This window comes from Stenotrophomonas sp. 116085_Sma (assembly GCF_056479585.1).
Genome location: NZ_CM151057.1, coordinates 3366681 through 3424351 on the forward strand (window position 1 = coordinate 3366681; position 57671 = coordinate 3424351).

Genomic DNA, 57671 nt, shown 5'->3' on the forward strand with positions numbered 1-57671 from the left:
TAAAACCGTGGAGGTTCGAGTCCTCTCCTGGGCACCAACGAAAAAACTCCTCGCTTCGGCGGGGATTTTTTTTGCCCGCAATTCGGCGTTGTGGCCCCTGGGGTCAGAGCCCGTTTCGCGAGCGAAGCAGGATCCGACCCCGGCTTCGATCGGCGCTGGGGTCGGATCCCTTTCCGCGAGGAAAGGGCTCTGCCCCCATAGCAGTAAAAAGTGTTGACACCCCCGTCACAGCACCCCATAATCTCGCTCCTCGACGCCCAGGTGGCGGAATTGGTAGACGCACTAGTTTCAGGTACTAGCGGGTAAAACCGTGGAGGTTCGAGTCCTCTCCTGGGCACCACGTCGAGAATGAGAAAAACCCGCGAAAGCGGGTTTTTTCATGCCCGGAATCCGGCATCAGAACAGCGGCCGCAACACCAGTTCCAGCCCAAGCAGCAGCAGGAACCCGAGGAAACAGGCGCGGAACACCCGTGCGCTGATGCGCTGCCGGATCACTTGGCCCAGCCACATGCCCAGCAGCGCCGGCACCACCGCCAGCGCACTCAGGCCCAGCTGCTGGATGCCGAATGCACCGTGCATCACCAGTCCGGTGGTCAGCGAAATCGTTGACACGGTGAACGCCAGCCCCAGCGCCTGCACCAGTTCCTCGCGCTGCAGCCCCAGCGACTGCAGGTACGGCACCGCTGGCATCACGAACACACCCGTCGCACCGGTGACCACGCCCGACAGCGCACCGACCAGCGGCCCCAACCAACGCTCGCGCCGCTGCGGCACGCGGAATACCGGCGCCAGCAGCGCATAGGCCGCATAGACCACCAGGGCCAGGCCCAGGGCAACGCGCGACCCGGTGCGGTCGACCCGCACCAGCAGCGCTGCCGAAGCCAGGGTCACCACCACCACTGCCAGCATCATCGGCCACAGCCGCCGCACGATGCCGCCCAGCGACGGACCGGACACCAATTGCCACGCGTTGGTGACGAAGGTGGGAATGAACAGCATCGACGCCGCTGCCACCGGCGACAGCGTGCCACCGAGCAGGCCCATCGCCACCGTGGGCAAGCCCATGCCGGTCACGCCCTTGACCACGCCGGCCAGCACGAACACCACCACCAGCAACCCATAGAAGTACATCGCCTCGTTCATGCCGCCATTGGAGCGGCCGCGGCAACGGCGCACAATGCGGCTTTGCGGCCCCACCCTTCGGACCAGCCGAAGGCAGCCGCCCTGCCGAGGTCATTCCCATGCGACTGGACATTGCCGATCTGCGCCTGTTCCTGGCCGTCGCCGACGCGGGCAGCATCACCGCCGGTGCGGCACAGGCCAACCTGGCCCTGGCATCGGCCAGTGAACGCCTGCGCGCCATCGAAGCCGATGCCGGCAGCACGCTGCTGGACCGGCATCCACGCGGGGTAAGCCTGACCGAAGCCGGTGCCGCCCTCGCCCACCATGCGCGCTTGATCATGCAGCAGCAGACGCAGCTGCGCGGCGAGCTGCAGGCATTCGCACAGGGCGCGCGCGGCACCCTGCACCTGTATGCCAATACCGCTGCGCTGACCAACTACCTGCCCTCGCGCCTGGCACCGTGGCTGGCCCAGCGGCCACGGCTGCGGGTGGAACTGCACGAGCGCACCAGCAACGAAGTCGTGCGCGCACTGCGCGCCGGGCAGGCCGAGGCCGGCATCATCAGCGACGCCGTGCCGGCCGAGGGACTGCAGCGCCATGTGGTGGCCGAAGATCCGCTGGTGATGCTGTTGCCGGGCCACCACCGTTTCGCCCAGCGCCGCAGCGTGTCCTTCGCCGATGTGCTGGGTGAAACTTTCGTCGCGCTGGCCGACGGCAATGCCCTGCAGACCTACATCGAAGAACTGGCCGCTGCCGCCGGTCGCGTGCTGGATGTGCGCATCCGCATGAAAACCTTCGAGGGCCTGTGCACGATGGTCGGCCACGGCATCGGCGTGGGCATCATGCCGCGCACGCTGGCCCGGCAACACCGGCGCAGCACCGGCACCGTTGCAGTTCCACTGGAAGATGCCTGGGCACAGCGTCGTCTCTGCGTGTGCATTGCCGACGCGCAGGCACTGTCAGCACCGATGCGCAGCCTGCTGCAGCACCTGGGCGTTCGCACTGAAAAATAAATGTGAAATTGTGTTGACACATCGGCGTGCTTACCGCACAATTTCTCTCCTGAGTCGCCCAGGTGGCGGAATTGGTAGACGCACTAGTTTCAGGTACTAGCGGGTAAAACCGTGGAGGTTCGAGTCCTCTCCTGGGCACCATGACTCAAGATGATCAAACCCGCGAAAGCGGGTTTTTTCGTTTCTGCAGTCCCCGTCGACCTGGATTGACAGCGCGCCCATCCTGAGCGCCTGCAACTGATTCAAGTCCGCCCATCCGGTACCGATATGGAAGGCAGGACCGTGAACATCTGGGCTTATGGACAAGGCAAAGAAAGACCCGATCACACTGGATGTTGCCTCGCTCTTCAACGAGATGAAGGAATTTGATGGCGCTTATGTGAAAGCGCGCAAGGCACACTCCCCTCCGATCCTCAGCGATACGGTACTGGTCGCCCTCGGAATCGCGCTCGCCGTCCTGCTGACCGTGATCGCAATGGCCGCCATCATCAAGCAATTTGCGTATGAAGGCGACCAAACCTTCTGGAATCCCATGGGTCTGGGATTCACGATTTTCCTTGTGGTCCTCGCGCTGCTCTGGGCAGTCTGGTTCGCAATGGATGCCGTTCACTCGGCATTGACGATGTATCGCACACGACTGACAGGTATCGATCAAGCACTCCGCCGCGACGATTGGGTCGCTGCCGCACTTCAGGAGCGGATCTACAGTGCGCAGAAGCAAGCAGCGAATGGCAAGGCTTCCTCGCCCATGGAGCCCGCCGGGACATGCGCGCGTTTGCAGCAATTGATCCGCCACCTGCAGTCGGAATGCCGAGTCCGCTTGGCACGTGCCAATACTGGAGGTCTACTGGGCGCAATGGCGGGCTTGATCATCACCGGGTCGGATACGGCGCAGAAGCTCATGCAGATCAAAGTGCCGATCGAGGTCCCCTCCTACACTGTGGCACTGGCCATCGGAATCATGCTTGGCGCAATCCTCCAAACCTACTTCGCCGCCAGACTCTCACGACTGGCGGAACTGCTGGAACGGGTCGTACTGGGCCTTCAGTCGCATTCATCGGCCAGCGCGGGCCAAAGCCGATAGCCCGTAGCATGCATTTCAGGTGTGACGGCCGCCACGACACCCCTCAAACAAAAACCCCGCCTTGCGGCGGGGTTCTTGCATTTCAACGGCAATGATCGATCAATGGCCGCCGGCAGACGCCGCACCCGCACCCGCGCCGAACGGTGGTTTGGCCAGCCACAGGAACGTGATGATCGCCAGGAAGATCCAGCCCAGCAGGAAGAAGATGTCGTTGAAGCCCATCTGCGAAGCCTGGTGGTTGATCATGTTGTTCAGCACCGCTGCACCGTTCTGCAGGTTGCCCTGCCCCATCGCGGTCACCTGGTCCTGCATGCCCGGCTGATAGGCCGAGATGTGCTCGGTCAGATCCGCATGGTGCACCTGGGTACGACGCGCCCACAGCCACGTGGTCAGCGATGCTGCGAAGCTGCCGCCCAGCGTACGCAGGAAGGTGGCCAGGCCGGAACCCGCCGCGATCTCGCGGCCATCCAGGTCCGACAGCAGGATCTGCAGCACCGGCATGAAGAACAGCGCCACGCCGATGCCCATGATCAGCTGCACGCCGGCCACGTGCATGTAGTCCACCTGCAGGTTGAAGTTCGAGCGCAGGAAGCTGGTCATCGACAGCACGATGAAGGCGATCGTGGCCAGCATGCGCATGTCGAAGCGCGATGCGTACTTGCCCACGAACGGGGTCATGATCACTGGCAGGATACCGATCGGCGCGGTCGCCAGGCCCGCCCAGATCGCGGTGTAGCCCATGTCACGCTGCAGCCACTGCGGGATCAGCAGCGCCACGCTGAAGAACGCCGCATAGGCCACCACCATCGCCAGCGTGCCTGCGCGGAAGTTTCGATGCCGGAACAGCTTGAGGTCGACGATCGGATCCTTGTCGGTCAGCTCCCAGATCAGGAAGACCGTCAGCGTCACCACTGCCACGCAGGCCAGCACCACGATCTTCATCGACGAGAACCAGTCCTCGTCATTGCCCAGATCGAGCACCAGCTGCAGCGCGCCGACACCGATCACCAGGGTGACCAGGCCGACATAGTCCATCTTCGGCTTCTCGATCTGCTCCGGGCGCCCCTTCAACTGGTTGCCCACCACCAGCGCGGCAAAGATGCCCAGCGGCACGTTGATCAGGAAGATCCACTCCCAACTGTAGTTGTCGGTGATCCAGCCACCGAGGATCGGGCCGCAGATCGGCGCCACCACCGTGATCATCGCCAGCAGCGCCAGCGCCTGCCCGCGCTTCTCGCGTGGATAGATCGAGACCAGCAGCGACTGCGTGATCGGATACATCGGGCCGGCCACGAAGCCCTGCAGCGCGCGTGACAGCACCAGCATGCCCATGCTCTGGGCCAGGCCGCACAGCAGTGAGGTGATGACGAAGGCCAGCGTGGCCCAGACGAACAGCTTGCGTTCGCCGAAGCGGCGGCTGAGCCAGCCGGTCAGCGGCAGCGCGATGGCCGTGCTGACCGCGAACGAGGTGATGACCCACGTCGCCTGCTGCGAACTGGCGCCGAGATTACCGGCGATGGTCGGCAGCGAGACGTTGGCGATGGTGGTGTCGAGCACCTGCATGAACGACGCCATCGCCAGGCCCACGGTGCACAGGGCGACGCTGGGCGGCAGGAATCCGGAGGCCGCTCCCGGCGCCGCCGGTGCGCCCGGAGCGCCGGGCGCGGCTGGAGCTTGTGCGGACATGGCGACCTCAGCCCGCCTTCGCCTGCTGCTGCGGCAGGTTGCCCTGGATGATCGTGTGGATCACCTCGTCGGCATCATGCAGCTGCTTGGCATACACGTCGGTGTCGAACACCGTGCCCTTGGCCGGGGTGCTCGGCAGCACTTCACCCTTCTGGTCGCGCAGGCTCACTTCAGCCTTCATCGACAGGCCGATGCGCAGCGGGTGTTCGGCCAGCTGCTTGGCATCGATGGCGATGCGCACCGGCACGCGCTGCACGATCTTGATCCAGTTGCCGCTGGCGTTCTGCGCCGGCAGCAGCGAGAACGCCGAACCGGTGCCCAGGCCCAGGCTCTGGATGCGGCCCTTGTACTTCACGTCACCGGCATACAGGTCCGACTTCAGCTCCACTTCCTGGCCCAGGCGCATGTGGCGCAGCTGGGTTTCCTTGAAGTTGGCCTCGACCCACATCTGCTCGGTCGGCACTACCGCCATCAGCGCGTTGCCCGGCTGCACGCGCTGGCCGACCTGCACCGAACGACGGGCGACGTAGCCGGTGACCGGCGCGACGATGCCGGCGCGGGCGTTGTTGAGGAAGGCCTGGCGCAGCTGCGCGGCTGCCGCCTGCACGTCCGGCTGGGTGGCGATCACGGTGTCGTCGACCAACGCGCGGTTGCGTTCGACGGTCTCGCGCGACCCGGCAACGGCCGCTTCGGCCGCAGCCAGCTCATCGCGGGCGTGGGCCAGTTCTTCGTTGGAGATGGCGCCGGTGGCGGCCAGGTCCTTGCGGCGGGCGAAGTCATCACGCACGCGCTTCAGGGTCACCTGGCGCGCGTTCAAGTCCGCCTGCGCGCCTTCCACGCTGCGGTACAGGCCACGGGTCTGGCGCACGGTCTTGGCCAGGTTGGCTTCGGCCTGCTGCAGCGCCACCGAGGTGTCGGACGGGTCCAGCTGCACCAGCAGCTGGCCGCGCTCCACGCGCATGCCGTCATCGGCGTTGATGGCGACCACGGTACCGGCCACCAGCGGGGTGATCTGCACTTGGTTGCCCTGCACGTAGGCATCGTCGGTCTCTTCGAACCAACGACCGAACATGAAGTACCACAGCGCCAGCGCGGCAAGCAGCAGCACGACGATCACGAACAGGCCGCGCAGCAGGTTGCCACGGCGGTTGGAGGCGGCCGGGGCCGCGGTGTCTTGGGTCTGGCTCATGGCAGGGGTCTTCAGGAATGCGAGGAATCGGAATGGGAGGCGATCGGTGCGCGGTCGGCGTCGGCGGGCTGGAAACCACCACCCAGTGCCTTGCTCAGGCGCACCGAGGACTGCACCTGCTGCGACTGCAGGCCGGCCAGCTGCTGCTGCGACTGCAACAGCGTGGACTGCGCGGTCAGCACGTCCAGGTAGCTGCCGATGCCGGCGCGGTAGCGCTGCTGGGCCAGGTCGAAGGCCGAGCGCGCGGTGTCCACCGCCTGCTGCTGCGAGTGCGCCTGCTGCGCCAGCGAGCGCACCGCATTGACCTGGTCGGCCACGTCGCGCAGCGCGTCGAGCACGGCCTGGTTGTAGTTGGCCACCGCCAGGTCGTACTGCGCATCGGTGTTGGCCAGGTTGGCACGCAGCTTGCCGCCTTCGAAGATCGGCAGGCTCAGCGCCGGGCCGATGTAGGCGAAGGTGGAGCTGCTCTTCAGCAGGTCACCCACGTTCGGGGCGACCACGCCAGCCAGCGCGGTCAGGTTGAAACTCGGGTAGAACTTGGTCCTGGCCACCTTGATCTGCTTGTCGGCTGCTTCAACGCGCCAGCGTGCGGCAACAATGTCGGGGCGACGGCCCAGCAGTTCGCTGGGCAGCACGCCCGGCAGCTGCAGCGCCAGCGGGTTCAGCGGCTGCGGGCGCTGGATCGACAGGCCACGGTCCGGGCCCTTGCCGACCAGCGCGGCCAGTGCGGTGCGGGCCGCGTCGATGCGCTGCTGCGCGGCCTGCACCTGCTGCTGCGCGGCCGGTACGCGAGCCTCGGCCTGGCGCACCTGCAGGTCGCTGTCGATGCCGGCACTGCGGCGCTGGCGGGTCAGCTCCAGCGACTTCTGCGAACGGGTCAGCTCTTCCTCGGCCACGTCATTGAGCTGCCACGCATAGGCCAGGTCGGCATAGGCCTGGGTGATGCCGGTGGACAGGTTCAGGCGGGCGGCCTGGGCTTCGACGGTGGCGGCGTGGGCACCATCCACGGCGGCTTCCCAGGCAGCGCGCTTGCCGCCCCACAGGTCCACGCCGTAGCTGAAGTCGAAGGCGACCTGGCTGCTGCCGCCGTAGCGGCCACCCATTTCGCTGCCGACCATCGACTCAGGCAGGCGCAGGCCGGTGTAGCCGCCGGACACCGACAGGCTGGGCAGCTGGTCAGCGCGCGCGGTACCGACCTGGGCCTGGGCCTGGCGCAGGCGCGCGTCGGCGGCGTCCAGGCTCGGATGACCGGCCAGGCCCTCGGCAACCAGCGCGTCCAGCTGCGCATCGCCCAGCGCCTTCCACCAGTCCTGCGCCGGGAAGCCGGTGGCGCTCAGGTCGGTGTCGGCCAGGGTGCGTTCGCTGTGCAGGCTGTCCACGTCTAGCACGTGGCCCTGCGGGGTGAGGCCACGGCTGCTGGCGCAGGCGGCCAGGGCCAGGGCCAGCGCTGACACCAGCAGCGCGCGCCCGGACCGGCGGAGAGTGGGATGCGGGATCGGGTTCATGGGGTCGTCAGTGAATCGCGGATTCGGGTAAGGAGGGACAGCAGCAGCGTGCGCTCGTCGGTGGAAAGATCGCGCAAGGCGTAATCCATCACCGCGTCGCCGCGCAGCTTCAGCCGCGCCCACAACGCGCGGCCTTCATCGGTCAGCACGATCTGCAGCGCGCGGCGGTCCTGCGCATGCGGTTCGCGGCGGACGCAGCCCAGCGCCTCCAGCTTGTCCAGCAGGCGGGTGACCGCGCTGGGCACCTGGTCGATGGCCTGGGCCAGCTCGTTGGCGGTGCACGGGGCCATGTGCGAAAGCACCTTCAGCCCGATGTAGTGGGTGAAGCCGATACCCAGATCTTCTTCGGCCATGGACGCGTCGAGTTGCCGGACCAGGCCGTCGCGCACCTGGCGCAGCAGCAGGCCGAAGCTGGGGGGAGTGGTTGCAGGACAGATCATGGGGGAGCATTCTCTTCCAAAAAAAATATTTCTCAATGGAAATATTTGATCTGGCATCGAATGCTGTGTTGCAGCAGTGGGCTGGATCAGTGACGGCGCACACCTTAATGGCCCGCTCAGCTGGCCCGGTAGTACAATTAAGCCAATGGATGACACATTTCAGCCAGCGGATATGATGAACAAGGCAGAAATCCCCCCTCCGAAACGCCTGCTGCGTGACGACGCACTGGACTGGTTCGAGCGCAACGACGGCCCGCCGGTGGTCGCCTTCCGCTTCGACAGCCCCCTCGGCCTGGTCCGGGAAGTGGACTGGCACCACCACCAGCGCGCCCAGCTGATCTGCGTCGAACGCGGCCTGCTGACCACCCGCACCTCGCACGGGACGTGGTCGCTGGCGCCGGGCTCGGCCGGCTGGATGCCGCCGCTGGAGCCGCATACGGTGACCCTGGACGGTCCGCTGCGTGGCTGGGGCATGGCGCTGGCCGCACCGGCCTGCGCCACCCTGCCCGCCGATCCCTGCGTGCTGGGCCTGTCCAAGCTGGCGCAGGCGCTGGCCGACCGCATCTGCGAATGGCCGCTGGGCTACGACACCACGCCCGAGCGCCAGCACATCATCGACGTGCTGCTGGACGAGATCCGCACTGCGCCGCGCCAGCGCATGCACCTGCCGATGCCGCATGACCGGCGCCTGCTGAAGATCGCCTCGCAGCTGCTGGCCGACCCGTCCGACGAGCGCAGCCTGGCCGAATGGGCGCACTGGGCCGGCCTGTCGCCGCGCAGCCTCACCCGCCACTTCCGCGACGAGACCACGCTCAGCTTCGCCCAGTGGCGGCAGCAGGCCCGGCTCTCCGAAGCCCTGCGCCAGTTGACCGATGGCCGCAGCGTGGCCGACATCGCCCACGCACTGGGCTTCAGCAGCGCCAGCGCCTTCGTCACCGTGTTCCGCCGCCACTTCGGGCTGCCGCCCGGGCGCTACCTGGCGCGGGCCGGGCATGGCCTGGAAACCGGGCTGGACCCTGCGCGCGGCTTGGCATCCCCCGCCGCATCCGGATAATCACAGGATTGCGAGCGGCGACCGCCGTCGCCGCCTCCCGACAACAGGTAACAACGCCGCATGACCGAACTTGCCCGCCCCGTGTTCCACGGATTCGAACAACTGCCGCTGCGCGAGTACGCCGAACGCGCCTACCTCGATTACTCGATGTACGTGGTCCTGGACCGCGCCCTGCCGTTCATCGGCGACGGCCTGAAGCCAGTGCAGCGCCGCATCATCTATTCGATGAGCGAGCTGGGCCTGAATGCCGCGTCCAAGCCGAAGAAGTCCGCGCGCACCGTCGGTGACGTCATCGGTAAGTACCACCCGCACGGCGACAGCGCGTGCTACGAGGCGCTGGTGCTGATGGCGCAGCCGTTCTCGTACCGCTACCCGCTGATCGAGGGCCAGGGCAACTTCGGCTCCAGCGACGACCCGAAGTCGTTCGCGGCGATGCGTTACACCGAATCCAAGCTGACCCCGATCGCCGAAGTGCTGCTGGGCGAGCTGGGCCAGGGCACCACCGACTGGGCGCCGAACTTCGACGGCACCCTGCAGGAACCGACCTGGATGCCGGCGCGGCTGCCGCACCTGCTGCTGAACGGCACCACCGGCATCGCCGTCGGCATGGCCACCGACGTACCGCCGCACAATCTCAACGAGATTGTCAGCGCGCTGCTGCACCTGCTGGACAACCCCGATGCGACCGTGCGCGACCTGTGCGAGCACGTGCAGGGCCCGGACTACCCGTCCAGCGCCGAGATCATCACCGCGGCCAACGATCTGCGGAACATGTACGAGACCGGCAACGGCAGCGTGCGTGCGCGTGCGACCTTCACCAAGGAAGCCAACAACATCGTGGTGACGGCGCTGCCGTTCCAGGTGTCGCCGTCGAAGGTGATCGAGCAGATTGCCGCGCAGATGCGCGCCAAGAAGCTGCCGTGGCTGGAAGACATCCGCGATGAATCCGACCACGCCAACCCGGTGCGCGTGGTGCTGGTGCCGCGTTCCAACCGCGTCGACGCCGAGCAGCTGATGGGCCACCTGTTCGCCACCACGGACATGGAGCGCAGCTACCGCGTCAACCTCAACGTGATCGGGCTGGACGGCCGTCCGCAGGTGAAGAACCTGAAGATGCTGCTCAGCGAATGGCTGACCTTCCGCAGCAACACCGTCACCCGCCGCCTGCAGCACCGCCTGCAGAAGGTCGAGCGCCGCCTGCACCTGCTGGAAGGCCTGCTGGTCGCCTTCCTCAACCTGGACGAGGTGATCCACATCATCCGTACCGAGGACGAACCGAAGGCGGCGCTGATCGCGCGCTTCGGCCTGTCCGAGGAACAGGCCGAGTACATCCTGGAAACCAAGCTGAAGCAGCTGGCCCGCCTGGAGGAGATGAAGATCCGCGGCGAGCAGGACGAGCTGGCCAAGGAGCGCGAGAAGATCCTCGGCATCCTCGACAGCAAGGCCAAGCTGAAGAAGCTGATCCGCGACGAACTGACCGCCGACGCCAAGAAGTTCGGCGACGCACGCCGTTCGCCGCTGGTGCAGCGCCAGGCCGCGCAGGCCATCGATGAGACCGAGCTGGTGCCGAGCGAGCCGATGACCGTGGTGCTGTCGGAGAAGGGCTGGATCCGTGCCGCCAAGGGCCACGACGTCGATGCATCGGCCCTGTCCTACCGCGAAGGCGACGGACTGCAGGGCGCGGTGCGCGCGCGCAGCACCCAGCAGGTCGCGTTCCTCGACAGCGAGGGCCGCGCCTACTCGACGCCGGTGCACACCCTGCCCTCCGCGCGTGGCAATGGCGAACCGCTGACCGGCCGCTTCTCGCCGGCGCCGGGCACCAGCTTCGTGACCCTGGCCAGTGCCGAGCCGGAGGCCCGCTTCGTGCTGGCCTCCAGTCATGGCTATGGCTTCGTCACCCGCTTCGAGAACCTGATCGGTCGCAACAAGGCCGGCAAGGCGATGCTGAATCTGTCGTCCGGCTCGTCGGTGCTCACTCCGTCGGTGCTCGCCAACGTGGCCACCGACCGCATCGTGGCGGTGACCAGCTCGGGCAACCTGCTGGCGATCGCCGCCAACGACCTGCCGGAACTGGACAAGGGCAAGGGCAACAAGATCATCGAGATCCCGAAGGCCAAGCTCGCCACCGAACGCGTGGTCGCCATCGTGGCGATCAGCCCGGGGCAGACCCTGCAGGTGCGCAGTGGCCAGCGCACGATGGGGCTGAAGTTCAACGAGCTCGACGCCTACCTCGGCGCCCGCGCCACCCGTGGCCACCTGCTGCCGCGCGGCTGGCAGAAGGTGGAAGGGTTGTCGGTGGAATAAGGGCTGGGGCCCTGCCCTGGTGGGTGTCAACCTTGGTTGACACGCCTTGCCGGGGATCAGACACGAAAAAGCCGGGGCAATCCCCGGCTTTTTCGTTGTCGGCTGGCGGGCGGTGGAGCAGCTGGCGGGCGAAGGCTGGCTGGCGGTGCGCCGGTGCTGGCGGGCGACAGAACGTTGTAGAGTCGAGCCATGCTCGACTCGGATCCAACAGCAGCCGAGCATGGCCCGGCTCTACAGAGAGCGGTGCCGGCTCAGTGCGCCGGGGCGCCGCTGCCGTCGATCTTGCTCAGCTGGTACAGCTCCAGGCCGATGCGCTTGATCAGGCCGAGCTGCTGTTCCAGCCACCAGGCGTGGTCTTCTTCGGTGTCCTTCAGCTGCGCCAGCAGGATGTCGCGGCTCACGTAGTCGCCGTTCTCCTCGCACAGCTTCATGCCAGCGGCGAGATTGTTCCGAACGGCGTATTCAGTGTCGAGATCCTTCTGCAGCATCTCTTCCACAGTCTTGCCCGGCTCGGTGGCATGCGGGCGCATGTCCGGGTCGCCGCCCAGGAACAGGATCCGGCGCAGCAGCGCATCGGCGTGCTGGGTTTCCTCTTCCATCTCGTGGTTCAGGCGTTCGTACAGCGCGAACAGGCCCTGATCCTCGTAGCGGCGGGAATGGATGAAGTACTGGTCGCGGGCAGCGAGCTCGCCGCGCAGCAGTTCCTTCAGACAGGCGATGACGTCCGGGTTGCCTTTCATGGGGGGGCTCCTGTGAATCGATGTGGCATAGGGTGCCGCATTTCAGAATACGGTGATCTAATCGGAATCAGTCGCAGTTGCGCCTGCGGCTACAATCGGCCCACGAGTTCGGAAAGGACGTGCGATGCGACGTACATGGCGTTGGGTGCTGGGCGTATTGATCGCCATCGTCCTGGTCACCGCCCTGGTGCTGTGGCTGCTGCTGCGCGGCAGCCTGGCCGACCTGGACGGCGAGCATGCGCTGCCGGGGCTGGCCAAGCCGGTCACCCTCGAACGCGATGCGCTGGGCGTGGTGACCATCACCGCCGCCAGCCAGGCCGACGCGATGCGCGCATTGGGTCGCGTGCATGCGCAGGAACGTTATTTCGAAATGGACCTGATGCGCCGCAGTGCCGCCGGTGAGCTGTCGGCGCTGTTCGGGCCGAAGGCCATCGACGCCGACAAGCGCATGCGCGTGCATCGGCTGCGCGCGCGCACCGAGGCGAACATGCAGGCTGCACTGGGCGACAACATCGAAGCCGTGAGCGCCTACGTCGGTGGGGTCAATGAAGGCCTGGCCGATCTCTCCGTGCGCCCGTGGGCCTACCTGCTGCTGCGGCAGTCACCGCAACCGTGGAAGGCCAGCGACAGCGTGCTGACCGGGCTGGCCATGTACGCCGACCTGCAGGACCCGGGCAACCAGACCGAGCTTGCACTGAGCCGCATCCGCGCAGTGGTGCCGTCCGCGCTGTACGCGCTGATCGCCCACGACGGCACCGAATGGGATGCACCGCTGTTCGGCGAACCGACCGGCAACGCCACGCTCCCCGATGCCAGCCAGCTCGACCTGCACACATTGAAGGGAAAATCCGGCACCGCGCAGGAAGAGGTGGACGCTGTCGGCAGCAACAACTTCGCGGTGGCGGGGGCGCTTACCGCCGATGGCCGCGCTATCGTCGCCGACGACATGCACCTGGGCCTGCGCGCACCGGGCCTGTGGTTCCGCGTGCGCCTGCGCTACCCCGACCCGCAGGCTGCCGGCGGCCAGGTCGACGTCACCGGCTTCTCGCTGCCCGGCCTGCCGGCCGTGATCGTCGGCAGCAACGGGCACGTGGCCTGGGGCTTCACCAACAGCTACATCGACACGGCGGACTACCGGACTGAACCGGCCAACGCCGCCGCGACCGTACATGAAGAACGCATCACCGTAGCCGGCCGGGCCGACGTGGTGTTCCCGGTGCGCGAAACCGCCTGGGGCCCGATCCTGCACACCCATGCCGATGGCCGCGGCGACGCGCTGCGCTGGGTCGCCCATCTGCCGGGCGCGGTACGGCTGGACTTCAGTGACCTGGCCCGCGCTGGCGATCTGGACGCGGCCCTGCGGTTCGCCGACCACGCCGGCATTCCCGCGCAGAACCTGGTGGTCGGCGACCGCAGCGGACGCATCGCCTGGCGCCTGATCGGCGCCCGCCCGGACCGCGGTCCGGGCTGTGCACCGGCCGGCTTCACGGCCACCAGCAACCAGGACTGCGCCCCCTGGCCGATCCGCAGCGATGCCTCGCCGGCACTGATCGACCCACCCAACCATCGCCTGTGGACCGCCAACGGCCGCGTCCTCGACGGCGAGGCACTGGCCAGTGTCGGCAACGGTGGTTATGACCTCGGCGCTCGTGCGCGGCAGATCCGCGACCTGCTGGCGATCCAGGAGCGCTTCGACGAACACGACCTGCTTGCGATCCAGCTCGACGACCGCGCGGTGTTCCTGCAGCGCTGGTGGGCACTGCTGCACGACGTCATCGAACGCAGTGACGATCCCGCGCTGAAGCGATTGAAGGCGGTCAGCCATCAGTGGGGCGGGCGCGCTTCCGCCAACTCGGTCAGCTACCGGGTGGTGCGCGAGTTCCGCACGCAGGTGATGGAGACGCTGTCCGATGCGCTGCTGGCACCGGCCAATGCGCAGCTGGGTGAGGACTACCTCGATCCGCGCCTGGCGCAGCTGGAAGGCGTGGCCTGGCCGATGCTGCAGCAGCGCCCGGCCAACCTGCTGCCGCCAGCGTTCGACAGCTGGGATGCGCTGCTGATCGATGCAGCACGTCGCACGGAAGCCGAGCTCTCCAGGCAAGGCCCACTGGCCAAGCGCACGTGGGGGGAACGCAATACCGCGGCAATCTGCCATCCGATCGCACGCGCGCTGCCGGAGTTCGCCAAGCGCTGGCTGTGCATGCCGGCCGACCGCCTGCCTGGTGACCGCGACATGCCGCGGGTGCAGACGCCGAACTTCGGTGCTTCCGAGCGCATGGTGGTATCGCCCGGCCACGAGGCCGACGGCATCGTGCACATGCCCGGCGGCCAGAGCGGGCATCCCCTGTCTCCGTACTGGGGCGCCGGCCACGAAGACTGGGTGCATGGCCGCCCGACCCCGTTCCTGCCCGGCAAGGCGCAGCACACCATGACGCTGGTGCCAGCGCGCTGACGGCGGCACCCACGTGCCCGAGGGTGCGCTGCACGCTGTAGAGCCGAGCCCATGCTCGGCTGCTTCTGGCGCGGAGCCGAGCATGGGCTCGGCTCTACGGAATGCCCTCGCCGCGCTACCGGGTCAGCTTCTACGCCGCTCGATCAGGTTCAACAGCGGCCCGGTCATCGCCGTGGTCACCAGCGCCATGATCACCAGCACCGCAAACAGGCGGTCACCGAGCAGGCCCAGCTCGTAGCCCAGGTTGAGCACGATCAGCTCCATCAGGCCGCGGGTATTCATCAGCGCGCCCAACCGCCATGCCTCACGCGTGGGCATGCCGGCACTGCGCGCAGCACTGAAGGTGCCCAGCAGCTTGCCGGCCGTGGCCACCACGATCACCACCGCGCACAGCACGATATCGCTGGCCTGCAATGCGTCGGCGCGCATCCGCAGACCGGTCATGGCGAAGAACAACGGCAGCAGCAGCGTCACCGCGAACGGTTCGACGCGGGCCATCAGCAGCTCGCGCAGCTGCACGTTGGACGACACCGCCACGCCCGCAGCAAAGGCACCGAACAGCGCATGGATGCCGAGCATCTCGGTGAACAGCGCACTGGCCAGCGACAGCAGCAGGATGCCCAGCAGCCAGCGCCCTTCGCGTCCCGGCGCGATCTGCTGGCGGGCGAACCAGGGCTTCACCAGCCCCAGCATCAACGCCACGAACGCAACCACGCACAGCAGGTTGAGGCTGGCCGGCAGCCAGCCACTCGCCTGGGCCGCGGCAACGATCAGCGCCAGCAGGCACCACGCGGTGGCGTCGCCCAAGGCGGCGCAGGCGATGGCGGTCTGGCCCAGCGATGTCTGGGTGATGCCACGGTCGGCGAGGATGCGCAGCAGCACCGGGAACGCGGTGATGCTCATCGAGATGCCGACGAACAGCGCGAACGCAGTGAAGCCCACACCTTCGGGGCCGTGCTGCGGGTACAGCCAGATCGCCAGCGCGATGCCGAGCACGAACGGCACCGCGATGCCGGCATGGCTGACCGTGAACGCAAAACGCCGTCGCCCGCGCAGCGCAGCCAGATCCAGCTCGGCACCGGCCACCAGCAGGAACATCAGCACGCCCAGCTGGCTGAGCATGCCCAGCGGCCCCAGCGAACTGCCCGGGAACAGCGCCCCATGCAGCTGCGGCAGCACGCTGCCCAGCACCAACGGGCCCATCATCAGGCCGGCCGCCATCTCGCCGATCACCGCCGGCTGGCCCAGCCGCTTCAGCAGTGCGCCCGCCCCCTTGGCCACCAGCAACAGCACCAGCAACTGCAGCAGGAACAGGCCCAGCGGCGAGGCCAGATGCTGCGCCCAGCCGCCCTCTGCCACAGCCGTAGCGCGGGCAACCGCAGCGGGTGCAGCAGGGCCAGCGAAGCGTGCCAGCAGTACACCGGCAAGCAAGGGCAGCGCGGCCCATGCCAGATAGCGCCATCCCCACTTCATCGGCGGCCGTTGGCTACCGCGCGGTACGTCCATGAACATTCCCCAATGTGCAGGGCGCCGATGATACGTCGCAAAAAGGGGACGGAGGGGACTAAGTCCTCCTTGTGCTCGCCGGTCATGGCCCGGCGCTACCATCGCTCGGTAGCGCCGGGCCATGCCCGGCGGAAGCATTACGCCAGGGCTTGTTCGTGCACGCCGGCGATCGCGCGTCCGGAAGGGTCGGCCGCCGCCGCGAAGCTGGCATCCCAGGCGATCGCCGCCGGCGAGGAACAGGCAATCGATTTGCCGCCCGGCACGGTCTCGGCCGCCGCGCGGCTCGGGAAGAACTGCTCGAACAGGTGGCGGTAGTAGTACGCCTCCTTGGTCTGCGGCGGGTTGTGCGGGAAGCGCTTGTCGGCGGCCGCCAGCACACGATCGCTCACCTGCGCTTCGGCATGCGCCTTCAGCCCATCGATCCAGCCGTAGCCGACGCCATCGCTGAACTGCTCCTTCTGCCGCCACAGGATGCTGTCCGGCAGGTAGCCATCGAACGCCTCGCGCAGCACCGCCTTCTCGATGCGACGGCCACCGAACCCGGCACCGACCATCTTGTGCGCGGCATCGAAGCGCATCGCCACGTCGAGGAATTCACGATCCAGGAACGGCACGCGCGGCTCCACGCCCCAGGCCATCATCGATTTGTTGGCACGCAGGCAATCGTAGTTGTGCAGGGCGTCGAGCTTGCGCACCAGCTCGTCGTGGAATTCGCGCGCATCCGGCGCCTTGTGGAAGTACAGGTAACCACCGAAGATCTCGTCGCTGCCTTCGCCGGACAGCACCATCTTCACGCCCATCGCCTTGATCCGCCGCGCCAGCAGGAACATCGGCGTCGACGCGCGGATGGTGGTGACGTCGTAGGTTTCGATGTGGCGGATCACTTCCGGCAGCACGTCCAGGCCTTCTTCGAAGGTGTATTCGAACCCGTGGTGCACAGTACCCAGCGCTTCGGCAGCAACCGCGGCAGCGGCCAGATCGGGGGATCCCTTCAGCCCGATCGCGAACGAGTGCAGGCGCGGCCACCAGGCTTCGGTCTGCCCGCCGTCCTCGATGCGACGGCGCGCGTAGCGTGCGGCCACGGCGGCCACCAGCGATGAATCCAGACCACCGGACAGCAGTACGCCATACGGCACGTCGCTCATCAGCTGGCGCTCCACGGCGTGCTCGAAGGCCTGCCGCAGTTCGGCGAGGTCGGCCTGGCGGCCCTGCACATCCGCATACTCACGCCACGGCTGCTGGTAGTAGCGCACCAGTTCACCACTGGCGCTGTCGAAATAGTGGCCCGGCGGGAACTGCGCGACATCGGCGCAGGAATCGACCAGCGCCTTCATCTCCGAAGCCACGCGCAGGCGCCCCTGCGCATCGTGGCCCCAGTACAGCGGCACCACGCCGACCGGGTCGCGCGCCACCAGCACGCGGCCGCTGTCACGGTCCCACAGCGCAAAGGCGAAGATGCCGTTGAGCTGCTCCAGCCACTGCGCCGGCGATCCGCCCTGGCGGTACAGCGCGTTGATCACTTCGCAGTCCGAGCCGGTCTGGAAGTCGTAGGCGGTGGTCAGCGCGGCCTTCAGTTGCTGGTGGTTGTAGATTTCGCCGTTCACCGCCAGCGCCAGGTGGCCGTCGGCAGACAGCAGCGGTTGCGAGCCGCCGGCCGGATCGACGATGGCCAGCCGCTCGTGGACCAGCAATGCGCCTTCGTCCAGGTACACGCCGCTCCAGTCCGGGCCACGGTGGCGCTGGCGCTGCGACAGTTCCAGCGCGTGCCGGCGCAGGGCGGGAAGATCGTCACCGGCCTGCAGGCCGAAGATTCCGAAGATCGAACACATGGCGGAGCTCCTGTTGGGGGATTTCACGAGGTGAAGGTGTTCGACCGGCCATCCAGGCCCGGGAAGGCTGCGCCCGGGCACAAAAAAACCCGCATCGGCCGATGCGGGTTTTCTGGTGTCCGGGCGTGTGTTGCTGTCTATCTACCCAGGGCGCAGTCCCGCATCGGCCGCGCACGATTATTCGCGCGCAGATTATTGCGGTTGTTGTTATTGACGGCGGTGGCCAGGCGGATCGACATGGGATCGACCGTACCCCGGTTTCCGGCGCGGCGCAACAGTTGCGTTGGCAACCACGCGTGAAGCGCATAATGGCGCGCCCAGCAATGTGTAATGGAAATGCAACACCGCACTGGATGCACTGCCGTACTGGCCGCCCTGCTCTGCCTGGGCCTGGCGGCCTGCCATACCCTGTCCCCGCCCTCCAGGCTGCCGCCCGCGCAGCAGCAGGCCCTGGAACAGCGCGGCAGCGACGGCAGCTTTGACGGCGCCTGGGATACCGCAGAGACCTTCGAGCGCTTCAACGACCCGCGCGCGATCGCCTACTACGAGCGTGCCGCTGCGGCCACGCCCTGGACCTTCCACAACACCAAGGCGGAAGAAGCACTGGGCCGGATCTGGACCTTCGGCACGCTGCGGCATGCCGACAGCCCCCGCATCGATCCTGCACCGGTGCTGCGCGCTTCGTGGCGACGCGGCGAGCGCGCCTACCTGGCTGCGGCCAACCACGGCAATCCCTACGCGTTCCACGACTTGGCTGCAGCCTATCGCCAGCAGGGCGACGCACAGCAGGCACTGCGCTGGGACCTGCGCGCGATGATCCATCACCGCTATCCAAGCCGTTCCTCGCGACTGCCGGATGCAGTGGCCGCGCAGGCCGGCACCGTGCACCCGCTGGTCGCCCACCTGCAGCGTCGCGCGGCGCGTGGCGATGCCGAGGCGCAGGTGGATCTGGGCGCGCTGCTGGAACGCGGCGTGGGCGTGCCGAGCGATCCGGCGCGTGCGTTGCAGCTGTACCAGCGTGCCGGGGAACAGGGCAATGTGTTCGGCCAGTACTTTGCCGGGCTGCTGCTGGGCCGGAGCGCGCCGGGCGTGGAGAAGGACACCGAGGCGGCGGCACGCTGGTTCGCGAAGGCCGAAGCGCAGCACTTCTACATGGCGGCGCCCAGCTACTGGAAAAAAGCGGTCGAGCCGCCGTTCTTCCTTTTTTCGGAATAGTAGAGCCGGGCCGTGCTCGGCTGCTTCTGCCGGTAGACACCAGCCGAGCATGGCTCGGCTCTACAGGGATGCAGCCCCGGCGGGGGGCGTGCCGACCAACGGTCGGCAACCACCATTCCCACCTCACCGTCCTTACACCAGCAGCCGTTCCACCAGCCGCTGGTACAGCCCGGGCAGTGCTTCCAGTTCGTCCACGCGCACGTTCTCGTCCACCTGGTGGATGCTGGCGTTGACCGGTCCTACTTCGATGCACTGCGCACCCAAGGGCGCGATGAAGCGCGCATCGGAGGTACCGCCGCCGGTACTTTCTTCCGGCGCGCGGCCGATGTGCTCGGCCAGCACTGCGCGTGCCGCGGCGCGCAGCGTGCCTTCCGGGGTGTAGAACGGCTCGCCGCTACGGTGCCACTTCAGCGTGTACTGCAGGCCATGCCGGTCCAGCAGTGCGGCGATCTCTGCTTCCAGCTTCGGCGCGTCCCAATGCGGGTTGTAGCGGAGGTTGAAATCCACTTCGAGCTCGCCGGGAATCACGTTGTTGGCACCGGTGCCGGCGTGGATGTTGGAGATCTGCAGGCTGGTCGGCGGGAAGCTCTCGTAGCCGTCGTCCCAGCGTCGCGCACTCAGTTCGGCCAGTGCCGGCGCCGCCTGGTGGATCGGATTGCGCGCTTTCTCCGGGTACGCCACATGCCCCTGAACGCCCTGCACGCGCAGCTTGGCGGACAGGCTGCCGCGGCGGCCCACGCGCAGCAGGTCGCCCAGCGTCGCGGTCGATGACGGCTCACCGGTGATGCACCAATCGATGCGCTGCCCCCGTGCGGCGAACAGGCGTGCAACGTGGCGCACGCCATCGATGGCATCGCCCTCCTCGTCGCTGGTCAGCAGTACCGCCAGCGTGCCGGGATGATCGGGATGCGCGGCGACGAACTGCTCGGCGGCGACCACGAACGCAGCCACGCTGCCTTTCATGTCGGCAGCACCGCGCCCGTACAGCACGCCATCGCGGATCTGTGGGGTGAACGGGTCGCTGGTCCAGGCTTCGCGCGGGCCGGTTGGCACCACGTCAGTGTGGCCCAGCAGGACCAGTACCGGTGCGCCCTGGCCATGGGTCGCCCACAGATTGTCGACATCGCCCAGGCGCAGGTGGTCACAGTGGAATCCAGCCTGCTTCAGCCGCGCCGCCAGCAGCGCCTGGCAACCCGCATCGTCCGGCGTCACCGAAGGCCGTGCGATCAGCTCGCAGGCCAGGTCAAGGACGGTACTCATGCGTCGCCCAGGCCGAAGCGGGCCTTGAAGCCGTTGTCACTGAAACCCTGGCTGGCCTTGCCATCGGCGGTGACCACCAGCGGGCGCTTGATCAGCTGCGGGTACTCGCGCAGCAGCAGCTTCCACTCGGCCTCGGAATCGGCGGCCTTGCGGTTGTCCGGCAGCTGCCGCCAGGTGGTGGAGGACTTGTTGACCATCGCCGCCAGCCCCCCCAGCTGCGCGGCCCATTCCAGCAGCATTTCCGGGCTGGGTTTGTTCTCGCGGTAATCGACGAAGGTGTACGGCACGCCGAAGCGGTCGAGCCACTTGGTCGCCTTCTTGCAGGTATCGCAGTTCTTCAAACCGTAGACAGTGGTGCTCATGGCCATCTGTGATGCTGGAAAACAGGGGTCCAGAATCTCACAACAGGCGCTCGGACACGACCCGGAACGGCACTCTCGGCAAGCGGAAGACCAGGCCCGATTCAAGCGCCACGCCCATCGCCTGCAGGCGCGGGCAGTGCAGCTCGCCCGACAGGCGCAGCGGCTGCAGGCTGCCGATGTCCACCGGCAGCGCGATGCGGGTACTGGCCCAGTACCGATCGCAGGTGCGGGCGATGGCTTCGTCCTGGCAGGTCAGGAAGCGCAGCAGGGCCTGACGGCCACCGAACGCCGCCGACCATGCGTCGTGCCGCCAGCCATCGGCTGCCTGCCACTGCAGTCCCAACGCGGGTGCACTGCCCTGCCCGCCTTCAATCAGCGTGTGGCCACGACCCGAGGCATCCAGCACATGTTCGAAGCGGATGGAAAGATGGGGTTGCATGGCATCGCTGAACGCGCGCGCGCCAGCGACGAAGGCCAGCTGGTCCATCACATTGCGATCAAACAGCACCACCGGTGTGCCTTCCGGATCGTCGTCGCGGCGCAGGTACCAGCGCCAGTTGCTCTGCCGCGGCGACGGCATCAGCGCGCGCAGCGGCCCGGCCAGCGCGGGCCCGAAGTGCCCGTGACGGTAGCTGAGGATGGTGTACGGCGTGCGCCCGGCATGCACCACGTAGTGATGGCCCGGTGGCGGCAACGGTGCATGGCGCACGTCGACCCACCAGCTCGCGTAGACCACGTCGCGCACATCGCTGGCCAGCGCTGGCATCGGCCAACGCCGTGACAGCGCGCGACGCAGCCGGCTCCAGCGGGATGCATGCAGCAGGCGCGGCAGCATCCGTCCGAACGCGGTGTCGGACGGATGCCGGTAGATCGCGGACTGCGCCAGGTCTTCCGGCGCAGCCACCTTCAGTCGGCCAGGCCGCGCAGCAGATCGTTGACGCTGGTCTTGCTGCGGGTCTTGGCATCGACCTGCTTGACGATCACCGCGCAGTACAGCGAGTGGGTGCCGTCCTTGCTCGGCAGCGAGCCGGATACCACCACGCTGTACGGCGGGATGTAGCCGTAGCTGATCTCGCCGGTGGCGCGGTTGTAGATGCGGGTGCTCTGGCTGAGGAACACGCCCATGCCGATCACGCTGTGGTGGCCGACCACCACGCCTTCCACCACTTCCGAACGCGCGCCGATGAAGCAGTGGTCTTCAATGATGGTCGGGCTGGCCTGCAGCGGTTCCAGCACGCCGCCGATACCGGCACCGCCGGACAGATGGCAGTGCTGGCCGATCTGCGCGCAGGAACCAACGGTGGCCCAGGTATCGACCATGGTGCCTTCACCGACATAGGCGCCGATGTTGGTGAAGCTCGGCATCAGCACCACGTCCTTGCCGAAGTACGTACCGCGGCGGGCAATGGCGCCCGGCACCACGCGCACGCCACCACGACGGAACTTCGCTTCGTCATAGCCGGCAAAACGCGATTCGACTTTGTCCCAGAACGGCGCCGGGCGCGCATCGACCACGGCCATGTCGTTGACGCGGAAGTACAGCAGCACCGCCTTCTTCAACCACTCGTTGACCTTCCAGCCACCATGGCCGTCCGGTTCGGCAACGCGGAATTCCCCGCTTTCCAGGCCATCGATCACACGGTTGACCAGCGGCCTGGTCGAGCCTTCCAGTTCGTGCAGGGTCAGCGTGGCGCGGCGTTCGAAGGCACTTTCGATGCCGAACTTCAGTTCTTCCACGCCCGGCGTGGCCGGCTTGCGCAGCGATTTGCGGGCGATGGTTTCGGCGCGTGCGGCTTCGGCACTCTTGGCCGGGGCCTTCTTCGGTGCCGCCACCTTCTTCGCCGGCGCCTTCACCGCTGCGGCTTTCTTCGGCGCAGCCGCCTTCTTCGCGGCCGGCACGGCGGCAGTTTTTTTGGCCGCTGCGCTCTTGGCGGTGGCAGCAGTCTTCTTAACAGGCTTGGTGGCCATCAGGCGGGGTCTCCGGCGTTTCGATCAGGGTCCAGGCAGGCCAGCATCGCGTCATGCAGCTGCTGCCGGGCAGGTTCAGTCAGGGGGAGGTCGTGTTCGTCACTGATCACGAAGGTGTCTTCGGCGCGTTCGCCGAACGTAGCAATGCGCGCATCATGCACGCGCAGGCCCTGGTTGCGCAGCACGAACGCCACGTCGGCCAGCAGGCCAGGACGGTCGGGAGCGACCAGGGCAAATCGGGTTGCGCCCGGTTCATCGCGGAACTCGATGCGCGGCGCGAAGCGGAAATGACGCAGCTGCCGCGGCACCACCCGGCGCGACGGGCGCAGGCGCGACAGGTCACCACTGAGTGCCTCGCGCAGCGCGGCCTCCAGGTTGGCACTGCTGCCATCGGCGAAGCTGTCGGCCGGGTTCACTTCGAAGGTATCGAAAATGGTGTCGGCCGGACCATCCAGCACGCGCGCGCGATGGATGCCGTAGCCCTTGCGGTCCAGGGTCATCACGATGGCGGCGAACAGGCCGTCGCGGTCCGGTGAATGTACGAACACTTCCAGTGCCGGGTCGTCGACGCTGATGCGGCGCACCTTCACCAGCGCCTGGCCCTGTTTCACCGGTACCAGCGCGGCGGCCTGCCAGGCCAGCTGCTCCGGGCGCAGGCGGATGAAGCCTTCGTCGGGCATCACCGCGAACTGGCGGTCGATGGTGGCATCGTCGTAGCCCTGCTCGCGCACCAGCGCACGCACGCTGTCACGCGCCTCGGCCACGCGCTCGGCGGCAGGCACCGGGTGCTCAAGGCCTTCACGCAGCGCGCGCCGGGTGGCGAAATACAGGTCGGCCAACAGGCGGTCCTTCCACGCGTTCCAGAGCTTCGGGCTGGTGCCGGCGATATCGGCACAGGTCAGCAGGTACAGGTAGTCCAGCCGGTCGCGGCTGCCGACCAGGGTCGCAAAGCGATGGATCACCACCGGATCGGCGATGTCCTGCTTCTGCGCGGTCACCGACATGCGCAGATGCTGTTCGACCAGCCAGGCCACCAGTTCGGTGTCGGAGATGCTCAGGGCATGGGTCTGGCAGAACGCGCGCGCATCGACCGCGCCCAGTTCGGAGTGATCACCGCCACGGCCCTTGGCGATGTCATGGAACAGGCCGGCCAGCAGCAGGAGCTCCGGCTTGCGCAGGCGCGGCCACACTTCATGCGCGATCGAGAAGCGCTCGTCGGCGCGGCTGCTGGCGAACTGGCCGATGTTGCGCAGGACCATCAGCGTGTGCTGGTCCACCGTATAGACATGGAACAGGTCGAACTGCATGCGCCCGCTGACCTGGGCGAATGCCGGAATCCACTGGCCGAGCACGCCAAGCCTCGCCATGCGCGAAAGCGTATCGACCGGGCGCTGGCCACGCAGCAGGGCCAGGAACTGCTCGCGCGCGTCGGCGTCGGCCTGGTCGTAGGCCGGCAGCAGCGGCAACGATTCGGCCAGCGCGCGCGCGGTCAGCGAATGCAGGCCGCGTACCTGCGGATTGTTGGCCCAGCCGGAGAACAGCGCGAACACCTGGCCGATATCGCCGCGCGGCCAGTCAGCATCATTGGCCGCCAGGTAGCCGCGTCGCAGGGAAAAACCCACGGTCAGCGGTTCCGGCTGCGCCTCGCCATCGAACTGTTCCTCGAAGCGCTGCAGCAGGCGGTCACTGATCCGGCGCACCACCAGCGCGGCGCGGTAGAAGCCCTGCATCATCTTTTCGACACCGAGATTCTCGGCATCGTCTTCGAAGCCCAGGCGCGCGGCCAGGGTCTTCTGGTAATCGAAGCGCAACCGTTCTTCCGGGCGCCGCGCCACCAGGTGCAGCCCGAAGCGCAGACGCGCCAGCACCGCACGCTCGCGCTTCAGCGCGGCCGCTTCGTCGGCCCCCAGGTGGCCCAGGCCGACCAGCGCTTCCAGGTCGCGTACGCCAAAGGCGCGCAGCGCCATCCAGCCCAGCGTGTTGAGATCGCGCAGGCCGCCGGGGCCATCCTTGAGATCCGGTTCCAGGTTGTCGGCGGTATCGCCGAAACGCTGGTGGCGGTTGCGCAGCTCTTCCAGCTTGGCCAGGAAGAAGGCACGTGCAGGCCACAGCTCACGGTCGTCGATGGCCTCGCGCAGCGCACGGCGGGCAGTGTCCTCGGCCAGGATCGGACGCGCCTCGATCAGCGCGGTCAACACGGTCTGGTCGGCAGCAGCCTCGCGGCACTGCGCTGCACTGCGCACCGCATGGCTGACCGCCAGCCCGCAATCCCACAGCAGCGCGAACAGGCGTGCCAGTGCGGATTCGTGCGCCAACTGTGCCGGCGGGTCGCCAAACACCAGCAGGTCGATGTCCGAGCGCGGGAACAGTTCGCCGCGCCCATACCCCCCCACTGCGAACAGCGACAGGCCGCTGTCGAACGGCAGGCAGCGCTGCCAGGCCAGGCGGATCAGATGGTCGGCCGCACGCGCACGCAGCGCCAGCAGGCGCTCGATGTTGTCGCCCTGGTCGAAGCGGCGGTACAGGCGCGCGTCCGCCTGCTGCAGCGCCTGGCGCGCAGCAGCAGCCCAGTCCGGGTCGTTGAGCGACGCGGCCGGCGTGTCCAGCAGCGAACTCGCCGGCAACATCCTCAGGAGACCTGCGACTCGCCCGGCGACAGGGTAAGCACGTCGACGCCGGTCTCGGTGACCGCGATCATGTGCTCCCACTGCGCCGACAGCTTGCGGTCCTTGGTCACCACGGTCCAGCCATCCGGCAGCACCTTGTTGTAACGGGTGCCCTCGTTGATCATCGGCTCGATGGTGAAGGTCATGCCCGGCTGCAGCACCAGGCCCTGGCCCGGACGGCCGTAATGCACCACCTGCGGCTCGTCGTGGTAGACCTTGCCGATGCCGTGGCCGCAGTACTCGCGCACCACGCTGAAACGCTCGCCTTCGGCGTAGCTCTGGATGGCATGGCCGATGTCGCCCAGGGTTGCGCCCGGACGCACCGCACGGATGCCACGCCACATCGCTTCGTACGTGGTTTCCACCAGGCGGCGGGCCATCACCGACGGCGTGCCGACGAAGTACATGCGGCTGGTGTCGCCGTGCCAGCCGTCCTTGATGACGGTCACGTCGATATTGATGATGTCGCCATCCTTGAGCACCTTCCCTTCGCTGGGAATGCCGTGGCAGATGACGTTGTTGACCGAGGTGCACACGGTCTTCGGGAAGCCGCGGTAGCCGACGTTGGCCGGAATCGCGCCCTGCACGTTCACGATGTGGTCGTGGCAGATGCGGTCCAGCTCCTCGGTGGTGACACCGGGCTTGACGTGGGGGGTGACGATGTCGAGCACTTCACTGGCCAGGCGGCCGGCGATGCGCATCATCTCGATTTCCTGCGGGGTTTTCAGATTCACGCTCATGGCGCCCATTATCGCCGATCCGGCTGCAATCTGAACGAACGCCACCCAACTGGCGATCCGGGGCATGCACGGTTCCGGCAAGGAAAGTGAAAGCGTGACGCGCTCCACTCTTTCGCATGCCTATTTATCACGGATTACAGACACTTACCCGCACAAGCTGGCCCTGACCATCATCAAAGCGGCCCTGAACGTGCCGCCTTCGCCTTGTTCAACAGACCTTCGGGTCAGGGAGGTTGTCCATGCGATCCACGCTCCGCTCACCGCTCGCCTGGGCCCTGACCGGACTGTTGCTGGCCGGCCCCGCACTGGCGGCCGATACCACGACCTTCAACGTCACCCTGGTGGTCACCAAGGCCTGCACGATCACGGCCGCGGCCGCCACCAACGTTGATTTCGGCACGGCGGCTTCGACCACGGCGACCCCCACCCTGGGCCAGGGTACGGTGACCGCGCAGTGCTCGGCGCTGACCCCGTACACGATCTCGCTGAACGCGGGCGCCAACGCCAGCACGGCCAACGACGTCACCACCCGCCGCATGAAGAACACCAATGCGGCCGTGACCGCCAACAACTACGTCGGCTACCAGCTCTACCAGGACGCCGCCCACACCCTGGTCTGGGGCGCCACCACCGGCACCAATACCCAGGCCGGCATCGGCACCGGCCTGGCCGTGCCCTACATCGTCTACGGCCAGATCCTGAACCTGAGCACCAACAATCCGGCCACCGGCAACTACCTGGATACGGTCACCGCCACGATCACCTATTGATGGAGCACGCCCGCATGGCCGGACCCCGCCCGTGGCGCGCCACCGGCGTGGCGCTGCTCGCCCTGAGCCTGCTGCTCGCCACCGCCGTCGGCGCCACCAGCCTGCAGGTCGCCCCCACCAGCCTGCAGCTCGAAGCCCGCCAGCGCGCAGGCGAACTGTGGCTGACCAACAGCGGCACCTCGCCGGTCAGGCTGCAGGTGCGGGTCTTCCGCTGGGTACAGCAGGATGGCCAGGAACAACTGCTGCCCACCGATGAACTGCTGGCCACCCCTCCGATGCAGGAACTGGGCGCTGGCCAGCAGCAGCTGGTACGGGTGATGCGCCCGAACCACGAACCGCCTGCGGCACAGCAGTACTACCGGCTGATCGTCGACGAAGTGCCTGACCTGGCGACCCGCGCCAACGGCATGCAGTTCGTGCTGCGCTATTCGATTCCGGTGTTCGTGCAACCCTCGGGGGGCAAGCTGGCCGCGCAACTCCGGGCGCACCTGGTGAAGCTGGAAGACGGACGCAACGGCGTGGAGGTGGCCAACACCGGCAACAGCTATGCACAGATCGCCGACCTCGCGCTGGGCAGCGTCCAGCGTCCGCGCATCGTGCACCCCGGCCTGCTGGGGTATGTACTGCCCGGGCAGGTGATGCGCTGGCCGATCGAGCGCACGGCCATCGACCGCGACAACGACCAGATCACGGCCAAGCTCAATGGCGAGTCGGAACAGACGCCGCTGTCGCCACCACCGGCTCGCTGAGGCGTTGATGGGCGCGCTGTTGGCTGCTCTGGCTCCTGCGGCGACCGAGGCCGCCGATGTGTCCGGCATGGCTGCTGCCGGGGCTGCGGATGTCTCCGGTGTATCGGCCGATGCGATCCTGCCTGCGCCCACGCCCCTGACCGCCGGCCAGACGCTTTACCTGGATGTCTCGCTCAACAGCACGCCGCGCGGCCTGCTGCCGTTCACCGAAAACCGTGGCCGGCTGCAGGCCAGTCCGGACGTGCTGCGCCAGCTCGGCTTCAGCGCCCGCGGCGATGCGCCGGTCTATCTGGACCAGATCAGCGGGGCCGTGGTGCGCTACGACGCGCATATGCAGACCCTGGCCCTGGACGTGCCACTGGACCAGCTGACCCTGCCGACCACCGTGCTCAGCCAGCCGCAGACCCGCGCACCGGCCGGCAGCGCCTCGCCCGGTCTGCTGCTGAACTACGACGTCTATGGCAGCCGGGTCGACACGCTCGGCAACCTCAGCCTCAGCTCGGAGCTGCGCCTGTTCGGGATCGGCAACGGCACCTTCGAAAACACGGCGATCAGCCGCCGCTACCAGCAATCCGGTGACCGCCGCTGGCGTGGTGAGAGCGTGCGCCTGGACACCCGCTGGAGCCTGGACTTCCCCGACAGGGCGATGACCCTGGACGTCGGCGACTTCTACAGCGGTTTCGTCGACTGGACCCGCCCCGTGCGCATGGGCGGCCTGCAGATCGGCCGCAACTACGGCCTGCAGCCCTACCGCGTGCTCACGCCCACCCCCAGCTTCCTCGGCCAGGCCGTGGTGCCGTCCACGGTCGAGCTGTACGTCGACGGCCTGCGCCAGTACAGCGGGCAGGTGCCGGTCGGTCCATTCCAGCTGGCCGCGCAACCCGGCATCAGCGGCACCGGCAGTGCACAGGTGGTGGTGACCGATGCATTCGGGCGCATGCAGACGCTGGATTTCAGTTTCTATGGCACCCAGCAGCTGCTGGCCAAGGGCCTGTCGGACTGGTCGGTCGGCGTTGGCCACCTGCGTGAGGATTTCGGCCAGCGCTCCTTCACCTACGACGATCGCACCGTGGCCAGTGCCAGCTGGCGCGGCGGCGTCAGCGATACCTTTACCGGTGAAGCGCATGCCGAAGGCGGTGGGGGTCTGGCCCAGGCCGGCATCGGCGGCTGGTGGCTGCTCGGCGGTGCGGGCGTGTTCAACGCCGCCTATGCGCACAGCGACTACCACGGCCTGCAGGGTGGGCAATGGGCACTGGGCTACAGCTGGAACAACCGCCGACTCAACGTCAATCTGCGCACCGTACGCAGCCATGGAGATTACCGCGACCTGGGCGCGCTGCAGGGCAATCTGCCGCCGAGCATCAGCGAACAGGCCACGGTCGGCGCCGATCTGCTGCGACTCGGCACGCTCAGCGCCAGCTATCTGCGCCTGCGCTATCCCGATGGCGAGGACAACCGCTACGCCAGCCTGTTCTGGTCGCGCACCTGGAGCCAGCGCTGGTCGGCCTATCTGTCGGTGAACCAGAACCTGGACAAGAGCGATGACCGCAGCATCTACCTCTCGGTCACCGCCAGCCTGGGCAACAACCGCCAGGCCAGCCTGTCCAGCCAGCGCAATGGCAACAGCCAGAGCTGGGTGGCCGATGTCACCCAGCCGGTGCCCGGCGACGGCAGCGCCGGCGGTGTTGGTTGGCGCGCGCAGGTCCGCCATGGCGAGGATGGCAATGGCGGCCTGGCCGAAGTCGGCATCCTCAATGACGTCGGCCGCTACTCGTTCGGCGCCTCGCGCCAGGGCGGCCTGAACTATGCCTACGCCAGTGCCAGTGGCAGCCTGGTATGGATGGGCGGGCACGCCTTCGCCACCCGCGAGGTCTCCGATGCATTCGCGGTGATCAGCACCAATGGCGTCGGCGGCGTGCCGGTGCGGCTGGAAAACCGGCTGATCGGCGTGACCGATGATCGCGGCCTGCTGCTGGTCAGCCCGCTGCTGTCCTGGCAGCGCAACCGCGTCTCCATCGATACCCTGGACCTGCCTGAGGACATGCGTGCCGACCGCATCGAAGACTGGGTGACCCCACGCCAGCGCGCGGGCACGCGGGTGACCTTCGCGCTGCGTTCGCGGCCCTCGCTGAGCCTGACCCTGCACGGCATGGACGGGCAACCGCTGGAGGTCGGCAGCGAGGTGCAGCTGCCGGACGGTCGCCAGGCGCTGGTGGGCTATGACGGCCTGCTGTACCTGGAAGACGTGGCCGCCGGCAGCGTGCTGTACATCACCACCAGCCGGGGCCAGTGCCGGGTGAAGGTACCGGACCTGCCCAAGGTGGTGGCCACCGGTGCACGCCCCAAACCGGCGCCGCTGCAGTGCATTCCGGAGGTGGCGCCATGAAGGTGCTGCTGCTCGGATTGCTGCTGGTTGCCGGCCTGCTGGCGGCCGTGCCGGCACGTGCCACCGCGGTCTGCACCGCCATCGCCGACCCGACGCTGCCGTTCGGCAATGTGAACAGCAATGCGCCCGGCGCAACCACCGGCACGCTCAACATCACGGTGTCCTGTACCACCGCCGCGCTCAGCCTGCTGGCCACCACCGGCGTGCGGGTCTGCGTGGGCATCGGCGCCGGCAGCGGCGGCGGCAGCAGCTCCACCTGGCGCACGATGAAGACCAGCGCCAGCGACAGCATGAATTTCCAGCTCTACAACACCTCCAACTTCAGCCAGGCAACCGGGCTGACCCCGCGCGGCACGCCGCCGGCGCAGGAACTGACCATGACCTACAACGTGCCGTTGCTGACCGGCGGCAGTGGCGCGCAGGCCACCCAGCTGTTCGCGCAGATCCCGGCCAACCAGGTGCTGGCCTCCGGCGCTTACAGCAGCACCTTCAGTGGGGCGAACGTGGTGCTGACCTGGGCCTGGAACGAAGTGCTGCTCGGCACGGCCACCGTGCCCGCCACCTGCAACGGCGGCGCCACCGGCACCAACAGCGCCAGTGCCGCCTTCAGCTTCACCGCCACCGCCGAGGTGTTGCCGCAGTGCGGGAGCTACGTCACCACCAACATGAACTTCGGCAACGTCTCCGGCAGCATCCCCGCCAACATCGACCAGACCGCCACCTTGACCCTGACCTGCCTGAAGAACACCGCCTACCAGGTCAGCCTCAACAACGGCCAGAACAACCCCACTGCCACCAGCACGCGACGCATGGCCACCACCATCGGCGCCAGCACCTACTACCTCACCTACGAGCTGTACCGCGATTCCACACGCACCCAGCGCTGGGGCAACACGCTGACCGTCGATACCGCCAGCGGCACCGGCACTGGCAGCGCGCAGCAGCTGACGATCTATGGCCGGGTGCCGCCGGTCACTGGCCAACCGCCGGCCGGCACCTACAACGACGTTGTGCAGGTGACGATCACCTATTGAGTCCCCTGTAGAGCCGAGCCCTTGCTCGGCTGCATTTTTTGGCTGCCGGCAGGCCGAGCATGGGCTCGGCTCTACAGTTCCGGCACATCCAGCCGATACCGCGCAGCGAGATCTTTCAGCACGGTGGTTGGCAGGTGGTTCGCGCAATTCTGATCGGGGCGATGCTGGTCGCCAGCACGCCCGCATGGGCTGAACCCAGTCCCGCGCCGCTGCAGATCCGCCTGACCGTGGTCGAAGCCTGTCGCGATGACCCCGGCAGCACCCACTGCCCCGTCCCCCACCAGCGCAGCGACGCACCGCAACTGCCTCCCCAGGTCCGCGAGCTCGCACCTCCCGCCGACGACGAAGACTCGACGTCCGCCGTAACCGTCATCTACTGATGCGGGCACTTCCGACCCTGTTGGCGACGCTGCTGGCGTGGCCTGCCGCAGCACTGGACCTGTTACCGACCACACTGCAACTGCCCGCCGAAGGTGGCCAGGGCGAACTGTGGCTCTACAACCCCGGTCCCGGCCGCTGGCAGGGGCGGGTGCAGATCCTGGCGTGGGAACAGCAGACCGACGCCGAAGTGCTGCGCCCCACCGACCAGGTTCTCGCCAGCCCCACCCAGCTCGACATCCCGCCCGGTATCCGCCAGCGCATCTGGCTGCTGCCACGCCAGCCGACACCCTCAGTCGGCGAACAGGCCTATCGGGTCGTCCTGGCCCCCGCTACGCCAGGCCTGCAGCGCTATTCCCTGCCGCTGTTCCGAGGGCACGCCACACCAATGGCCCAGCCGCGGCTGCATGCAGGGATCGAACCGGGCCAGTCACAGACCTTTCTGCGACTGCGAAACACCGGTACCCTGCACGCACGCCTGAACGATCTCGCCTACATCGCCAGCGACGGCCGGCGCACCCTGCTGCTGCCGGGCCTGGCCGGCTATCTGCTGGCCGGCCGTGAGCGCCGCTGGGCCCTGCCCGCCCACGCCGATGGCTACGCCGGCGGTCATTTCCAGGCCCGGCTGCAGGATGGCCGCGTGGTCGATCTGGCCGCTCCAGACCCGGCAATTGCAGCGAGCGCACCGAGCGGGCTATAATCGACCGGATTCCTGCCGCCTGCGTGCGCGGGAGCCCGTCCACACCGGACGTCACCGGTGAATCCACACCTGCTGCCCCCATCCGTGCCGGGGTGCTCCGCAAGGAGTTCGGCCACGGAGGCAACAGGGAAGCCCAACCCCGGAACCGATCGCGCTTCCACGTGTCCCGCATACCTATCCCCGCGGGCGGAATCGCTGGTTCCATATCAGGAGTATTGCAATGCCCCAGGTCACCATGCGTCAGATGCTGGAAGCCGGCGTCCACTTCGGCCACCAGACCCGCTACTGGAACCCGAAGATGGCTCCGTACATCTTCGGCGCCCGCGGCAAGATCCACATCATCAACCTGGAAAAGACCGTCCCGCTGTTCAACGACGCGATGAACTTCATCTCGTCGGTTGCCCAGAAGCGCGGCACCGTCCTGTTCCTGGGCACCAAGCGCAGCGCCCGCGAAACCATCAAGGAAGAAGCCGAACGTTGCGGCATGCCGTTCATGAACCAGCGTTGGCTGGGCGGCACCCTGACCAACTTCCGTACCGTCAAGCAGTCGGTTGCCCGCCTGAAGGAACTGGAAGCCGGTGAAACCGACGGCACCTTCGAGAAGCTGGTCAAGCACGAAGTGCTGGGCCTGCGTCGCGAGCGCGACAAGCTGGAAGCCTCGCTGGGCGGCATCAAGGACATGAACCGCCTGCCGGACGCCATCTTCGTGATCGACATCGGCCACGAAGACATCGCGATCAAGGAAGCCAAGAAGCTGGGCATCCCGGTCATCGCCGTGGTCGACACCAACTACAACCCGGAACTGGTTGATTACGCCATCCCGGGCAACGACGACGCCATCCGCGCCGTGCAGCTGTACGCCCGCGCCGCTGCCGACGCCGTGCTGGAAGGCAAGGCCGCTGCTCCGCACGCCGCTTCGGTGCGCGAAGAGGAGTTCGCTGAAGCCGCTGCCGAAGGCGAAGAGAAGCCGGCCCGCCGCGCTCCGGCCAAGAAGGCTGCCAAGAAGGGCGACGACGCCCAGGCCTGATCCAGGCCCCGGGGTGGACGCCCGGCGTCCACCCTCCCTGCGCGCAGCCCCTTGGCGCGTGACAGGACCGTGTCACACGGGCCGGCCACCATGCCGGCCCTACCCCTTTCTTTCGTGAGGTAATCCCGTGGAAATCACTGCTTCCCTGGTCAAGGAACTGCGCGAGCGCACCGGCGCCGGCATGATGGAATGCAAGAAGGCGCTCACCGAAGCCAACGGCGACATCGACGCTGCTGCTGAAGCCATGCGCAAGTCCGGCGCTGCCAAGGCCGACAAGAAGGCTGACCGCGTGGCCGCCGAAGGCCGTCTGGGCCTGGCCCAGGACGGCGGCAAGGCCGTGCTGGTCGAAGTCAACTCGGAAACCGACTTCGTCGCCAACGATGACAACTTCAAGTCCTTCGTCAACGCCGTCGCCGCTGCCGCCCTGGCATCGGGCGCCACCGACGTGGAAGCCGTGAAGGCTGCCAAGCTGGCCGATGGCCGCACCGTTGAAGAAGCCCGCGCCACCGCCGTGCAGACCCTGGGTGAGAACATCCAGATCCGTCGCATGGTGAATGTCGACACCACCGGCAACATCGGTGCGTATGTCCACACCAACGGCAAGGTCGGCGTGCTGGTCGATCTGATCGGCGGCGACGTCGAGCTGGCTCGTGGCCTGGCCATGCACGTGGCTGCGCTGAAGCCGCCGCACAACAAGGCTGCGGACGTTCCGGCCGACTTCGTCGAGAAGGAAAAGGAAATCGAGCTGGCCAAGATGTCCGAAAAGGACAAGGCCAAGCCGGCCGACATCCTGGAAAAGATCATCAGCGGCAAGATCAACAAGATCGTCAGCGACGTGACCCTGTACGGCCAGACCTACGTGCTGGGCGACACCACCGTCGAGCAGGTGGTCAAGGCCGCTGGCGCCGATGTTGCTGGCTTCAAGCTGCTGATCGTCGGCGAAGGCATCGAGAAGGTGGTGGAAGACTACGCCGCCGAAGTTGCCAAGGCGATGCAGGTCTGATTCCAGCCCTCGGGCTGTGAAACGACCAGAAGGAGCCGCGGGAAACCGCGGCTCTTTTTTTATGTCCGGGACAACGGGAGGCCCATGCTCCACCTGTAGGCGCCCCCGCCTTCTGTGGGTGCGCACCGTTGATGCGCACACCTGCACCTTTGCGTTGCGCGCGAATCAGGCCGATACTCGGCACAGGGAATCAACAGTCATTTAGCAGGAACGAAAATCGCGGACTGTGATGCATTCCTAGGTATTCTTGTCCCAATGGAATTGAACGACCCGACATGCCTCCCGAGCTGACAGCTGCCCTGGCGCTCTGCCGCAACCTGCCCTCGCCACCCGGTATTGCCCTGCGCATCATCGAACTGGCACAGGACCCGGAAGCGGATATCGCCACCGCCGCCGACATCATCGCCATCGACATGGCGCTGAGTGCTCGCATGCTGCGCATCGCCAATTCGCCGCTGTACGCCAGCCGCCGCCGGATCGAGAACCTCGGCCAGGCGCTGACCATGCTCGGCCTGAATGCCACGATCAGCCTCGCCCTCGGCTTCACCGTCACCGAGGGACTGACCGGCGGTACCGGCGCCGACCACGACCTGCGCCAACGCGCCTGGAAGCGCAGCATCCTCAGCGCGCTGGCCGCCAGCCAGCTGGGCCAGGCCCGCGGCCTGCGCCGGCTGGAAGAACTGATGCTGGCCGGCCTGCTGCAGGACCTGGGCGTACTGTGCCTGGCCCAGGCCGAATCGGAGCGCTACCTGCCGCTGCTGCGCAAAGCGCGCGACAACATCGATCTGGTCGCGCGCGAGCGTGACGAACTGGGCTGCAGCCACGCCGAGGTCGGCGCCTGGGTGGCCGAGCAGTGGGGCCTGCCCCGCTATCTGGTGGAGAGCATCAGCCACAGCGAAGACCTGGACGCTGCGGAATCGCCATTCCAGGCCTGCGTGCAGCTGTCCGGCGCGGTGGCCGACATCTGGCTGGACGATGACGCCGATGCCGCCCGCGAGCGCGCCCTGCAGCAGGTGCATGACCGCCTTGAACTGGACAGTGCCCGCTTCGACCAGGTCCTGGCCCGCATGAGCGAGGCGCTGCCGGACATCGCCAGCCTGTTCGAGGCCGGCCTGAATTCCCCCTCGCGGGTGCGCGAGCTGATCGACCACGCGCAGGAGCTGGCAACCCTGCGCAACCTGCGCGAGCTGCAGGATGCCGACCAGGCCCGTCGCCGCGCCGACGAATTCGAAGCCCGGGCCAAGCGCCTGGCCGACCAGGCCCATCGTGACGCCCTCACCGGCGTGCTCAACCGGCGCCAGCTGGAAGCCGTGCTGGAGCAGGAATTCCTGCGCGCCGGTCGCCAGGGCTGGCCACTGTCGGTGGCCTTCATCGACCTGGACGACTTCAAGAAGATCAACGACGCCCATGGCCACCTGACCGGCGACGAGGTGCTGCGGGCCTTTGCCGGCAAACTGCAGGGCCAGCTGCGCCACAGCGACACCGTGGCCCGCTTCGGCGGTGAGGAGTTCGTCGCGCTGCTGCCCAACACCAGCGAAACGGTGGCCCTGGACGTGATCCGCCGGGTGCTGGCCAACATCGTCGCCACGCCGATGGCCGAACTGGAAGGCGGCCCGCTGTTCGTCACCTTCTCCGCCGGCGTGGCCACCCAGGGCGGCTACGAACGCTTCGCCGACGTGCAGGACCTGCTGCGCGCCGCCGACGACGTGCTGTACCGCTCCAAGAACCTCGGCCGCAACCGGGTGATCGCGCGCTCCCCCGGCGCGCTCGGCCACGACGAGCTGTCAGCGACCGCGGGCGCCGAGCTGGGCTGAACGGGAAGCCCCGGATGACCGGGGCGGATGCCAGGATTTTGCGCCGCAGTGCACAAAACACTATGGCCTGACGCCGCATGCGCGTAGAATCGCCCGCGATTTCCACGCACCCGAGGTCCCCATGTCCAAGCTCGCCTATCGCCGCATCCTTCTGAAACTGTCCGGGGAGGCGCTGATGGGAGATGAGGACTACGGCATCGACCCGAAGATCATCAACCGCCTGGCCCGTGAGGTCATCGAAGCCCAGCAGGCCGGTGCCGAAGTGGCGCTGGTGATCGGCGGCGGCAACATCTTCCGCGGCGCCGGCCTGGCCGCCGGTGGCATGGACCGGGTCACCGGCGACCAGATGGGCATGCTGGCCACCGTCATCAACGCCCTGGCCATGCAGGACGCGCTGGAGAAGCTCGGCGCCAAGGCGCGCGTGATGAGCGCCATCAAGATCAACGACGTGTGCGAGGACTACATCCGCCGCCGCGCCATCCGCCACCTGGAAAAGGGACGCCTGGTGATTTTCGCCGCCGGCGTCGGCAGCCCCTTCTTCACCACAGACTCCGGTGCCGCCCTGCGCGCGATCGAGATCGGCGCCGACCTGCTGCTGAAGGCCACCAAGGTCGATGGCGTGTACGACAAGGACCCGAACAAGCACAGCGATGCGGTCCGCTTCGACAGCCTGAGCTACGACGAAGTGATCCGCCGCGGCCTGGAAGTGATGGATACCGCCGCCTTCGCACTGGCCCGCGACAGCGACCTGCCGATGCGCGTGTTCGACATGGGCCAGCCGGGCGAGCTGCTGAAGATCCTCAACGGCGAGAACATCGGCACCCTGGTCCAGGGCCGCGATCCGGCCTGAGCCTGAGCGGGCGGCGACAACCGGGCCGATTCAGGCCCGGCAGCGTCCCGTATTCGCCTATAATCGCCCGATTCCAGATACATCCAGGACCGGGCGATGCTCAACGACATCAAGAACAACGCGCAGACGCGCATGGCCAAGAGCATCGACGCTCTGAAGCACACCCTCACCTCCATCCGGACCGGGCGTGCCACGCCGGCCCTGCTGGACCGCGTGACGGTCAATGCCTACGGCAACGCCAGCACCCCGCTGAACCAGGTTGCCTCGATCTCCAATGCCGACGCGCACTCGCTGCTGGTCACCCCGTTCGACAAGGGCATGATCAAGGAGATCGAAAAGGGTCTCTACAACGCCGAGTTCACTCCGAACACGCTCGGCACCGCGATCCGCATCAACATGCCGCCGCCGACCGAAGAGCGCCGCAAGGAGCTGGCCAAGCAGGTGCAGAAGGAAGGCGAAGGCGCCAAGATCGCGATCCGCAACATCCGTCAGGACGCGAACAAGGAAATCGCCAAGCTGGTCAAGGACAAAGCGATCAGCGAAGACGAAAAGAAGCGCGGCGAAGACGACATCCAGAAGCTGACCGACGCCAACATCAAGGACGTCGACAAGGTCGTCGCCGACAAGGAAAAAGAACTGCTGTCGGTCTGAAGTCGATGCCTTCAGTCCCGCCTCCGTTGCCGGCCGCCCTGCCCCGCCACGTTGCCATCATCATGGATGGCAACGGGCGTTGGGCACAGCAGCGCCGCCGCCCGCGCGTGATCGGCCACCGCGCCGGCGCGCGCGCGGTCAACCGCACCATCGAGCGCTGCCTTGAACTGGGCATTCCGGCGCTGACCCTGTTCGCGTTTTCCAGCGAGAACTGGGGCCGGCCGCAGGAAGAAGTCGACGCCCTGATGAAGCTGTTCCTCGGCGCGCTCGACCGCGAAGTGGACGAGCTGCACCGGCGTGGCGTGCGCGTACGCTTCATCGGCGAACGCGAGCGCTTCGGTGCCGGACTGGTCAGCCGCATGCAGCTGGCCGAGCAGCGCACCGCCGACAACACCACCCTGACCCTGTCGATCGCCGCCAGTTACGGCGGTCGCCAGGACATCGCCCGTGCCGCGCGCGCGCTGGCCACTGAAGTCGCCGCAGGTCGCCTGCTGCCCGAACAGATCGACGAATCGCTGCTGGGCAGCCAGGTCGCCCTGGCCGACCTGCCGCCGCCGGATCTGTTCATCCGCACCGGTGGCGACACCCGCATCAGCAACTTCCTGCTGTGGCAGCTGGCCTACACCGAGCTGTGGTTCACCGAGGCGCTGTGGCCGGACTTCGATGCCGCCCTGCTGCAGCAGGCGTTGGATGCCTATGGCAGCCGCGAGCGTCGTTTCGGCCTGACCAGCGCCCAGATCGCCGCACTGGCCACCGAGACCTCCAGCCCATGACCAAGACCCGAGTCCTCGCCGCGCTGATCATGGCGCCGGTCGCCATTGCTGCGATCCTGCTGCTGCCCACGCAATGGCTGGCCGCCGCCGCCGCCGCCGTGCTGCTGATCGGCCTGTGGGAATGGCTGAAGCTGGCCGGCATCGAAGACACCCTCGCCCGCACCGTGCTGCTGGTGCTGAACCTGCTGCTGATGGTGCTGCTGGTGTGGGCCGATGGCAGCACGCTGGTACTGTTCCAGATCACCACATTGGCGGGTGTCGCCTGGTGGCTGGCGGCGCTGGTCTGGCTGCGCTTCTTCAACTTCGGCGCACAGCCCACGGCCCCCTCGCGGATCGTGAAGATGCTGGCCGGCACCCTGGCCATCGTCCCGGCCTGGGCAGCACTGGTGCTGATCCATGCCGGCGGTGACCCGCCGGGCAAGCAGGGTCACCTGTGGCTGCTGGCGGCACTGGCACTGGTCTGGGCAGCCGATTCGGGTGCCTATTTCGCCGGTCGTCACTTCGGCAAGCACAAGCTGGCCCCGCGCATCAGCCCCAACAAGACCTGGGAAGGCCTGTTCGGCGGCCTGCTGGCCGGTGTCGCCGTCGCCGTCGGCCTTGGTTGGCTGGCCGGCGTCGACGTCGCCCACCTGCCGGGCCTGCTGATCACCTCGGTGGTGGCGGTATTCGCGTCGGTGCTGGGTGATCTGTTCGAAAGCCTGATCAAGCGTCACGCCGGTGCCAAGGACTCGGGCCACCTGATCCCGGGCCATGGTGGCGTGCTCGACCGCGTCGACGGCGTCCTCGCCGCCGTGCCGGTGTTCGCGCTGGGCAAGGAAATCTTCGGGTTCTGACCATGAATGCTGTCGCAGACCTGCGCCGGGTCGCCGTATACGGCGCCACCGGCTCGATCGGTGCCTCCACGCTGGACGTGATCGCCCGCCACCCGCAGCGCTACCAGGCCACGGTGCTGGCCGCCGGCCGCCAGGTGCAGGCGCTGCTGGCGCTGTGCCGCCAGCACAAGCCCGCGCACGCGGTCATCGCCGATGAAGCGCTGTTCACCGAACTGCGCGACGGCCTGCGCGATGCCGGGCTGTCCACCGAGGCCCACGCCGGGCATGCCGCACTGGACCAGCTGGCAGCAAGCGATGCCTGCGACACCGTCGTCGCAGCCATTGTCGGTGCTGCCGGGCTGTCCTCGACCCTCGCCGCCGCTGCGGCCGGCAAGCGCATCCTTCTGGCCAACAAGGAATCGCTGGTACTGGCCGGCGAACTGCTGACCCGCACCGCCGAGCGCGCCGGCGCCGAGATCATTCCGATCGACAGCGAGCACAGCGCGATCTTCCAGTGCCTGCGTTCGCGCGACGCCAGCATCGACGGCGCCGGCGTGCGCCGGATCCTGCTGACCGCGTCGGGTGGCCCGTTCCGCGGCCGCAGCCGCGCCGAGCTGGCCAAGGTCACCCCCGCCCAGGCCGTGGCCCACCCGAAGTGGTCGATGGGCCCGAAGATCTCGGTCGATTCGGCGACGTTGATGAACAAGGGCCTTGAAGTGATCGAGGCCCACCACCTGTTCGCGGTGCCCGGCGAGCGCATCGAGGTACTGGTGCACCCGCAGAGCCTGGTGCATTCGCTGGTCGAGTTCGTCGACGGCTCGACCCTGGCCCAGATGGGCCTGCCGGACATGCGCACCACCCTGGCGGTCGGCCTGGGCTGGCCGCAGCGCATCGAATCCGGCGTGTCCGGACTGGACCTGCTGGCGCAGGGCCGGCTGGATTTCGAGGCCCCCGACACCGACGCCTTCCCCTGCCTGGCGCTGGCCTGGCAGGCGATGCAGGCCGGCGGTACCGCCCCGGCGGTGCTGAACGCCGCCAACGAAGAGGCGGTTTCAGCATTTCTTCAGGGCCGGATCGGTTTCCTGACCATCCCGGAGCTGGTTGCTAACGCTCTTTCAACACTGCCGACCCAGCCAGCCGATACACTGGAGGTCCTGTTGTCCGCCGACCAGCGGGCACGCCAGCTCACCCTGAACGCCATCGACGCCGCCTGAACGACCGCCTCGCCCAGCATGACGCCGCCGCCCCTGCCCGCCACTGTGAGCCTGCATGACTGACTTCATCGGATCGGTCTGGTGGATGATTGTCAGCCTCGGGCTGCTGGTCACGTTCCACGAGTTCGGGCATTACTGGGTCGGCCGCCTCTGTGGGGTCAAGATCCTGCGCTTCTCGGTCGGCTTCGGTCGCCCGCTGTGGTCGCGCCGCGACAAGCACGGTACCGAGTTCGCCATTGCCGCCATCCCGCTGGGTGGCTACGTGAAGTTCCTCGACGAACGTGAGGTCGAAGTCCATCCCCACGAGCGTGGCCAGGCCTTCAACCACAAGACCGTGTGGCAGCGCATCGCCATTGTTGCTGCAGGGCCGATCGCCAATCTGCTGCTGTGCATCCTGCTGCTGTGGGCGATGTTCGTGATCGGCAAGCAGGACTACTCGCCGACGATCGGCCGGGTTGACGGCATCGCCGCCAGTGCCGGCCTGGCCAGCGGTGACCGCGTTCTGCGGGTGGATGACCGCCAGGTCGCCACCCTGGGCGAGGCCAGCATGGCGCTGACCGCCGCCGCCATGGATCGCCGCGACGTCAAGCTTGAAGTACTCGACCCTGCGGACCAGGTGCGCGTGCGCACCCTGCCGCTGTCGCAGCTGCCCGCCGGTTTCGATGAACGACGGGTGCCGATCCTTGCCGGTCTGTATTGGCAGTCGTGGCTGCAGCCTGCGCTGGTCGACTCGCTCACCGCCGATTCGGTGGTCACCGGGCTGCTGCAGCCGGGCGACCTGATCGTCGCGATCGACGGCCAGCGCATCGACAGCGTCGACCAGGTGATCGGCCAGATCCAGGCCCTCGGCCGTGCCGGAGGCCCCGGCATGATCGAGGTCCTGCGCGGCGGTGAACGGCTGGCACTGGAAGTCACGCCCCGCCAGGGCAAGGATGGCAAGGGCAACCCGGTCTGGCAGATCGGCGTCGGCTTCCCCACCACCTACAGCCCCTCCTACGACACCCTGCTGCGCTATGGGCCGCTGGATGCCGTGACCGTCGCCGTACGTGAAACTGGCCGGCTTGCCGCCGATTCGCTGGGCATGATGGGCCGCATCGTCACCGGCAAAGCCTCGCTGCAGAACGTTTCCGGGCCCGTCACCATCGCCCGCGTGGCCAATGTCTCGGCCAAACGCGGCCTCGACTGGTTCCTGCAGTTCCTTGCCCTGCTGTCACTCAGCCTGTGCATCATCAACCTGTTGCCGATCCCGATCTTGGACGGCGGGCACCTGCTGTATTACCTTATCGAGTTGGTCAAGGGCAGCCCGCTGAGCGAGCGCGCCATCGCCGCCGGCCAATACATCGGCCTGGCGTTGCTGGCCGGGCTGATGGGGTTGGCGTTCTACAACGACATCCTCGGCCTGGTCCCGCGATGAACTTTTCCACGTTGTTGCCGTCTACAGCGTCGGCATCCCGCACCAATGAAATCGACCTTCCTACCGGACGTGACATGACGCGACTCCCCAATCGCCGCCTGCTGGCCCTCGCCCTCGCCGCCGTCACCGGCGCTCCCGCCCTGGCCCAGGCAGCCGAGCCCTTCACTGTCAGCGACATCCGCGTCGATGGCCTGCAGCGCATCAGCTCGGGCACGGTGTTCACCTACCTGCCGGTGGAACGTGGCGAGACGATCACCGACAACAAGGTCGGCGAGACCATCCGCGCCCTGTACAAGACCGGCTTCTTCGAAGACGTGCAGCTGGACCGCCAGGGCAGCATCCTGGTGGTGACCGTCAAGGAACGCCCGGCGATCAACAAGCTGACCGTGACCGGCAACAAGGACATCAAGTCCGAGCAGCTGCTCAAGGGCCTGTCCGACATCGGCCTGACCGAGGGTGGCACCTTCGACCGCCTGAGCCTGGACCGCGTGACCCAGGAACTGCGCCGCCAGTACAACGACCGCGGCAAGTACACCGTCGAGATCACCCCGACCGTGAGCCCGCTGGACCGCAACCGCGTCGACATCGCGATCGCCATCAAGGAAGGCAAGGCGGCCAAGATCCGCCACGTCAACCTGGTCGGCACCGAGAAGTTCGAGAGCAAGGACATCCTGGAGACCTGGGAGTCCAAGGAGCACAACTGGGCGTCGTGGTACCGCCGTGACGACCAGTACTCCAAGGAAAAGCTGTCCGGCGACCTGGAAAAGCTCAACTCCTGGTACCTGGACCGCGGCTACGTCGACTTCAGCATCGATTCCACCCAGGTCTCGATCAGCCCCGACAAGCGCGACATGTTCCTCACCGCGGGCGTGACCGAGGGTGCGCAGTACAAGATCTCCGAGATCAAGGTCAGCGGCGACACCATCCTCCCGCAGGAGGACGTCGAGCGCATGGTGATCCAGAAGTCGGGCGACACCTTCTCGCGTGCCCTGCTGGAATTCAGCTCGGACACCATCACCAACTCGCTGTCCAACATCGGCTACGCGTTCGCCAAGGTGAACCCGATCCCGACCACCAACCGCGCCGACCAGACCGTGGCCATCAACATGCAGGTCGTTCCGGGCCCGCGCGTGTCGGTGCGCCGCATCCTGTTCCGTGGCAACACCCGCACCTCCGACGAAGTGATGCGTCGCGAAATGCGCCAGTTCGAGAACAGCTGGTACTCGCAGGCCGCGATCGACCGTTCCAAGATCCGCCTGCAGCGCCTTGGCTACTTCGAGTCGGTGGACGTCGAGACCCCGGCCGTCAGCGGCAGCAACGACCAGGTCGACGTCGTCTACAACGTCAAGGAAACCACCTCCGGCAGCTTCGTGTTCGGCCTGGGCTACTCCCAGTCCTACGGCATGACCACTTCGGTGCAGCTGTCGCAGAACAACTTCCTCGGCGGCGGCAACCGCGTGTCGGTCGAAGCCTCGCGCAGCAGCTACCTGCAGCGCTACGGCTTCAGCTACACCAACCCGTACTTCACCGATGACGGCGTGTCGCTGGGCTACAACCTGTCCTGGCGTGAACTGGACTACTCCGACTTCAACACCGCGCAGTACAACAGCACCAATGGCTCGGCGCAGGTGGTGTTCGGCGTGCCGCTGACCGAGACCGATACCGTCTCGCTGATGTTCGGCATCGACAGCAACCAGATCACGACCTATCGTGGCTCGACCCCGGCCTCGATCATCGATTACATCGATGCGGTCGGTTCGCGCACCTTCCATGCCTGGCGCACGGAACTGGGCTGGGCGCGCGACTCGCGCAACGACTACTTCATGCCGACCCGCGGCACCTACCAGCGCGTCGGCCTGGAAACCACCCTGCCGGGTTCGACCATCGAGTACTACAAGCTGAACTACCAGATCAGCAAGTACTGGCCGATCATGCCGTCGCTGGTGATCAACACCCGCGCCGAAGTGGGCTACGGCGACGCCTACGGCAAGGACTACACCCGTACGATCACCAATGCCGATGGCACCACCCGTACCGTCACCGCCAGCGGCCTGCCGTTCTTCGAAAACTTCTATGCCGGTGGTACCAACTCGGTACGCGGCTTCGAGGACAACACCCTCGGTCCGCGCGAAGTGACCGACGGTTACCCGGAAGGCCAGCCGCTGGGTGGTTCGCTGAAGACCGTCGGTTCGGTCGAAGCCTACTTCCCGCGCCTGTTCGACAGCCCGTCGGCACGCGTGTCGGCCTTCGTCGACTTCGGTAACGTCTACAACGGCACCAAGAACTTCAAGGCCAACGAGCTGCGTGTGTCCTCCGGTGTCGCCCTGCTGTGGCGCGCCCCGGTCGGCCCGATCTCGATCAGCTACGCGTTCCCGCTGAAGAAGGAAGACGGCGACAAGATCGAACGCCTGCAGTTCACGTTCGGCGGGCAGTTCTGACGAACCGCCCTGCGGTTCATCAGAACTGCACGCGCATCCCTCCTATCCCCCGCGCCGTCGGCGCGCGCCCCTTAACAAAGGGGGGCTCTCCACCAGACGGAGCGCGAAGCGCCGGGCACTGCCCGGCGTTTTCGTTTGGCCCGGATGCCGGAAACGCCCGCTCTGCTTTTGATCTTTTCTGTTTTTCCGTGGCTGGCACTCGCGCCACGCCGTCGGAGGTCGGACGGGGCGGGGCTGCGGGGGTGTGAGCCGCATGGATGCGGCGACCAAGGCTACATGGACGTACTTGCGCCGCCCCCCGCAGCCCCGCCCCGTCCGACCCAGCCCATGACACTGGCTCTGCCGGCCGCGAGGGGCCCTGCCGTTGGCTGCATGCCCCCCCGCATGACCGCAATGGCGTCACACGTTAAACTCCCGCCGTGAATACTCCCACCTACACCGCCCAGCAACTCGCCGAGCAGTTCGGCCTGCAGGTCCATGGCGACCCCGCCACCGCCATCCATGGCGTGGCCACCCTCGCCCATGCCGGTCCTGGCCAGCTGACCTTTCTCGCCAACCCGCGCTACCGCGCCCAGCTGGCCGACAGCCTGGCCTCGCTGGTCGTGCTGCGTGCCGACGACGCCGAGGCCGCCCCCGGCGCCGCGCTCGTGGCCAAGGACCCGTACACGACCTTCGCCAAGATCGCCGCCCTGTTCGACATCGCGCCGACCCGCCCGCCGGGCGTCCACCCCAGCGCCGTCATCGACCCCAGCGCCCAGGTCGCCGCCAGCGCCCACATCGGCCCGTTCGTCTCGATCGGCGCACGCAGCGTGGTCGGTGAGAACTGCATCATCGGCCCGGGCAGCGTGATCGGCGAGGACTGCAGCCTGGACAGCGGCTGCGAGCTGATCGCCCGGGTCACCCTGGTCACCCGGGTCAGGCTCGGCAAGCGCGTGCGCGTCCACCCCGGTGCCGTGCTCGGCGCCGATGGCTTCGGCCTGGCGATGGACGCCGGCAAGTGGATCAAGGTGCCGCAGCTCGGCGGCGTGCGCATCGGCGACGACTGCGAAATCGGCGCCAATACCTGCGTCGACCGCGGTGCGCTGGAAGACACCGTGCTGGACGAGGACGTGCGCCTGGACAACCTGGTGCAGATCGCGCACAACGTGCAGATCGGCGCGCACTCGGCCATCGCCGGCTGCACCGGCATCGCCGGCAGCGCCAAAATCGGCCGCTACTGCCTGCTCGGCGGCCATGTCGGCGTGGTCGGCCACCTCGAGATCTGCGACAAGGTCGTGATCACCGGCAAGTCCGTGGTCCGCAATTCCATCCATGAGCCGGGCGAGTACTCGTCCGGCACCCCGTTGACCGACAACCGCACGTGGCGCAAGAACGCCGCGCGCTTCAAGCAGCTGGACGCATTGGCTCGCCGCGTCCTGGCTGCTGGCAAGGAGAAAGAATGAACGACACGCTGCAGCTTCCTATCGACGTCTGCCAGATCCAGGAACTGCTCCCGCACCGTTACCCGTTCCTGCTGGTGGACCGGGTGCTTGAACTCGACATCGACGCCAAGCGCATCCTGGCGCAGAAGAACGTCAGCATCAACGAGCCGTTCTTCCAGGGCCACTTCCCGGGCCGCCCGATCATGCCCGGCGTGCTGATCATCGAAGCGCTGGCCCAGGCCGGTGGCGTGATGACCCAGCTGACGCTCGGCCGCGATGCGCAGTCCAAGCTGTTCTACATGGTCAAGGTGGAAAACGCCCGCTTCAACAAGCAGGTCGTCCCCGGCGACGTGCTGATGCTGGATGTGCAGATGAAGCGCCTGATCCGCAACATGGGCTGGTACTACGGCGAAGCCAAGGTCAACGGTGAAGTCGTCGCCTCGGCCGAAGTCATGTGCGCCGGTGCCAAGGGCTGATCCACGGGAGGCAGCAATGACTGACAACGCACCACGGATCCACCCGACTGCCGTCATCGATCCGGCCGCGCGCCTGGCCGACGACGTCCAGGTCGGCGCGTTCACCCTGATCGGTGCCGATGTCGAAATCGGTGCCGGCACGGTGGTGGGCCCCCACTGCAGCATCCACGGCCCGACGAAGATCGGCCGTGACAACCGCTTCGTGGGCCACGCGGCGGTCGGCGGCGAGCCGCAGGACAAGAAGTTCGCTGGCGAACGCACCGAACTGGTGATCGGCGATCGCAACGTGTTCCGCGAGTTCGTCACCCTGAACCGTGGCACCGGCGGCGGCGGCGGCATCACCACCATCGGCAACGACAACTGGATGCTGGCCTACACGCACGTGGCGCACGACTGCCATGTCGGCAACTTCTGCGTGTTCTCCAACAACACGACGCTGGCCGGCCACGTGACCGTGGGCGACTACGTGATCATCAGCGGCTTCGCCGGTGCCCACCAGTTCTGCCGCATCGGTGCGCATGCCTTCCTCGGCATGGGCGCGCTGACCAATGGCGACGTACCACCGTTCACCATGGTCGGCACCGATTCGCTTGGCCGCCCGCGCGGTATCAACAGCGAAGGCCTGAAGCGCCGCGGCTTCGATGCCGAGCGCATCTCCGCCATCAAGCGTGCCTACCGCACCCTGTACGTGGCAGGCCTGCCGCTGGCCGAAGCCAAGGTGCAGCTGACCGAACAGGCGCGTGACAGCGATGACGTGAAGGCGATGCTGGACTTCATCGAGCACGCCGAGAGGCCCTTGCTGCGATGAGCAGCGCGACCGGCCAGGCGCCGGCCGGCGCCGCCGTGATTCCGCTGGCCTCGATGGCCGGCAGCGTTCCCGCGCAGCGGGTGCTCAGCGAGCGCCCGTTGCGGATCGCCCTGGTGGCCGGTGAGGCCTCCGGCGATCTGCTCGGTGCGGGCCTGGTGCGCGAACTGAAAGCACGCTTTCCGAATGCCGAATTCGCCGGCATCGGCGGCGATGCCATGCGCAGCGCCGGCTGCCAGACCTGGCACGACGCCAGCGAACTGGCGGTGATGGGCCTGACTGAAGTACTGCGCCACCTGCCACGCCTGTTGAAACTGCGTTCGGCGTTCCGCCAGCGTGCGCTGGAATGGCAGCCGGACGTGTTCATCGGCATCGACGCGCCCGACTTCAACCTGGGCATCGAGCGCTGGCTGAAGCAGCGCGGCGTGCGCACCGTGCACTACGTCAGCCCCTCGGTCTGGGCCTGGCGCGAGAAGCGGGCGGAGAAGATCGGCAGCAGCGCCGACCTGGTGCTGTGCCTGTTCCCGATGGAACCGCCGATCTATGCCAAACACGGCATCGACGCGCACTTCGTCGGCCACCCGATGGCCGATGACATTCCGCTGCAGGGCAACCGCGAGGAGGCCCGTGCCGCGCTTGGCCTGCCGACCTCGGCCAAGGTACTGGCAGTGTTGCCAGGCAGCCGCCTGGGCGAGATTTCGCGCCTGGGCGAACCGTTCTTCGAGGCCGCCTGGCAGGTCTCCGAACGCATCCCCGGCCTGCACGTGGTGGTGCCCGCGGCCAACCCGGCCTGCAAGCGCCTGATCGAAGAGCAGCTGTCGCGCTCAGCGCTGCCGGTGGCCTTCTCGCACGTACTCGACGGTGAGGCACGCAACGCGATGATCGCCGCCGATGTGGTGGTGCTGGCATCGGGCACCGCGACGCTGGAGGCGATGCTGGTCAAGCGGCCGATGGTGGTCGGTTACCGCGTCAACGAGCTGACCTACCGCCTGGTCAAGGCGCTGGGCCTGATCAAGGTCGACCGCTTTGCCCTGCCCAACATCCTGGCGGGCCAGGACCTGGCACCGGAACTGATGCAGCACGACTGCACGCCGGACAAGCTGGCGGCAGCCATCCAGCAGTGGTTCGACCACCCACAGCGGGTGACCGACCTGCAGGACACCTATGCCCGCCTGCACGAGCGCCTGCGCCGCAATGCCTCAGCCCGCGCCGCCGACGCAGTGGGCGAGCTGCTGATGCGCGACCAGGCCCAGGCATGAGCCGCCGCCACGCCGCAGCGGCCAGCCTGGCCCTGTTCGACGGCGCCGCCGTGGTCGAGCCGGAGCGCCTTGTCGCCGGCGTCGACGAAGCCGGGCGTGGTCCGCTGGCCGGACCGGTCGCGGTGGCAGCAGTGGTGTTCGATCCATCCCGGCCGCGCATCAACGGCCTGGACGATTCCAAGCAACTGACCGCGGCCCGCCGCGAGCAGCTGCATGACCGCATCATCGAACGTGCCCTGGCCTGGCACGTGGTGCTGGTGGACGCGGACACCATCGACCGCCTGAACATCTACCAGGCCACCCTGCAGGGCATGCGCGACGTGGTCGCAGCGGTGGCCCACGTGGCCGGCTTCGCCCGCATCGACGGCAACGTCGTGCCCAAGGGTCTGGTGCTGCCGGCGCAGGCCCTGGTCGGGGGTGATGGCATCGACCGTTCGATCATGGCCGCCTCGATCCTGGCCAAGGTCTCGCGCGACCGCTACATGCAGGACGTGCACGCCCGCCACCCCCAGTATGGGTTCGAGCAGCACAAGGGCTATGGCACCCCGGCTCACCTGGCCGCGTTGCGCCAGCACGGCCCCTGCGAGGAGCACCGCCGCAGCTTCGCCCCGGTACGGGAGTGCCTGGAAGCGCCGCAGCCGGTGGCTGCCGACATCGCGATTGCCTGAATCGTCTGAACGGCCGCTGCAACACGTCTGGAGAAGAGTCCCCCTGAGTCAGGGGGACGCGCCGACGGCGCGGGGGTCTGGAAGCATGGTGAGACGGGGCCCGCGGTTCGCCTGCGAACCGTGGGAAGCGATAGCGCGAATGCGATATCGCGTACCGTCAAGAGCTTGTCGCGCCTCCCTGCCCTCGCTACCCTGACCGGGCACTCCAGCGCTTCCCGACCCCGGCGACGATTCCCCCGTCGGCACCCGGGGCCCGCGCGCTCCAACCTGGTCCGGCATGTCCAACTCCCGCTTCGTACATCTCCACGTCCACACCGAGTTCTCGCTGGCGGACTCCACCATCCGTGTGCCGGCCAAGCCGGACCAGGCGGACCCGAAGAAGGCCAAGCAGGCCAACCTGCTGTCGCGCTCGGTCGAACTCGGCCTGCCCGCGCTGGCGGTGACCGACCTCAACAACCTGTTCGCCCTGGTCAAGTTCTACAAGGCCGCCGAAGGCGTGGGCATCAAGCCGATCGCCGGTGCCGACGTGCTGATCGCCGAGGAAGGCCAGGACCCGTGGCGGATGACCCTGCTGTGCCGCGACCGTGAGGGCTACCTGAGCCTGTCGCGGCTGCTGACCCGCGCCTGGATGGAAGGCCATCGTCCGGAAGGCGGTGTGGCCATCCACCCGGACTGGCTGAAGGCCGGCAACGCCAACCTGTTCGCGCTGGCCGGCCGGCAGAGCCTGGCCGGGCGCCTGGCGCTGGACGGCAAGCATGAACTGGCCGAGCAGCAGCTGGCCGACTGGCAGCGCGTGTTTGGCGATGGCCTGCACCTGGAACTGACCCGTACAGGCCGCGAAGGCGAGGAAACCTTCAACCAGTTCGCGCTGATGGCGGCCGGCCAGCGTGGCCTGCCGGTGGTGGCCAGCAACGATGTGCGCTTCCTGTCGCCCACCGATTTCAGCGCGCACGAAGCGCGCGTGTGCATTTCCACCGGCCGCGTGCTGGACGACCCCAAGCGGCCGCGCGAGTACAGCGACCAGCAGTACCTGAAGTCGGCCGAAGAGATGTGCGCACTGTTCGCCGACATCCCCGATGCGATCGACAACACGCTGGCGCTGGCCGAGCGCTGCAACATCGAGATGCGGCTTGGCACCTACTTCCTGCCCAACTACCCGGTGCCCGACGACGAGACCTTGGACACCTGGATCCAGAAGATGTCGCGCGATGGCCTGGAAGAGCGCCTGGAGAAGAATCCGCTGGCGCCCGGCAAGACCCGCGAAGAATACTTCGAGCGCCTGGAATTCGAGCTCAACACCATCATCAAGATGGGCTTCCCGGGCTACTTCCTGATCGTGGCCGACTTCATCCAGTGGGGCAAGAACCAGGGCATCCCGATCGGCCCGGGCCGTGGTTCGGGTGCCGGTTCGCTGGTGGCCTGGGCACTGAAGATCACCGATCTGGACCCGCTGCCGTACAACCTGCTGTTCGAGCGCTTCCTGAACCCGGAACGCGTGTCGATGCCCGACTTCGACATCGACTTCTGCATGGACCGCCGCGACGAGGTGATCGACTACGTCGCGCGCAAGTATGGGCGCGAGCGCGTCAGCCAGATCATCACCTACGGCACCATGGCCGCCAAGGCGGTGGTACGCGACTCCGGCCGCGTGCTCGGTTTCCCCTACGGCCTGGTCGACGGCGTTTCCAAGCTGATCCCGAACATCCTCGGCATCCACCTGAAGGATGCACTGGGCAAGGGCAAGGAAGGCCCCAGCTCGGAAATGGCCTCGCCGGAGCTGATCCAGCGCTACGAGACCGAGGACGATGTCCGCGACCTGATCGACCTGGCGCTGCAGCTGGAGGACCTGACTCGCAACGCCGGCAAGCACGCCGGTGGCGTGGTGATCGGGCCCGAACCGCTGAGCGAGTTCTGCCCGCTGTACGCCGAACACGACGAGAACGGCCTCGGCAAGAACCCGGTCACCCAGTTCGACAAGAACGACGTGGAAGAAGTGGGCCTGGTGAAGTTCGACTTCCTCGGTCTGCGCACGCTGACCATCATCGACTGGGCGGTGAAGGCGATCAACAAGCGCCACGAACGCGCGGGCATTCCGCCGGTGGACATCGCCGCGATTCCGCTCGACGACACGCCCACCTACAAGGACATCTTCGCCAACGGCAATACCGGCGCGGTGTTCCAGTTCGAATCCTCGGGCATGCGCCGCCTGCTGAAGGACGCGCGCCCCGACCGTTTCGAAGACCTCATCGCGCTGGTGTCGCTGTACCGCCCCGGCCCGATGGACCTGATTCCCTCCTTCAACGCGCGTAAGCACGGCCAGGAAGAAATCATCTATCCCGATCCGCGCACCGAAGCGATCCTGAAGGACACCTACGGGATCATGGTGTACCAGGAGCAGGTGATGCAGATGGCGCAGATCGTCGGCGGCTACTCGCTGGGCGGCGCCGACCTGCTGCGCCGTGCGATGGGCAAAAAGGTGCCGGCCGAAATGGCCAAGCACCGCGAGATCTTCCGCGAGGGCGCGGCCAAGGACGGCGTGGACGAGGCCAAGGCCGACGCCATCTTCGACCTGATGGAGAAATTCGCCGGCTACGGCTTCAACAAGTCGCACGCCGCTGCCTATGCGCTGGTCAGCTACCAGACCGCGTGGCTGAAGCGCCATTACCCGGCCGAATTCATGGCCGCGACGCTCTCGTCCGACCTGGACAACACCGACAAGGTGGTCGGCTTCCTCGACGAAGTGCGCAACCTCGGCCTGACCGTGCTGCCGCCGAAGGTGAACCAGTCGGCCTTCATGTTCGAAGCGGTCACCCCGGACACCATCCAGTACGGCCTGGGCGCAATCAAGGGCGTGGGCCAGGGTGCCTGCGAGGCGGTGGTCGAGGAGCGGCTGAAGGGCGGCCCGTTCAAGGACCTGCTCGACTTCTGCACCCGCGTCGGCTCGGCCAAGCTCAACCGGCGCACGCTGGAAGCGATGATCAACTGTGGTGCGCTGGACGAGCTCGGCCGCAACCGTGCCTCGCTGATGCTGCAGCTGCCGGAAGTGATCAAGGCCACCGACCAGATGGCGCGCGAGCGTGCGTCCGGGCAGAACTCGCTGTTCGGCGGCCCGGACCCGAGCGCGACCACGATCCAGCTGGACCTGCCCGAGGCCGAGGAATGGCCGCTGCTGCAGCGCCTGAACGGCGAGCGCGACACGCTGGGCTTCTACCTCAGCGGCCACCCGTTCGATCCCTGGCGTGACGATGTACGCGACCTGGTCGGCAACGACCTGGGTTCGGTGGAGAAGATCTGGAGCGCCAACAGTGGTGGTGGCGGAGGCGGCGAAAAGCGCTGGCGCCCGGAAGTACAAACCGTGCTGGCCGGCCAGGTGGTCGGTGTGCGTCGCAAGGGCGAGAGCCAGATCTTCATCCAGCTGGAAGATGGGCGCGGGCGCGTCGAGTGCAGCGCGTTCTCCGACGCGATGGCCGAGTTCGGCCACCTGATGACCAAGGACCGCATCCTGGTGGTCAAGGGCGGCCTGCGCGAGGACGAGTTCAACGGCGGCTACGCACTGCGCATCCGCCAGTGCTGGGACTTCGATGAAGTCTGCGCCAACTACGCCACGCGGCTGTCGCTGCGCCTGGACCTGCGCCAGCAGCGCCCGGTCTGGGAGCGCGTCAATGCCCTGCTCGACCGCCATCGCCCCGGACGCACCCCCCTGCGCCTGGACCTGCTGCTGAAGGGCCCGCAGGGCGGCGTGGCCGGCATGCTCGACGTGTCCGGGCAGAGCGCGGTGCGCATCGACTCCAAACTGATGGAGGCGCTGCGCGCCGACCCGGCCGTACGCACGCTGAAGGTGCGCTACAGCCCACCGTGGGCCAGCTGAAGCTGGCTCCCCGGTTTTCCTGAACCCCCTGTTTCCCCGTTCCAAGTATCAAGGACGATTGCCGATGAAGACCCTGCTGTTCCCGTTTGCCGCCGCACTGGCCCTGGCCGCCTGCTCGCCGTCGAAGATCGAGTTCCAGATCGACAACCCGACCGACACGCCGCTGGCGCTGAGCATCGATGGCAAGGACCTGCCGGTGGCCGCACAGGGGTCGCGCCCGATCTCGCTCGCCGTCGGTGAGCACCGCCTGCACACCGACAAACTGGGCGACGTGCGCTTCATCGTCTACGTCGATGGTCGCGGTGGCCTGATCAACCCGACCCTGAGCGAGTACGTGGTCGCCCGCGAGATCTACGTCACCGACGAGAGCAAGCTGAAGAACTTCGGCACCGGCAAGGCCGGCATCGAGCTGGGCGGCGTCGACTTCGAAGGCCCGTTCGAGAAGCACCACGAACTGTTCATCGACAAGTCCTGGACCTACGGCGTGCGCGAGCCCTTCCCGAAGGAAAAGGTCGTGGCCCACGTCGACTCCAGCGGCGGCCAGATCGTGGCCAAGGTGTTCACCGCCCCCGACTTCATCGCCTACGTCGAAGAAGGCATGGGCGAGCCCGGCGCGTTCAAGCGCGAACAACCGGCCGGCTACGTGGCCCCGAGCTACAGCCTGGAACCGGCCCCGGCCAGCCTGCCGGCGCTGGTGCCGGCCTTCGAAGCCCACGCCGCGCCGCTGCGCGAGGTCTATGCGCGCTGGCTGAAGGCCACCACCGCTGATGAACAGAAGGCCCTGCGCAAGCAGGACTTCGCCGCGCAGATGGCCTTCACCTCGGCCACCGCCACCCTCGGCAGCGGGCTGGGCCGGGAGGCCAACGAGGCCTACAACGACTTCGTCTCCCAGCGCAGCCAGCTGATGGGCCGCAGCGCCCTGGTGGTGCCCTGAGCTGACTGGCGCCCCCTGCCCGGCTGCGCTACCGTCGCCTTCCAGACGAGGGCGTACGGGTGGTTTGCACGCATTCGGCTAGAATTCCCCTCTTCTTTACACGACGGCTTCCGATGAATCCGAACTACCTCGACTTCGAGCAACCCATCGCCGACCTGGAAGCCAAGATCCAGGAGCTGCGCAACGCCAGTGCCGGGCCTGCGGTCAATGTCGAGGCGGAAGTGCACGCGCTGCAGGACAAGCTGCGCATGCGCACCGCGCAGATCTTCCGCAACCTGACCTCGTGGCAGGTGCTGCAGCTGGCCCGCCACCCGTCGCGTCCGTACACCGCCGACTACATCCGCGTCATGTTCGATGAGTTCCAGGAGCTGGCCGGTGATCGCGCCTTTGCCGACGACAAGGCCATCATGGGCGGCCTGGCCCGTATCAATGGCCGTTCCGTGATGGTGATCGGCCACCAGAAGGGCCGCGACACCAAGGAAAAGATCAAGCGCAACTTCGGCATGCCCAAGCCGGAGGGCTATCGCAAGGCCCTGCGCCTGATGAAGATGGCCGAGCGTTTCGGCCTGCCGGTGCTGACCCTGATCGACACCGCCGGCGCCTGGCCGGGTATCGACGCCGAATCGCGCGGCCAGTCCGAGGCGATCGCACGCAACCTGATCGAGATGGCCGAACTGAAGGTGCCGATCATCTGCACCGTGATCGGTGAAGGCGGCTCCGGCGGCGCGCTGGCGCTGGGCGTGGGCGACCGTACCGTGATGCTGGAGTACGCGGTGTACTCGACCATCACCCCGGAAGGCTGCGCCTCGATCCTGTGGAAGGACGCGGGCAAGGCCAAGGACGCTGCCGAGCAGCTGGGCCTGACCGCCCCGCGCCTGAAGAGCCTGGGCCTGGTGGACAAGGTCGTGCGCGAGCCGACCGGTGGCGCTCACCGCAACCCGACGCAGATGGCCAAGCGCCTGAAGGCCGTACTGCTGAACGAACTGGATGCGCTGGAAAAGCTGACCACCGAGCAGCTGCTGGAGCAGCGCTACGCGCGCCTGCGCAGCTACGGCACGTACGAAGCCGCCTGATTCATCGGCTTGTTACTTTCTTGCTCGTGCAAGAAAGTAACCAAAGAACACGCCGCCGAACGCGAGCCGGTGCCACGCACCGGTTCCCTGCGCTTCTCGGTGAATCAGGGGACGGCGCCGAACTCGCTGCGCTCAGACATCGGCGCCTCTTCGCCCCTGTTTCACCTGCGATGCTCGGCTCGCTCATGGCGGACCTGAACATCAAAAGCCACAGCTGCACCCAGTAGATCCACGCCATGCGTGGATGCTTCTGCTTTGGCGAAGAATCAAGCGAACCCGTAGAGCCAAGCATGGCTCTACGGATAATGGACTGTCAGAACGGCTTGGCCAGCACCAGCCACACGATCGGAATGAACGCCAGCAACGGGATCTCGTTGATCCAGCGCAGCGCGCGCGAAGACGGCAGCGCGCGGCCCTTGGCCACGCCCTTCAGCAGGCGACCGATCCAGATGAAGTACGCCAGCAGCACCACCACCAGCCCCAGCTTGGCGTGCAGCCAACCGGCGCCGCCCGGCGCGACCATGGTCGGGAAATCCGGAATGACCCTGTAGCCCAGCCACAACACCAGGCCCAGCAGGAAGGCCAGGCCGAACATCGAATGACCGAAGCGGTACAGGCGCAGCCCCATCAGCTGCAGGCGCTCGGTCACGGCAGGTTGGCCTGCGGTCTCGGCCAGGTTCACCAGGATGCGCGGCAGGTAGAACACCGTCGCCATCCAGGCCACCACGAACACGATGTGGAAGGTCTTGACCCAATAGTAGCTCTGCATGCGCTCGCTCCGTCGGCTGGCGTGGATGGGCGGCCATTCTCGCATGCCATGGCCGGCCCTCTCCGCGCGCCGCCGCCGCGACGGATCGACGCATGGCGCGCCGCAACGCCGTACGATAGGCGCCGTTTTCCCGACCGCACGACGCCTGCATGGACAAGACCTACGACGCCGCCTACTTCCAGCGCTGGTACCGCCGCGCCGACATCGGCGGCAGCGCCCGCCTGGCGCGCAAGGTGGCCCTGGCCGTGGCCAGCGCCGAGTACTACCTGGAACGGCCGATCCGCAGCGTGCTGGACGTCGGCTGCGGCGAAGGCGCCTGGCGCGCGCCGCTGCTGAAGCTGCGTCCGAAGGTCGAATACCTCGGCTTCGACAGCAGCGAGTACGCTGTGCGCCGCTACGGCCGCACCCGCAACCTGCACCTGGCCGGCTTCGGCGACTTCGCCTGGCTGCGGCCGTGCGCCCCGGTCGACCTGCTGGTGTGTTCGGACGTGATGCACTACGTGCCCGATCGCGAGCTGCGTGCCGGCCTGGCCGGTGTGGCCGAGCTGGCCGGCGGTGTGGCCTTCCTGGAGACCTTTGCCGCCGAGGACGAGTTCGACGGCGACCACGAGGGCTTCCAGGCCCGCCCGGCGCGCTGGTACCGCCGGACGCTGGGGCGGCACGGCCTGCAGCCGGTGGGGTCGCACTGCTGGCTGGGCCCCGCCCTGGCAGGCGATGCGGCGGCGCTGGAACGGATGTGAATCCGGATTCATTATTTTCAGCCAACTTAACCTGCGGGACACCCGGATGGGATATGCTGCGCGGCAACATATGACCATACATATCCGGTCGTCATGCTCTATCAACTGCACGAACTGACCCGCAACCTGCTCGCCCCCTGGGTGCACCAGGCCCAGGCCAACGCCAGGTTCTTCACCAACCCGGGCCACTGGTGGTCGCAGATGCCGGGTGCCGATCGCCTGGCTGCGGTCAACGAGTTGTTCCATCGCATCGGCAAGGATTACGAGAAGCCAGAATGGGGCATCAACGAAATCGATGTCGATGGCGAACGCGTGCCGATCGTCGTGCACGAAGAAGTGAGCAAGCCGTTCTGCAAGCTGCTGCGCTTCAAGCGCCACAGCAATGAAGCCGACCAGCTGCACACCATGCTCAACCAGCCGTTCGTGCTGGTGGTGGCGCCGCTGTCCGGCCACCACGCCACCCTGCTGCGCGATACCGTGCGCACGCTGCTGCGCGACCACCGCGTGTACGTCACCGACTGGGTGGATGCGCGCATGGTGCCGGCCAGCGAAGGCGAATTCGGCCTGGACGATTACATCGCCTACATCCAGGAATTCATCCGCCACCTCGGCGTGGAGCGCCTGCACGTGGTGAGCGTGTGCCAGCCGACCGTACCGGTGCTGGCCGCGGTTTCGCTGATGGCCAGCCGTGGCGAAGCGACGCCGCGCACGCTGGTGATGATGGGTGGCCCGATCGATGCGCGCTGCAGCCCGACCGCAGTGAACAACCTGGCCACGCAGAACCCGCTGTCGTGGTTCGAGAACAACGTCATCCACACCGTGCCGGCCAGCTATCCCGGCGCCGGCCGTCGCGTGTATCCAGGCTTTCTGCAGCATGCCGGCTTTCTGTCGATGAACCCGAGCCGCCACTTCAGTTCGCACTGGGATTTCTACACCGACCTGGTCAAGGGCGACCTGGAAGACGCCGACGCGCACCGTCGTTTCTACGACGAGTACAACGCAGTGCTGGACATGCCCGCCAAGTACTACCTCGATACCATCCGCGTGGTGTTCCAGGACTTCCTGCTGCCGCGTGGCGAGTGGGTGGTCAACGGCGAGAAGGTCGATCCGTCGGCGATCCGCGATACCGCGCTGCTGAGCATCGAAGGCGAGCTGGACGACATCGCCGGCCTCGGCCAGACCGAAGCCGCGCAGGCGCTGTGCACCGGCATCACTGCGGACCGCCGTGAGCATTTCATCGTCGAAGGTGCCGGCCACTACGGCATCTTCAGCGGCCGTCGCTGGCGCGAGGTGGTGTACCCGAAGGTGCGCGACTTCTTCGCCGCGCATGCCGAAGCACCGGCGGCGAAGGCGACGAAGAAGAAGAGCAACGTCACCCCGTTGCGGCGAAAGGCGGGGTAATTCCACCTTGGTCGGTACGCCCTGGTAGATGCCAACCTTGGTTGGCGCTCTACCATGAATCCCGGTGTCTGATGGATCGTGCCAACCAAGGTTGGCACCTACCAAGGCA

General features: G+C 67.1%; 47 protein-coding genes and 3 tRNA genes (1 of these 50 only partly in view). 35 read left to right on the forward strand and 15 right to left on the reverse strand.

Features of this window, described 5'->3' with window-relative positions:
- A tRNA-Leu gene (locus tag ACZK0Z_RS15850) sits at positions 1 to 37 on the forward strand; it begins 48 nt to the left of the window's first position.
- Positions 38 to 255: 218 nt separating this feature from the next.
- A tRNA-Leu gene (locus tag ACZK0Z_RS15855) sits at positions 256 to 340 on the forward strand.
- A gap of 56 nt (positions 341 to 396) precedes the next feature.
- Here ACZK0Z_RS15855 and ACZK0Z_RS15860 read toward each other — a convergent pair.
- Positions 397 to 1143 carry a sulfite exporter TauE/SafE family protein gene (locus ACZK0Z_RS15860; RefSeq protein ID WP_197633199.1) on the reverse strand — a complete coding sequence of 249 codons (747 nt, stop codon included), beginning with the start codon at positions 1141 to 1143 and terminating at the stop codon, positions 397 to 399.
- 98 nt (positions 1144 to 1241) lie between these two features.
- Between ACZK0Z_RS15860 and ACZK0Z_RS15865 the strand changes: the two genes are divergently transcribed.
- From ACZK0Z_RS15865 to ACZK0Z_RS15875, 3 genes are all read left to right on the forward strand, one after another.
- The gene (locus ACZK0Z_RS15865; protein ID WP_197633200.1) at positions 1242 to 2135 is read left to right on the forward strand and encodes a LysR substrate-binding domain-containing protein; all 894 of its coding nucleotides are present in this window, start codon (positions 1242 to 1244) and stop codon (positions 2133 to 2135) included.
- Positions 2136 to 2191: 56 nt separating this feature from the next.
- Positions 2192 to 2276, forward strand: a tRNA-Leu gene (locus ACZK0Z_RS15870).
- A 157-nt stretch (positions 2277 to 2433) separates the two neighbouring features.
- Positions 2434 to 3219 carry a hypothetical protein gene (locus ACZK0Z_RS15875; protein ID WP_197633201.1) on the forward strand — a complete coding sequence of 262 codons (786 nt, stop codon included), beginning with the start codon at positions 2434 to 2436 and terminating at the stop codon, positions 3217 to 3219.
- A gap of 99 nt (positions 3220 to 3318) precedes the next feature.
- On the opposite strand, the gene emrB is transcribed toward ACZK0Z_RS15875, so the two are convergent.
- From emrB to emrR, 4 genes are read right to left on the reverse strand one after another with little or no spacing between them, the layout of a single operon-like run.
- Positions 3319 to 4905 (reverse strand): multidrug efflux MFS transporter permease subunit EmrB, encoded by a 1587-nt coding sequence (gene emrB / locus ACZK0Z_RS15880; RefSeq protein WP_049427532.1) that lies wholly within the window; start codon positions 4903 to 4905, stop codon positions 3319 to 3321.
- A gap of 7 nt (positions 4906 to 4912) precedes the next feature.
- The gene (emrA, locus tag ACZK0Z_RS15885; RefSeq protein ID WP_049427530.1) at positions 4913 to 6094 is read right to left on the reverse strand and encodes a multidrug efflux MFS transporter periplasmic adaptor subunit EmrA; all 1182 of its coding nucleotides are present in this window, start codon (positions 6092 to 6094) and stop codon (positions 4913 to 4915) included.
- 11 nt (positions 6095 to 6105) lie between these two features.
- Positions 6106 to 7599, reverse strand: a complete 1494-nt coding sequence (gene emrC, locus ACZK0Z_RS15890) for a multidrug efflux transporter outer membrane subunit EmrC (RefSeq protein WP_197633202.1) — start codon at positions 7597 to 7599, stop codon at positions 6106 to 6108.
- A complete protein-coding gene (gene emrR, locus ACZK0Z_RS15895; protein ID WP_049429561.1) occupies positions 7596 to 8039 on the reverse strand; it encodes a multidrug efflux system transcriptional regulator EmrR in 444 nt (147 codons plus the stop codon). The genes emrC and emrR overlap by 4 nt, the downstream gene beginning before the upstream one ends.
- 172 nt (positions 8040 to 8211) lie before the next feature.
- Here emrR and ACZK0Z_RS15900 point away from each other — a divergent pair, with 172 nt between their 5' ends.
- Together ACZK0Z_RS15900 and parC are read left to right on the forward strand one after the other, a co-directional pair.
- Entirely contained in the window at positions 8212 to 9093 is an 882-nt protein-coding gene (locus ACZK0Z_RS15900; RefSeq protein ID WP_180849161.1) for a helix-turn-helix domain-containing protein, read from the forward strand.
- A 60-nt stretch (positions 9094 to 9153) separates the two neighbouring features.
- Entirely contained in the window at positions 9154 to 11397 is a 2244-nt protein-coding gene (gene parC, locus ACZK0Z_RS15905; RefSeq protein ID WP_197633203.1) for a DNA topoisomerase IV subunit A, read from the forward strand.
- A gap of 251 nt (positions 11398 to 11648) precedes the next feature.
- Here parC and bfr read toward each other — a convergent pair whose 3' ends face one another.
- Positions 11649 to 12137 (reverse strand): bacterioferritin, encoded by a 489-nt coding sequence (bfr, locus tag ACZK0Z_RS15910; RefSeq protein WP_049429558.1) that lies wholly within the window; start codon positions 12135 to 12137, stop codon positions 11649 to 11651.
- A gap of 124 nt (positions 12138 to 12261) precedes the next feature.
- Between bfr and ACZK0Z_RS15915 the strand changes: the two genes are divergently transcribed.
- Complete coding sequence (locus ACZK0Z_RS15915; protein ID WP_197633204.1) at positions 12262 to 14589, forward strand: penicillin acylase family protein; 2328 nt, start codon at positions 12262 to 12264, stop codon at positions 14587 to 14589.
- A 123-nt stretch (positions 14590 to 14712) separates the two neighbouring features.
- Here the strand turns inward: ACZK0Z_RS15915 and ACZK0Z_RS15920 are convergent, their stop codons facing one another.
- Together ACZK0Z_RS15920 and asnB are read right to left on the reverse strand one after the other, a co-directional pair.
- Positions 14713 to 16101, reverse strand: a complete 1389-nt coding sequence (locus ACZK0Z_RS15920; protein ID WP_100443632.1) for a cation:proton antiporter domain-containing protein — start codon at positions 16099 to 16101, stop codon at positions 14713 to 14715.
- Between the two features lie 131 nt (positions 16102 to 16232).
- Positions 16233 to 17924, reverse strand: a complete 1692-nt coding sequence (asnB, locus tag ACZK0Z_RS15925; protein ID WP_197633550.1) for an asparagine synthase B — start codon at positions 17922 to 17924, stop codon at positions 16233 to 16235.
- Between the two features lie 336 nt (positions 17925 to 18260).
- On the opposite strand from asnB, the gene ACZK0Z_RS15930 reads away from it, so the two are divergent.
- Positions 18261 to 19139 carry a tetratricopeptide repeat protein gene (locus ACZK0Z_RS15930; protein ID WP_404830718.1) on the forward strand — a complete coding sequence of 293 codons (879 nt, stop codon included), beginning with the start codon at positions 18261 to 18263 and terminating at the stop codon, positions 19137 to 19139.
- A 132-nt stretch (positions 19140 to 19271) separates the two neighbouring features.
- On the opposite strand, the gene dapE is transcribed toward ACZK0Z_RS15930, so the two are convergent.
- Genes dapE through map form a run of 6 tightly spaced genes read right to left on the reverse strand, consistent with a single transcriptional unit; the run spans position 19272 to position 26201 of the window.
- Entirely contained in the window at positions 19272 to 20399 is a 1128-nt protein-coding gene (gene dapE, locus ACZK0Z_RS15935) for a succinyl-diaminopimelate desuccinylase (protein WP_049429630.1), read from the reverse strand.
- Entirely contained in the window at positions 20396 to 20767 is a 372-nt protein-coding gene (locus ACZK0Z_RS15940; protein ID WP_180849163.1) for an arsenate reductase, read from the reverse strand. Before ACZK0Z_RS15940 ends, dapE begins: the two co-directional genes overlap by 4 nt.
- 31 nt (positions 20768 to 20798) lie before the next feature.
- Complete coding sequence (locus ACZK0Z_RS15945) at positions 20799 to 21665, reverse strand: hypothetical protein (protein ID WP_197619996.1); 867 nt, start codon at positions 21663 to 21665, stop codon at positions 20799 to 20801.
- A 2-nt stretch (positions 21666 to 21667) separates the two neighbouring features.
- Entirely contained in the window at positions 21668 to 22729 is a 1062-nt protein-coding gene (dapD, locus tag ACZK0Z_RS15950; protein WP_197619995.1) for a 2,3,4,5-tetrahydropyridine-2,6-dicarboxylate N-succinyltransferase, read from the reverse strand.
- On the reverse strand, positions 22729 to 25338 hold the full coding sequence (locus tag ACZK0Z_RS15955) for a [protein-PII] uridylyltransferase (RefSeq protein WP_457326698.1): 2610 nt from the start codon (positions 25336 to 25338) through the stop codon (positions 22729 to 22731). Before ACZK0Z_RS15955 ends, dapD begins: the two co-directional genes overlap by 1 nt.
- A gap of 20 nt (positions 25339 to 25358) precedes the next feature.
- Positions 25359 to 26201 carry a type I methionyl aminopeptidase gene (gene map / locus ACZK0Z_RS15960; protein WP_005408754.1) on the reverse strand — a complete coding sequence of 281 codons (843 nt, stop codon included), beginning with the start codon at positions 26199 to 26201 and terminating at the stop codon, positions 25359 to 25361.
- A 173-nt stretch (positions 26202 to 26374) separates the two neighbouring features.
- Here map and ACZK0Z_RS15965 point away from each other — a divergent pair, with 173 nt between their 5' ends.
- The 24 genes from ACZK0Z_RS15965 to ACZK0Z_RS16080 all read left to right on the forward strand — a co-directional run bounded on the left by ACZK0Z_RS15965 (position 26375) and on the right by ACZK0Z_RS16080 (position 54652).
- A complete protein-coding gene (locus ACZK0Z_RS15965) occupies positions 26375 to 26905 on the forward strand; it encodes a Csu type fimbrial protein (protein ID WP_049427402.1) in 531 nt (176 codons plus the stop codon).
- A complete protein-coding gene (locus tag ACZK0Z_RS15970; RefSeq protein ID WP_049427399.1) occupies positions 26905 to 27654 on the forward strand; it encodes a fimbrial biogenesis chaperone in 750 nt (249 codons plus the stop codon). The genes ACZK0Z_RS15965 and ACZK0Z_RS15970 overlap by 1 nt, the downstream gene beginning before the upstream one ends.
- Before the next feature lie 7 nt (positions 27655 to 27661).
- Entirely contained in the window at positions 27662 to 30040 is a 2379-nt protein-coding gene (locus tag ACZK0Z_RS15975; protein ID WP_197633548.1) for a fimbria/pilus outer membrane usher protein, read from the forward strand.
- Positions 30037 to 31074 (forward strand): Csu type fimbrial protein, encoded by a 1038-nt coding sequence (locus tag ACZK0Z_RS15980; RefSeq protein ID WP_049428032.1) that lies wholly within the window; start codon positions 30037 to 30039, stop codon positions 31072 to 31074. The genes ACZK0Z_RS15975 and ACZK0Z_RS15980 overlap by 4 nt, the downstream gene beginning before the upstream one ends.
- A gap of 59 nt (positions 31075 to 31133) precedes the next feature.
- Entirely contained in the window at positions 31134 to 31454 is a 321-nt protein-coding gene (locus ACZK0Z_RS15985) for a hypothetical protein (protein ID WP_414489327.1), read from the forward strand.
- Positions 31454 to 32152 (forward strand): fimbrial biogenesis chaperone, encoded by a 699-nt coding sequence (locus ACZK0Z_RS15990; RefSeq protein ID WP_197633547.1) that lies wholly within the window; start codon positions 31454 to 31456, stop codon positions 32150 to 32152. Before ACZK0Z_RS15985 ends, ACZK0Z_RS15990 begins: the two co-directional genes overlap by 1 nt.
- A 220-nt stretch (positions 32153 to 32372) precedes the next feature.
- Entirely contained in the window at positions 32373 to 33179 is an 807-nt protein-coding gene (rpsB, locus tag ACZK0Z_RS15995; RefSeq protein WP_005408748.1) for a 30S ribosomal protein S2, read from the forward strand.
- 127 nt (positions 33180 to 33306) lie between these two features.
- Positions 33307 to 34182, forward strand: coding sequence for a translation elongation factor Ts (gene tsf, locus ACZK0Z_RS16000; RefSeq protein ID WP_005408747.1), 876 nt, complete (start codon positions 33307 to 33309; stop codon positions 34180 to 34182).
- Between the two features lie 275 nt (positions 34183 to 34457).
- A complete protein-coding gene (locus ACZK0Z_RS16005) occupies positions 34458 to 35996 on the forward strand; it encodes a sensor domain-containing diguanylate cyclase (RefSeq protein ID WP_049427356.1) in 1539 nt (512 codons plus the stop codon).
- A 121-nt stretch (positions 35997 to 36117) separates the two neighbouring features.
- A complete protein-coding gene (gene pyrH, locus ACZK0Z_RS16010; RefSeq protein WP_005408745.1) occupies positions 36118 to 36846 on the forward strand; it encodes a UMP kinase in 729 nt (242 codons plus the stop codon).
- 96 nt (positions 36847 to 36942) lie between these two features.
- Positions 36943 to 37497: a ribosome recycling factor gene (gene frr, locus ACZK0Z_RS16015; RefSeq protein WP_049427358.1), complete on the forward strand. Its 555-nt coding sequence runs from the start codon at positions 36943 to 36945 to the stop codon at positions 37495 to 37497.
- A gap of 5 nt (positions 37498 to 37502) precedes the next feature.
- Positions 37503 to 38270, forward strand: a complete 768-nt coding sequence (gene uppS, locus ACZK0Z_RS16020; protein ID WP_049427360.1) for a polyprenyl diphosphate synthase — start codon at positions 37503 to 37505, stop codon at positions 38268 to 38270.
- On the forward strand, positions 38267 to 39103 hold the full coding sequence (locus ACZK0Z_RS16025) for a phosphatidate cytidylyltransferase (RefSeq protein WP_100443637.1): 837 nt from the start codon (positions 38267 to 38269) through the stop codon (positions 39101 to 39103). Before uppS ends, ACZK0Z_RS16025 begins: the two co-directional genes overlap by 4 nt.
- Positions 39104 to 39105: 2 nt before the next feature.
- Entirely contained in the window at positions 39106 to 40296 is a 1191-nt protein-coding gene (locus ACZK0Z_RS16030; protein WP_049432378.1) for a 1-deoxy-D-xylulose-5-phosphate reductoisomerase, read from the forward strand.
- A 55-nt stretch (positions 40297 to 40351) separates the two neighbouring features.
- Positions 40352 to 41710 (forward strand): RIP metalloprotease RseP, encoded by a 1359-nt coding sequence (rseP, locus tag ACZK0Z_RS16035; RefSeq protein WP_049432376.1) that lies wholly within the window; start codon positions 40352 to 40354, stop codon positions 41708 to 41710.
- A gap of 74 nt (positions 41711 to 41784) precedes the next feature.
- Positions 41785 to 44148 (forward strand): outer membrane protein assembly factor BamA, encoded by a 2364-nt coding sequence (gene bamA / locus ACZK0Z_RS16040; RefSeq protein ID WP_100443638.1) that lies wholly within the window; start codon positions 41785 to 41787, stop codon positions 44146 to 44148.
- Positions 44149 to 44567: 419 nt separating this feature from the next.
- Positions 44568 to 45590, forward strand: a complete 1023-nt coding sequence (gene lpxD / locus ACZK0Z_RS16045) for a UDP-3-O-(3-hydroxymyristoyl)glucosamine N-acyltransferase (protein WP_197633215.1) — start codon at positions 44568 to 44570, stop codon at positions 45588 to 45590.
- The gene (gene fabZ / locus ACZK0Z_RS16050; protein WP_005408737.1) at positions 45587 to 46045 is read left to right on the forward strand and encodes a 3-hydroxyacyl-ACP dehydratase FabZ; all 459 of its coding nucleotides are present in this window, start codon (positions 45587 to 45589) and stop codon (positions 46043 to 46045) included. The genes lpxD and fabZ overlap by 4 nt, the downstream gene beginning before the upstream one ends.
- A gap of 16 nt (positions 46046 to 46061) precedes the next feature.
- Positions 46062 to 46853, forward strand: coding sequence for an acyl-ACP--UDP-N-acetylglucosamine O-acyltransferase (gene lpxA, locus ACZK0Z_RS16055; RefSeq protein ID WP_049426783.1), 792 nt, complete (start codon positions 46062 to 46064; stop codon positions 46851 to 46853).
- A 53-nt stretch (positions 46854 to 46906) separates the two neighbouring features.
- Complete coding sequence (lpxB, locus tag ACZK0Z_RS16060; protein ID WP_100443691.1) at positions 46907 to 48109, forward strand: lipid-A-disaccharide synthase; 1203 nt, start codon at positions 46907 to 46909, stop codon at positions 48107 to 48109.
- Complete coding sequence (locus tag ACZK0Z_RS16065; RefSeq protein WP_049426781.1) at positions 48106 to 48777, forward strand: ribonuclease HII; 672 nt, start codon at positions 48106 to 48108, stop codon at positions 48775 to 48777. Before lpxB ends, ACZK0Z_RS16065 begins: the two co-directional genes overlap by 4 nt.
- Before the next feature lie 277 nt (positions 48778 to 49054).
- Complete coding sequence (gene dnaE / locus ACZK0Z_RS16070) at positions 49055 to 52645, forward strand: DNA polymerase III subunit alpha (RefSeq protein WP_197620369.1); 3591 nt, start codon at positions 49055 to 49057, stop codon at positions 52643 to 52645.
- A 64-nt stretch (positions 52646 to 52709) separates the two neighbouring features.
- Positions 52710 to 53579, forward strand: a complete 870-nt coding sequence (locus ACZK0Z_RS16075) for a hypothetical protein (protein WP_100443640.1) — start codon at positions 52710 to 52712, stop codon at positions 53577 to 53579.
- 113 nt (positions 53580 to 53692) lie between these two features.
- A complete protein-coding gene (locus tag ACZK0Z_RS16080) occupies positions 53693 to 54652 on the forward strand; it encodes an acetyl-CoA carboxylase carboxyltransferase subunit alpha (RefSeq protein ID WP_049429544.1) in 960 nt (319 codons plus the stop codon).
- Positions 54653 to 54965: 313 nt separating this feature from the next.
- Here the strand turns inward: ACZK0Z_RS16080 and ACZK0Z_RS16085 are convergent, their stop codons facing one another.
- Complete coding sequence (locus ACZK0Z_RS16085) at positions 54966 to 55421, reverse strand: CopD family protein (protein ID WP_049426663.1); 456 nt, start codon at positions 55419 to 55421, stop codon at positions 54966 to 54968.
- 149 nt (positions 55422 to 55570) lie between these two features.
- Between ACZK0Z_RS16085 and ACZK0Z_RS16090 the strand changes: the two genes are divergently transcribed.
- Together ACZK0Z_RS16090 and ACZK0Z_RS16095 are read left to right on the forward strand one after the other, a co-directional pair.
- On the forward strand, positions 55571 to 56161 hold the full coding sequence (locus ACZK0Z_RS16090) for a class I SAM-dependent DNA methyltransferase (protein ID WP_197633216.1): 591 nt from the start codon (positions 55571 to 55573) through the stop codon (positions 56159 to 56161).
- 93 nt (positions 56162 to 56254) lie between these two features.
- On the forward strand, positions 56255 to 57562 hold the full coding sequence (locus ACZK0Z_RS16095; RefSeq protein WP_197633217.1) for a polyhydroxyalkanoate depolymerase: 1308 nt from the start codon (positions 56255 to 56257) through the stop codon (positions 57560 to 57562).
- The last annotated feature ends 109 nt before the right edge of the window (positions 57563 to 57671 follow it).

Excerpts from the sequence above, each read along its gene's own strand:
- ACZK0Z_RS15860 (WP_197633199.1), bottom strand. The coding sequence starts at position 1,143 with ATGAACGAGGCGATGTACTTCTATGGGTTGCTGGTGGTGGTGTTCGTG.
- ACZK0Z_RS15865 (WP_197633200.1), top strand. The coding sequence starts at position 1,242 with ATGCGACTGGACATTGCCGATCTGCGCCTGTTCCTGGCCGTCGCCGAC.
- ACZK0Z_RS15875 (WP_197633201.1), top strand. The coding sequence starts at position 2,434 with ATGGACAAGGCAAAGAAAGACCCGATCACACTGGATGTTGCCTCGCTC.
- emrB (WP_049427532.1), bottom strand. The coding sequence starts at position 4,905 with ATGTCCGCACAAGCTCCAGCCGCGCCCGGCGCTCCGGGCGCACCGGCG.
- emrA (WP_049427530.1), bottom strand. The coding sequence starts at position 6,094 with ATGAGCCAGACCCAAGACACCGCGGCCCCGGCCGCCTCCAACCGCCGT.
- emrC (WP_197633202.1), bottom strand. The coding sequence starts at position 7,599 with ATGAACCCGATCCCGCATCCCACTCTCCGCCGGTCCGGGCGCGCGCTG.
- emrR (WP_049429561.1), bottom strand. The coding sequence starts at position 8,039 with ATGATCTGTCCTGCAACCACTCCCCCCAGCTTCGGCCTGCTGCTGCGC.
- ACZK0Z_RS15900 (WP_180849161.1), top strand. The coding sequence starts at position 8,212 with ATGATGAACAAGGCAGAAATCCCCCCTCCGAAACGCCTGCTGCGTGAC.
- parC (WP_197633203.1), top strand. The coding sequence starts at position 9,154 with ATGACCGAACTTGCCCGCCCCGTGTTCCACGGATTCGAACAACTGCCG.
- bfr (WP_049429558.1), bottom strand. The coding sequence starts at position 12,137 with ATGAAAGGCAACCCGGACGTCATCGCCTGTCTGAAGGAACTGCTGCGC.
- ACZK0Z_RS15915 (WP_197633204.1), top strand. The coding sequence starts at position 12,262 with ATGCGACGTACATGGCGTTGGGTGCTGGGCGTATTGATCGCCATCGTC.
- ACZK0Z_RS15920 (WP_100443632.1), bottom strand. The coding sequence starts at position 16,101 with ATGTTCATGGACGTACCGCGCGGTAGCCAACGGCCGCCGATGAAGTGG.
- asnB (WP_197633550.1), bottom strand. The coding sequence starts at position 17,924 with ATGTGTTCGATCTTCGGAATCTTCGGCCTGCAGGCCGGTGACGATCTT.
- ACZK0Z_RS15930 (WP_404830718.1), top strand. The coding sequence starts at position 18,261 with ATGCAACACCGCACTGGATGCACTGCCGTACTGGCCGCCCTGCTCTGC.
- dapE (WP_049429630.1), bottom strand. The coding sequence starts at position 20,399 with ATGAGTACCGTCCTTGACCTGGCCTGCGAGCTGATCGCACGGCCTTCG.
- ACZK0Z_RS15940 (WP_180849163.1), bottom strand. The coding sequence starts at position 20,767 with ATGGCCATGAGCACCACTGTCTACGGTTTGAAGAACTGCGATACCTGC.
- dapD (WP_197619995.1), bottom strand. The coding sequence starts at position 22,729 with ATGGCCACCAAGCCTGTTAAGAAGACTGCTGCCACCGCCAAGAGCGCA.
- map (WP_005408754.1), bottom strand. The coding sequence starts at position 26,201 with ATGCCCCGGATCGCCAGTTGGGTGGCGTTCGTTCAGATTGCAGCCGGA.
- ACZK0Z_RS15965 (WP_049427402.1), top strand. The coding sequence starts at position 26,375 with ATGCGATCCACGCTCCGCTCACCGCTCGCCTGGGCCCTGACCGGACTG.
- ACZK0Z_RS15970 (WP_049427399.1), top strand. The coding sequence starts at position 26,905 with ATGGAGCACGCCCGCATGGCCGGACCCCGCCCGTGGCGCGCCACCGGC.
- ACZK0Z_RS15975 (WP_197633548.1), top strand. The coding sequence starts at position 27,662 with ATGGGCGCGCTGTTGGCTGCTCTGGCTCCTGCGGCGACCGAGGCCGCC.
- ACZK0Z_RS15980 (WP_049428032.1), top strand. The coding sequence starts at position 30,037 with ATGAAGGTGCTGCTGCTCGGATTGCTGCTGGTTGCCGGCCTGCTGGCG.
- ACZK0Z_RS15985 (WP_414489327.1), top strand. The coding sequence starts at position 31,134 with ATGGGCTCGGCTCTACAGTTCCGGCACATCCAGCCGATACCGCGCAGC.
- ACZK0Z_RS15990 (WP_197633547.1), top strand. The coding sequence starts at position 31,454 with ATGCGGGCACTTCCGACCCTGTTGGCGACGCTGCTGGCGTGGCCTGCC.
- rpsB (WP_005408748.1), top strand. The coding sequence starts at position 32,373 with ATGCCCCAGGTCACCATGCGTCAGATGCTGGAAGCCGGCGTCCACTTC.
- ACZK0Z_RS16005 (WP_049427356.1), top strand. The coding sequence starts at position 34,458 with ATGCCTCCCGAGCTGACAGCTGCCCTGGCGCTCTGCCGCAACCTGCCC.
- pyrH (WP_005408745.1), top strand. The coding sequence starts at position 36,118 with ATGTCCAAGCTCGCCTATCGCCGCATCCTTCTGAAACTGTCCGGGGAG.
- frr (WP_049427358.1), top strand. The coding sequence starts at position 36,943 with ATGCTCAACGACATCAAGAACAACGCGCAGACGCGCATGGCCAAGAGC.
- uppS (WP_049427360.1), top strand. The coding sequence starts at position 37,503 with ATGCCTTCAGTCCCGCCTCCGTTGCCGGCCGCCCTGCCCCGCCACGTT.
- ACZK0Z_RS16025 (WP_100443637.1), top strand. The coding sequence starts at position 38,267 with ATGACCAAGACCCGAGTCCTCGCCGCGCTGATCATGGCGCCGGTCGCC.
- ACZK0Z_RS16030 (WP_049432378.1), top strand. The coding sequence starts at position 39,106 with ATGAATGCTGTCGCAGACCTGCGCCGGGTCGCCGTATACGGCGCCACC.
- rseP (WP_049432376.1), top strand. The coding sequence starts at position 40,352 with ATGACTGACTTCATCGGATCGGTCTGGTGGATGATTGTCAGCCTCGGG.
- bamA (WP_100443638.1), top strand. The coding sequence starts at position 41,785 with ATGACGCGACTCCCCAATCGCCGCCTGCTGGCCCTCGCCCTCGCCGCC.
- fabZ (WP_005408737.1), top strand. The coding sequence starts at position 45,587 with ATGAACGACACGCTGCAGCTTCCTATCGACGTCTGCCAGATCCAGGAA.
- lpxA (WP_049426783.1), top strand. The coding sequence starts at position 46,062 with ATGACTGACAACGCACCACGGATCCACCCGACTGCCGTCATCGATCCG.
- lpxB (WP_100443691.1), top strand. The coding sequence starts at position 46,907 with ATGGCCGGCAGCGTTCCCGCGCAGCGGGTGCTCAGCGAGCGCCCGTTG.
- ACZK0Z_RS16065 (WP_049426781.1), top strand. The coding sequence starts at position 48,106 with ATGAGCCGCCGCCACGCCGCAGCGGCCAGCCTGGCCCTGTTCGACGGC.
- dnaE (WP_197620369.1), top strand. The coding sequence starts at position 49,055 with ATGTCCAACTCCCGCTTCGTACATCTCCACGTCCACACCGAGTTCTCG.
- ACZK0Z_RS16075 (WP_100443640.1), top strand. The coding sequence starts at position 52,710 with ATGAAGACCCTGCTGTTCCCGTTTGCCGCCGCACTGGCCCTGGCCGCC.
- ACZK0Z_RS16080 (WP_049429544.1), top strand. The coding sequence starts at position 53,693 with ATGAATCCGAACTACCTCGACTTCGAGCAACCCATCGCCGACCTGGAA.
- ACZK0Z_RS16085 (WP_049426663.1), bottom strand. The coding sequence starts at position 55,421 with ATGCAGAGCTACTATTGGGTCAAGACCTTCCACATCGTGTTCGTGGTG.
- ACZK0Z_RS16090 (WP_197633216.1), top strand. The coding sequence starts at position 55,571 with ATGGACAAGACCTACGACGCCGCCTACTTCCAGCGCTGGTACCGCCGC.
- ACZK0Z_RS16095 (WP_197633217.1), top strand. The coding sequence starts at position 56,255 with ATGCTCTATCAACTGCACGAACTGACCCGCAACCTGCTCGCCCCCTGG.